The sequence below is a fragment of the Aeromonas enterica genome (assembly GCF_054052465.1).
Map to the genome: position 1 here is coordinate 1 of NZ_JBSTYL010000003.1, position 55008 is coordinate 55008.

Annotated in this window: 52 protein-coding genes, 1 rRNA gene and 1 pseudogene (1 of these 54 only partly in view); 21 read left to right on the forward strand and 33 right to left on the reverse strand. The window is 61.9% G+C overall.

All coding sequences use genetic code 11. The features are described from left to right. From ACW5XD_RS04055 to ACW5XD_RS04070, 4 genes and pseudogenes are all read right to left on the reverse strand, one after another. Positions 1 to 72 (reverse strand): 16S ribosomal RNA (locus ACW5XD_RS04055); the annotation flags it as partial. Positions 73 to 625: 553 nt separating this feature from the next. Next, positions 626 to 1672 (reverse strand): NAD(P)H-dependent flavin oxidoreductase, encoded by a 1047-nt coding sequence (locus tag ACW5XD_RS04060; RefSeq protein WP_456493750.1) that lies wholly within the window; start codon positions 1670 to 1672, stop codon positions 626 to 628. 2 nt (positions 1673 to 1674) lie between these two features. Then, positions 1675 to 1959 (reverse strand): helix-hairpin-helix domain-containing protein, encoded by a 285-nt coding sequence (locus ACW5XD_RS04065; RefSeq protein ID WP_456493751.1) that lies wholly within the window; start codon positions 1957 to 1959, stop codon positions 1675 to 1677. Between the two features lie 71 nt (positions 1960 to 2030). Further along, positions 2031 to 2680: pseudogene (locus ACW5XD_RS04070) on the reverse strand (ribonuclease T2 family protein). 237 nt (positions 2681 to 2917) lie between these two features. Here ACW5XD_RS04070 and ACW5XD_RS04075 point away from each other — a divergent pair. Together ACW5XD_RS04075 and ACW5XD_RS04080 are read left to right on the forward strand one after the other, a co-directional pair. Further along, on the forward strand, positions 2918 to 3478 hold the full coding sequence (locus ACW5XD_RS04075) for a gamma carbonic anhydrase family protein (protein WP_042869323.1): 561 nt from the start codon (positions 2918 to 2920) through the stop codon (positions 3476 to 3478). Between the two features lie 145 nt (positions 3479 to 3623). Then, positions 3624 to 3917: a hypothetical protein gene (locus ACW5XD_RS04080; protein ID WP_456493752.1), complete on the forward strand. Its 294-nt coding sequence runs from the start codon at positions 3624 to 3626 to the stop codon at positions 3915 to 3917. A 373-nt stretch (positions 3918 to 4290) separates the two neighbouring features. Here the strand turns inward: ACW5XD_RS04080 and ACW5XD_RS04085 are convergent, their stop codons facing one another. Beyond that, positions 4291 to 5199 carry an SAM hydrolase/SAM-dependent halogenase family protein gene (locus ACW5XD_RS04085; RefSeq protein WP_456493753.1) on the reverse strand — a complete coding sequence of 303 codons (909 nt, stop codon included), beginning with the start codon at positions 5197 to 5199 and terminating at the stop codon, positions 4291 to 4293. A 171-nt stretch (positions 5200 to 5370) separates the two neighbouring features. On the opposite strand from ACW5XD_RS04085, the gene ACW5XD_RS04090 reads away from it, so the two are divergent. Further along, positions 5371 to 5826: a hypothetical protein gene (locus ACW5XD_RS04090; RefSeq protein WP_456493754.1), complete on the forward strand. Its 456-nt coding sequence runs from the start codon at positions 5371 to 5373 to the stop codon at positions 5824 to 5826. A gap of 12 nt (positions 5827 to 5838) precedes the next feature. Here the strand turns inward: ACW5XD_RS04090 and ACW5XD_RS04095 are convergent, their stop codons facing one another. Further along, positions 5839 to 7071, reverse strand: a complete 1233-nt coding sequence (locus ACW5XD_RS04095; RefSeq protein WP_456493755.1) for an MFS transporter — start codon at positions 7069 to 7071, stop codon at positions 5839 to 5841. A 223-nt stretch (positions 7072 to 7294) separates the two neighbouring features. Between ACW5XD_RS04095 and ACW5XD_RS04100 the strand changes: the two genes are divergently transcribed. Then, a complete protein-coding gene (locus ACW5XD_RS04100; protein ID WP_456493756.1) occupies positions 7295 to 8164 on the forward strand; it encodes a LysR family transcriptional regulator in 870 nt (289 codons plus the stop codon). A 197-nt stretch (positions 8165 to 8361) separates the two neighbouring features. Next, on the forward strand, positions 8362 to 9636 hold the full coding sequence (locus tag ACW5XD_RS04105) for a DEAD/DEAH box helicase (RefSeq protein WP_456493757.1): 1275 nt from the start codon (positions 8362 to 8364) through the stop codon (positions 9634 to 9636). Between the two features lie 69 nt (positions 9637 to 9705). Here ACW5XD_RS04105 and ACW5XD_RS04110 read toward each other — a convergent pair whose 3' ends face one another. Further along, the gene (locus ACW5XD_RS04110; protein WP_456493758.1) at positions 9706 to 10980 is read right to left on the reverse strand and encodes a hypothetical protein; all 1275 of its coding nucleotides are present in this window, start codon (positions 10978 to 10980) and stop codon (positions 9706 to 9708) included. Between the two features lie 224 nt (positions 10981 to 11204). Beyond that, complete coding sequence (gene cphA, locus ACW5XD_RS04115; protein ID WP_456493759.1) at positions 11205 to 11969, reverse strand: CphA family subclass B2 metallo-beta-lactamase; 765 nt, start codon at positions 11967 to 11969, stop codon at positions 11205 to 11207. 490 nt (positions 11970 to 12459) lie between these two features. On the opposite strand from cphA, the gene ACW5XD_RS04120 reads away from it, so the two are divergent. Next, a complete protein-coding gene (locus ACW5XD_RS04120) occupies positions 12460 to 13068 on the forward strand; it encodes a RhiA (protein WP_456493760.1) in 609 nt (202 codons plus the stop codon). Positions 13069 to 13120: 52 nt separating this feature from the next. Beyond that, positions 13121 to 13483 (forward strand): hypothetical protein, encoded by a 363-nt coding sequence (locus ACW5XD_RS04125; RefSeq protein WP_456493761.1) that lies wholly within the window; start codon positions 13121 to 13123, stop codon positions 13481 to 13483. A gap of 165 nt (positions 13484 to 13648) precedes the next feature. Here ACW5XD_RS04125 and ACW5XD_RS04130 read toward each other — a convergent pair whose 3' ends face one another. The 3 genes from ACW5XD_RS04130 to aguA form a co-directional block, all read right to left on the reverse strand. Continuing rightward, positions 13649 to 14041 (reverse strand): Mor transcription activator family protein, encoded by a 393-nt coding sequence (locus tag ACW5XD_RS04130; RefSeq protein WP_456493762.1) that lies wholly within the window; start codon positions 14039 to 14041, stop codon positions 13649 to 13651. A 209-nt stretch (positions 14042 to 14250) separates the two neighbouring features. After that, positions 14251 to 15954, reverse strand: a complete 1704-nt coding sequence (locus ACW5XD_RS04135; RefSeq protein ID WP_456493763.1) for an amidase — start codon at positions 15952 to 15954, stop codon at positions 14251 to 14253. Positions 15955 to 16079: 125 nt separating this feature from the next. Then, the gene (aguA, locus tag ACW5XD_RS04140; protein WP_456493764.1) at positions 16080 to 17177 is read right to left on the reverse strand and encodes an agmatine deiminase; all 1098 of its coding nucleotides are present in this window, start codon (positions 17175 to 17177) and stop codon (positions 16080 to 16082) included. A 158-nt stretch (positions 17178 to 17335) separates the two neighbouring features. Between aguA and ACW5XD_RS04145 the strand changes: the two genes are divergently transcribed. After that, a complete protein-coding gene (locus ACW5XD_RS04145) occupies positions 17336 to 18289 on the forward strand; it encodes a LysR family transcriptional regulator (RefSeq protein WP_456493765.1) in 954 nt (317 codons plus the stop codon). 164 nt (positions 18290 to 18453) lie between these two features. Here ACW5XD_RS04145 and ACW5XD_RS04150 read toward each other — a convergent pair whose 3' ends face one another. Then, positions 18454 to 19020: a TetR/AcrR family transcriptional regulator gene (locus ACW5XD_RS04150; RefSeq protein WP_456493766.1), complete on the reverse strand. Its 567-nt coding sequence runs from the start codon at positions 19018 to 19020 to the stop codon at positions 18454 to 18456. 187 nt (positions 19021 to 19207) lie between these two features. Between ACW5XD_RS04150 and ACW5XD_RS04155 the strand changes: the two genes are divergently transcribed. The 3 genes from ACW5XD_RS04155 (at position 19208) to ACW5XD_RS04165 (ending at position 21839) form a co-directional block, all read left to right on the forward strand. Next, a complete protein-coding gene (locus ACW5XD_RS04155) occupies positions 19208 to 20245 on the forward strand; it encodes an alkene reductase (RefSeq protein ID WP_456493767.1) in 1038 nt (345 codons plus the stop codon). Between the two features lie 206 nt (positions 20246 to 20451). Then, the gene (locus ACW5XD_RS04160; RefSeq protein WP_456493768.1) at positions 20452 to 21381 is read left to right on the forward strand and encodes a bifunctional helix-turn-helix transcriptional regulator/GNAT family N-acetyltransferase; all 930 of its coding nucleotides are present in this window, start codon (positions 20452 to 20454) and stop codon (positions 21379 to 21381) included. Next, positions 21378 to 21839 carry an acyltransferase gene (locus ACW5XD_RS04165; RefSeq protein WP_456493769.1) on the forward strand — a complete coding sequence of 154 codons (462 nt, stop codon included), beginning with the start codon at positions 21378 to 21380 and terminating at the stop codon, positions 21837 to 21839. The genes ACW5XD_RS04160 and ACW5XD_RS04165 overlap by 4 nt, the downstream gene beginning before the upstream one ends. Before the next feature lie 86 nt (positions 21840 to 21925). Here the strand turns inward: ACW5XD_RS04165 and prfC are convergent, their stop codons facing one another. Both prfC and ACW5XD_RS04175 read right to left on the reverse strand, forming a co-directional pair. Continuing rightward, a complete protein-coding gene (prfC, locus tag ACW5XD_RS04170; protein ID WP_098980750.1) occupies positions 21926 to 23515 on the reverse strand; it encodes a peptide chain release factor 3 in 1590 nt (529 codons plus the stop codon). Between the two features lie 298 nt (positions 23516 to 23813). Further along, positions 23814 to 25676, reverse strand: coding sequence for a diguanylate cyclase (locus tag ACW5XD_RS04175; protein WP_456494062.1), 1863 nt, complete (start codon positions 25674 to 25676; stop codon positions 23814 to 23816). Between the two features lie 223 nt (positions 25677 to 25899). On the opposite strand from ACW5XD_RS04175, the gene ACW5XD_RS04180 reads away from it, so the two are divergent. Beyond that, positions 25900 to 26904 (forward strand): diguanylate cyclase domain-containing protein, encoded by a 1005-nt coding sequence (locus tag ACW5XD_RS04180; protein ID WP_456493770.1) that lies wholly within the window; start codon positions 25900 to 25902, stop codon positions 26902 to 26904. A 6-nt stretch (positions 26905 to 26910) separates the two neighbouring features. Here ACW5XD_RS04180 and ACW5XD_RS04185 read toward each other — a convergent pair whose 3' ends face one another. After that, positions 26911 to 27363, reverse strand: a complete 453-nt coding sequence (locus tag ACW5XD_RS04185; protein ID WP_456493771.1) for an Lrp/AsnC family transcriptional regulator — start codon at positions 27361 to 27363, stop codon at positions 26911 to 26913. Positions 27364 to 27500: 137 nt separating this feature from the next. Between ACW5XD_RS04185 and ACW5XD_RS04190 the strand changes: the two genes are divergently transcribed. Beyond that, positions 27501 to 28424 (forward strand): DMT family transporter, encoded by a 924-nt coding sequence (locus ACW5XD_RS04190; RefSeq protein WP_456493772.1) that lies wholly within the window; start codon positions 27501 to 27503, stop codon positions 28422 to 28424. On the opposite strand, the gene viaA is transcribed toward ACW5XD_RS04190, so the two are convergent. After that, complete coding sequence (gene viaA / locus ACW5XD_RS04195; protein ID WP_456493773.1) at positions 28371 to 29825, reverse strand: ATPase RavA stimulator ViaA; 1455 nt, start codon at positions 29823 to 29825, stop codon at positions 28371 to 28373. The genes ACW5XD_RS04190 and viaA overlap by 54 nt on opposite strands. 70 nt (positions 29826 to 29895) lie before the next feature. Beyond that, the gene (locus ACW5XD_RS04200; protein WP_456493774.1) at positions 29896 to 31503 is read right to left on the reverse strand and encodes an ATPase RavA domain-containing protein; all 1608 of its coding nucleotides are present in this window, start codon (positions 31501 to 31503) and stop codon (positions 29896 to 29898) included. A gap of 237 nt (positions 31504 to 31740) precedes the next feature. On the opposite strand from ACW5XD_RS04200, the gene ACW5XD_RS04205 reads away from it, so the two are divergent. Further along, on the forward strand, positions 31741 to 32211 hold the full coding sequence (locus ACW5XD_RS04205) for a hypothetical protein (protein WP_456493775.1): 471 nt from the start codon (positions 31741 to 31743) through the stop codon (positions 32209 to 32211). Positions 32212 to 32270: 59 nt separating this feature from the next. Further along, a complete protein-coding gene (gene rimI / locus ACW5XD_RS04210) occupies positions 32271 to 32720 on the forward strand; it encodes a ribosomal protein S18-alanine N-acetyltransferase (protein ID WP_456493776.1) in 450 nt (149 codons plus the stop codon). An 18-nt stretch (positions 32721 to 32738) separates the two neighbouring features. Here the strand turns inward: rimI and ACW5XD_RS04215 are convergent, their stop codons facing one another. Next, positions 32739 to 33284, reverse strand: a complete 546-nt coding sequence (locus ACW5XD_RS04215; RefSeq protein WP_456493777.1) for a hypothetical protein — start codon at positions 33282 to 33284, stop codon at positions 32739 to 32741. A 186-nt stretch (positions 33285 to 33470) separates the two neighbouring features. Between ACW5XD_RS04215 and ACW5XD_RS04220 the strand changes: the two genes are divergently transcribed. Continuing rightward, the gene (locus ACW5XD_RS04220; protein ID WP_456493778.1) at positions 33471 to 35261 is read left to right on the forward strand and encodes an AMP-dependent synthetase/ligase; all 1791 of its coding nucleotides are present in this window, start codon (positions 33471 to 33473) and stop codon (positions 35259 to 35261) included. An 87-nt stretch (positions 35262 to 35348) separates the two neighbouring features. On the opposite strand, the gene gshA is transcribed toward ACW5XD_RS04220, so the two are convergent. From gshA to ACW5XD_RS04240, 4 genes are read right to left on the reverse strand one after another with little or no spacing between them, the layout of a single operon-like run. Continuing rightward, the gene (gene gshA, locus ACW5XD_RS04225; protein ID WP_456493779.1) at positions 35349 to 36947 is read right to left on the reverse strand and encodes a glutamate--cysteine ligase; all 1599 of its coding nucleotides are present in this window, start codon (positions 36945 to 36947) and stop codon (positions 35349 to 35351) included. A 58-nt stretch (positions 36948 to 37005) separates the two neighbouring features. Then, positions 37006 to 39819: a M16 family metallopeptidase gene (locus tag ACW5XD_RS04230; RefSeq protein WP_456493780.1), complete on the reverse strand. Its 2814-nt coding sequence runs from the start codon at positions 39817 to 39819 to the stop codon at positions 37006 to 37008. A gap of 26 nt (positions 39820 to 39845) precedes the next feature. After that, entirely contained in the window at positions 39846 to 40283 is a 438-nt protein-coding gene (locus tag ACW5XD_RS04235; RefSeq protein WP_456493781.1) for a YqaA family protein, read from the reverse strand. Continuing rightward, positions 40280 to 41269, reverse strand: coding sequence for an NADP-dependent oxidoreductase (locus ACW5XD_RS04240; RefSeq protein ID WP_456493782.1), 990 nt, complete (start codon positions 41267 to 41269; stop codon positions 40280 to 40282). Before ACW5XD_RS04240 ends, ACW5XD_RS04235 begins: the two co-directional genes overlap by 4 nt. A gap of 44 nt (positions 41270 to 41313) precedes the next feature. Here ACW5XD_RS04240 and ACW5XD_RS04245 point away from each other — a divergent pair, with 44 nt between their 5' ends. Beyond that, positions 41314 to 41481: a hypothetical protein gene (locus ACW5XD_RS04245; protein WP_005308905.1), complete on the forward strand. Its 168-nt coding sequence runs from the start codon at positions 41314 to 41316 to the stop codon at positions 41479 to 41481. A 49-nt stretch (positions 41482 to 41530) separates the two neighbouring features. Here the strand turns inward: ACW5XD_RS04245 and ACW5XD_RS04250 are convergent, their stop codons facing one another. Then, positions 41531 to 42529: a Preprotein translocase subunit SecY gene (locus ACW5XD_RS04250; RefSeq protein ID WP_456493783.1), complete on the reverse strand. Its 999-nt coding sequence runs from the start codon at positions 42527 to 42529 to the stop codon at positions 41531 to 41533. 346 nt (positions 42530 to 42875) lie between these two features. Between ACW5XD_RS04250 and ACW5XD_RS04255 the strand changes: the two genes are divergently transcribed. Further along, a complete protein-coding gene (locus tag ACW5XD_RS04255) occupies positions 42876 to 43205 on the forward strand; it encodes a hypothetical protein (protein ID WP_456493784.1) in 330 nt (109 codons plus the stop codon). Positions 43206 to 43258: 53 nt separating this feature from the next. On the opposite strand, the gene ACW5XD_RS04260 is transcribed toward ACW5XD_RS04255, so the two are convergent. From ACW5XD_RS04260 to rpsF, 4 genes are all read right to left on the reverse strand, one after another. Next, on the reverse strand, positions 43259 to 44002 hold the full coding sequence (locus ACW5XD_RS04260; RefSeq protein WP_456493785.1) for a ferredoxin--NADP reductase: 744 nt from the start codon (positions 44000 to 44002) through the stop codon (positions 43259 to 43261). 101 nt (positions 44003 to 44103) lie between these two features. After that, positions 44104 to 44550 carry a 50S ribosomal protein L9 gene (gene rplI, locus ACW5XD_RS04265; protein WP_043135484.1) on the reverse strand — a complete coding sequence of 149 codons (447 nt, stop codon included), beginning with the start codon at positions 44548 to 44550 and terminating at the stop codon, positions 44104 to 44106. Between the two features lie 49 nt (positions 44551 to 44599). Next, positions 44600 to 44830, reverse strand: coding sequence for a 30S ribosomal protein S18 (rpsR, locus tag ACW5XD_RS04270; RefSeq protein WP_005313392.1), 231 nt, complete (start codon positions 44828 to 44830; stop codon positions 44600 to 44602). Between the two features lie 30 nt (positions 44831 to 44860). Then, positions 44861 to 45250: a 30S ribosomal protein S6 gene (gene rpsF / locus ACW5XD_RS04275; RefSeq protein WP_005313395.1), complete on the reverse strand. Its 390-nt coding sequence runs from the start codon at positions 45248 to 45250 to the stop codon at positions 44861 to 44863. Positions 45251 to 45487: 237 nt separating this feature from the next. Here rpsF and ACW5XD_RS04280 point away from each other — a divergent pair, with 237 nt between their 5' ends. Both ACW5XD_RS04280 and ACW5XD_RS04285 read left to right on the forward strand, forming a co-directional pair. Next, positions 45488 to 46711 (forward strand): Nramp family divalent metal transporter, encoded by a 1224-nt coding sequence (locus tag ACW5XD_RS04280; RefSeq protein ID WP_043557538.1) that lies wholly within the window; start codon positions 45488 to 45490, stop codon positions 46709 to 46711. A gap of 110 nt (positions 46712 to 46821) precedes the next feature. After that, positions 46822 to 47670: a hypothetical protein gene (locus ACW5XD_RS04285; RefSeq protein ID WP_456493786.1), complete on the forward strand. Its 849-nt coding sequence runs from the start codon at positions 46822 to 46824 to the stop codon at positions 47668 to 47670. A gap of 45 nt (positions 47671 to 47715) precedes the next feature. Here ACW5XD_RS04285 and ACW5XD_RS04290 read toward each other — a convergent pair whose 3' ends face one another. The 6 genes from ACW5XD_RS04290 to rnr all read right to left on the reverse strand — a co-directional run bounded on the left by ACW5XD_RS04290 (position 47716) and on the right by rnr (position 53955). Beyond that, on the reverse strand, positions 47716 to 48552 hold the full coding sequence (locus ACW5XD_RS04290) for an EamA family transporter (RefSeq protein ID WP_456493787.1): 837 nt from the start codon (positions 48550 to 48552) through the stop codon (positions 47716 to 47718). Positions 48553 to 48680: 128 nt separating this feature from the next. Further along, positions 48681 to 49541, reverse strand: coding sequence for a DMT family transporter (locus ACW5XD_RS04295; protein WP_456493788.1), 861 nt, complete (start codon positions 49539 to 49541; stop codon positions 48681 to 48683). Positions 49542 to 49758: 217 nt separating this feature from the next. Beyond that, positions 49759 to 50208 carry a GNAT family N-acetyltransferase gene (locus ACW5XD_RS04300; RefSeq protein ID WP_456493789.1) on the reverse strand — a complete coding sequence of 150 codons (450 nt, stop codon included), beginning with the start codon at positions 50206 to 50208 and terminating at the stop codon, positions 49759 to 49761. A gap of 57 nt (positions 50209 to 50265) precedes the next feature. Continuing rightward, positions 50266 to 50832, reverse strand: a complete 567-nt coding sequence (locus ACW5XD_RS04305) for a Crp/Fnr family transcriptional regulator (protein ID WP_456493790.1) — start codon at positions 50830 to 50832, stop codon at positions 50266 to 50268. 10 nt (positions 50833 to 50842) lie between these two features. Next, positions 50843 to 51592 (reverse strand): 23S rRNA (guanosine(2251)-2'-O)-methyltransferase RlmB, encoded by a 750-nt coding sequence (gene rlmB, locus ACW5XD_RS04310; RefSeq protein WP_456493791.1) that lies wholly within the window; start codon positions 51590 to 51592, stop codon positions 50843 to 50845. Next, positions 51589 to 53955: a ribonuclease R gene (rnr, locus tag ACW5XD_RS04315; RefSeq protein WP_042869173.1), complete on the reverse strand. Its 2367-nt coding sequence runs from the start codon at positions 53953 to 53955 to the stop codon at positions 51589 to 51591. Before rnr ends, rlmB begins: the two co-directional genes overlap by 4 nt. Positions 53956 to 54089: 134 nt before the next feature. Between rnr and ACW5XD_RS04320 the strand changes: the two genes are divergently transcribed. After that, positions 54090 to 55008: the 5' portion of a GGDEF domain-containing protein gene (locus ACW5XD_RS04320; RefSeq protein WP_456493792.1), read on the forward strand. 104 nt of this gene lie beyond the right edge of the window; 919 of the gene's 1023 nt are visible here — the first part of the coding sequence; its start codon is at positions 54090 to 54092; the stop codon falls past the right edge of the window.

The following is a 55008-nucleotide window of genomic DNA, read 5'->3' on the forward strand; positions in this document are numbered from 1 at the left end:
CTGCCGCTCGACTTGCATGTGTTAGGCCTGCCGCCAGCGTTCAATCTGAGCCATGATCAAACTCTTCAATTTAAGTTTGGTTTGCGTTCATTCGATACCGAGGTAGCGAACTTCAGCGGCTCAATGAATTGCTGAAATAAACTGTTCGGCTTGTTATTGCTAACAAGTCGTTTTGGTCACTTCACCAGACATTGAAAATCAACAAAATTGTTTGATGTTCGATGCTGTGAGTGCCCACACAGATTGCTTGATTCAAATTGTTAAAGAGCGACGCAACAGTGTGTTGCTGCGGGAGTGGAATTCTACTCAACCGCCTTCTCGAGTCAAGCCTTATTTTCAAAGGCTTTTCTAGACACCGACTGGCTTGTTTGCGTTGCCGCTTGCCCTGTCGATGTGGCGCATTATAGAGAGATTGATCGCGTTGGCAAGGGTCGCAATGCAATAAAACTGCAAAAATCGGCACTTATTTAGTTATTCATAACCAACCACAGCTTTTGTACAAACTTATCCACAGAAGTGCCGTAAAATGGCCCGTTTGGCCTCATGAGTGACCCGCATTATGCCCATAGAAGAGTCACTCCTCGTATGGCGACCCTCCCGCTCATCTATCTATATAAAGAAGCGCTCACGCCAGGCCCGCTTCTTTCACCCATGCGGCGATCAGCTCGGCGGCTGGCAGGTCCAGGCAGCCGGAGACATTCTGGCCCGCCCACAGTGGCGAGAAGCCACTGTCACCCATCTTTTCGGCTGCCGCACGCAATGGGGCCAGCGCGCTGCTGGCATGGGGGAAATCAGGTGCCAGATCCGAGAGCGAGCCCAGCTCCCGCATCAGTCGATTGACTATCCCCCTTGCCGGGCGACCACTGAACACCTTGGTCAGGGCTGTGTGCTGACTTCGAGTCGAATGAATAGCCGCGCGATGCAAGGCAGAGGTCGTCGCCTCATGACAGCAAAGGAAGGCGGTTCCCATCTGCACTGCGCTGGCCCCCAACGCTAGGGCGGCCCGGATCCCCTTGCCATCGACTATGCCACCGGCGGCTATGACGGGCAGATCCACAGCGGCCACTATCTGTGGCAACAAGGTAAAGGCGCCTTGCTGCAAGGCGAGATCCTCATCGAGGAAGTGGCCGCGATGGCCGCCAGCCTCCAGTCCCTGCGCTATGATGGCATCGGCGCCATGACGAGCCAGCCACTGCGCTTCTGCTACCGTGGTCGCGCTGGCAAAGATTTTTGCCCCCGTGGCTTTCACTCGGGCCAGCAGGCTCGGCTCGGGCAGGCCGAAATGGAAGCTGACCACGGCAGGGTGGAACTCGGCCAGGATGGCGGCATGCTCGGCGTTGAACGGGGCGCGACTGGGTGCCGTCACCGCGGCCTCGGCATTCACCCCGAACTCGGCGTAGTAAGGTGCCAGGGTCTGCCGCCAACCCGCGAGGGCGATCGGATCCGGCTCGGTTTGCCGATGGCAGAAGAAGTTGATGTTGAATGGCCCCAGACCGCTGGCGGCAAGTCGAACGAGCTCGCTTCGCAGCCCGGTCGGGCTGAGCATGGCCGCCGGCAGGGAACCCAGACAACCGACACCCGTGACGGCCAGCGCTAGCGCGCCGTCCTGCACGCCCGCCATGGGGGCCTGAATGATGGGATAACGCATCCCCAGTTCGGCAAACAGGCTCATCGCTATGTTCCCAGCTCACAGTCCGAAACGGCGTCAGCTGCAACCTGGCTGCGCGCCAACGCTATGGCGCCATCGATGGCGCCGCGGGCCTGCTGGCTGTTCTGCCAGCAGGTCGAGCCCAGCATGCTGGCCACCAGCTGGACTATGTGGCTCGTGTCCGCCCCGGCCAGCTCGCTCAGAGTGTGATAACCCAACTGTTCGAGCCGGCCGATGACGGTGGGGCCCACTCCTTTCACCCCGAGCAGCAGGCTTCGCTCTCGCGCCGAGAACTGTTTCATGTCGGTCATTGCCAGACTCCTTTCCGATGACGGTATTTGCACATCGGGCCCGCAAGGGGCCCGATGAAGATAAGGAGGGGTCAGCGCACGCTGCGCAGCAGGAAGTCCGGCTGACCGCAGGAGCGCAGTTCACGCTTTTGCATCTCGTCGGAGCAGGTGACGGCATCCGTCCCTTCCTTGTTGATGCAGATGTAGACTTCCCGCAGGAAGCGCCCCCGTCGGCACAGGCAACCGTGATGTTGTCTGGCGCCAGCCAGTCGTTGGCACTGGCCAGATCCGCCTTGAGCTGGAAGCGGCTCTTGCGCAGAGGCTCGGCAGGCGACTGGTACGCAGCCGGGATCTTCACCTTCTGACGCAGGTCGCTGGCCAGCTGATGGAACTGCGGCTGGTCGAGACCGGAGCAGGTACCGTGCTTTTCCCACTCATGGCGATAGAGAAAACGGCTGGGATAGAGCCCGGCAAACTGCTGCTCCATGACAGGATCCAGTCGCTCGCGGGAGCAGCTGCTCGGGTAGCCGCGCTGGTACTGGGGCCAGAGTCCGTGCAGCACGAATCCCAGCTGACGGGCGCACTGGTCCCGGTCGGCCGGCTTGACGGCGCAATGCTCCGGCGACCAGGAGAGCGCCAGAGCATAATAGTCAAACTCGCCCGCCTCCCCCTTGGCCTGCACGGCAGAAGAGAACAAGGGAGAGAGCAGCAGGGTGCCGAGCAGCACAACAATCTTCTTCATCTTGGGTATCCAGCGTTATATCAAAAGAGTACCAACGCGGCAGCGCAGCCCCGTAGGCAGACGTCATGCTCCCATATTTTGAGAAGAGGGAACACCCCGACAAGATATGCGTACGCCCCCAAGGGTCTGACCAGTCAGGGGTTCCCCCTCCCGGCCCACAGGCGTAAGCTGACCCACCGGCAGGCCAGTGGCCTCGCCTTTTTCCCCGTCCCGATTTCATCTTCAACAGGATGTCACATGATCCGCAAGAATCCTTCCGGCCACCTGCCGGTCATCGACGAATCAGCCTATATCGACAAGACTGCCATCATCTGTGGCAAGGTGATCATCAAGGAAAACGTGTTTGTCGGCCCCTATGCGGTGATCCGCGCCGACGAGGTGGATGCCAGTGGCGACATGGAGCCCATCATCATAGGCGCCAACTCCAACATTCAGGACGGGGTGGTGATCCACTCCAAGTCCGGCGCGGCCGTCACCATAGGCGAGTACACCTCCATCGCCCACCGCTCAATCGTGCACGGCCCGTGCGAGGTCGGCAACCGGGTCTTCATCGGCTTCAACAGCGTGCTGTTCAACTGCCACATAGGTGAAGGTTCGGTGGTGCGCCACAACTCTGTGGTGGATGGCTGCGATCTGCCCCCCGGCTTCTATGTGCCCTCCACCACCCGCATCAATCAGCAGAGCGATCTGGCCGAGATCCCCAGAGTCACAGTGGATGCCACCGAGTTCTCCGAAGACGTGGCCCACACCAACATAGATCTGGTCAAGGGTTACAAGGCGCTCTCCAACGAGTTTTGAGGCGACCTCCTCCCATGACACACAACGGGCGCCCAGGCGCCCGTTGTCACAACTGTAAAGGGGGTGAAAAGAGGGTGTAAAAGCGATTGAGCGCAGAGCCAGGCTGGCGTTTGATGGGCCATATTCACCCGGACGAAGTCATCCCATGTCATGCAAAGCCCTCGTATTGCCCCTGCTGCTCGGCAGCCTGTCTGTGCACGCCAGCGACATGCCGCCCCCCATGCCAGGCCACCCCGGCGCTCAGATACCGGCGCCACCCTCGGTTCTCTATCAGGCCAGCAAGCAGAGCAAGGATCCCCAGGCCACGGCCCAGGAGCTGTTAAAGAACATCCCCGCCGCCGAGGCCAACAAAAGTTACGAGGTGATGGTCAGCGTGCGGGAGCTACCCCCCCAGCCAATCAGGCTCCAGTCCGCCACTGCTCCGCTCAAGGGCCAATAGGATGAACAGGGATAGCTCCAGGCCCCGAGCATTACCGCTGCTCATCGCCCTCCCCGCGAGTGTGGGCGGGGGTGGAGACGGTCTTGCTGGTCGGGCTCACCGACTATGTGCTCGGCGACATCTATTACTAGCGACAGGAGAATCACTATGTGGTGGTCACGCCGCCAACCCAGGTGATCGAGGTGCAGACTGACGCGAGCCTATCCCGCTGGATCTGGATGACCGTCGCCACTACGCCAAAGCCGGCCATTACTACCAGCGGGAACTGGACGGGCACTATATAAGGTAGAAGGACCGCCTCCCGCCGACCTGTGCTGAGCCGGTAAAAAAGACGGGCGCCGCGGCGCCCGTTGTTATTGGTGTCAGCCGATGATCATGAACACTTCTTCAGACTGATATGCCAGTTGGCACCGGACTGCACCTGATGTTTGACGGCGAAGCTGTCCATGTTGAGGGCGACCGAGACTTGCAGCAGGCTGTTGAGGTAGACCAGCGGCTGGCCTTCAGGCACGTCGCCGAAGCTGCTGACGTAGGGGGCCTTGCCCTCGTACTTGAGCACGTCCCCTTCGCTTATCTTGAGGCAGGCCTGATCCCCCTTGTTGACGCCCGCCTTGGCAAGCAGCGTCTCGTCTATGTTGGTCCAGACGTTGCCGTACTGCACATCCAGGATCGGGATGGTGCCCTTGACGGTGCCGTCCTGCTCGGCCACTGCCGGCTGGTAAGGGATCTTCACCACCTCGGCCGGCAGCAGCGGGCCCACCTGCTCATAGCTGATGGCACCGGAGGCCAACCGGGCGCCGGTGTAGGCGTAAACATCGCGGCCGTGGAAGGTGTTGGACTTCTCGGAACCCTTGAGGCGATTGGTCTTCTCGTCGATCTGGCGCACTGTGTCGATGCCGAAGTGCTCCGCCACCAGGGTCAGGGTGCCGTTATCCGGCGAGACTATGTAGTGACCGCTCTTGGTCTTGAGCACCACCGACTTTCGATCTGTCCCCACGCCAGGATCCACCACGCTGACGAAGACGGTGCCCTTGGGCCAGTAGTTGATGGTCTGATAGAGCCGGTAGGAGGCTTCCCAGATGTTGTAGGCCGGGATCTCGTGGGTCAGGTCATAGAGCGGCAGGGTGCGATCAACCCCGAAGGCGACCCCCTTCATGGCCGACACTGCGCCATCCTTGAGACCAAAATCGGTCTGGATCACCAGGGCCTCGTTGGCACAGGCGAGGCTGCTGGTCAGCAGGAGGGCGAGCGCAAGGGCGCGGGGAGCGGTGCGAATATCCATATCAGAACTCCTGAAGCGTAGAGGTGAGCAATAGCCATTTAGACATCCAGAATGCCATCAATAACCAAGTTTGCAAGCCGTATCAGCCGAATGGGGGAGCTGAAAGCCCTCGCCAGCAAGCATGGGCGGGTGTATGGATAAGTCTGATCATCAACACGGCAAGGAGATCTCATGACAAGCAGACACCCCGCCATCATGCTGAAGCTGGGGGAGCAGACCAGCAAGGTGCAGATCACCCAGGCAGACGACATCACCCTCACCTACAAGCTGGCATTTGGTTTCGAGGCCATGACGCCGGGCCCGTTTCGCCATGACCCGCCGAGCGCACTCGAATTGGAGCAAGCCATCATGGTAGTAGAGGATGCGCTGATGCCGCTGGCTGCCCGCATTCCGGCCCACGAACTCGTGACACTGGACAGCCCGCTCCCGCTGGCTGACGAGTTCGGCAGCCATGAGCTGAGCCGGGAGAGCATAGAGCAGCTGTTCGGCCAGTTTGCCGCCATGGTGGAAGGGGATCCGCTGGCGGCGGCCCATCTGCCCAAGGGGCGGCATTTTGCCGCCGTGCTGCTGATCCTGCGGGAATGGATGCACCATCTGGACGCCAAACGAGTGTTGCTGGCGGATTGATGGGTGAGCCTATCAAGGCGCAGCCCGTTCGAAGCGGGTTCGTGATACCCCCCAGGCCAGCCCAAGACTGATCAGAATGGTGCCGACGGCGAGCAGGTCCACCGCCGCCAGCAGGCCAACACTGTCACTCACCCAGCCCAGCAGCACAGGCACCCAGTTCGCCACATAGGCGATCACATAGAAGAACGACACCAGCCGGGCGTGGCTGCCGCCGGGAGAGATGCGGTTGACCAGGGTCGCACTGCCGACAAACACGGCGCCCTGGGCGTAACCTGCCACCAGCAGCCCAAGCCCCGCCAACCAGAGCGACTGGACGTGCACGGCGCCGGTAAACAGCAGCACGCAGAGTGCCAGCGCCAGGCAACCGCTCTGCAGGGTATGGCGGGCATCGAGGCGGCGGGCCCAGAGCTGGCACAGGCCGGAGAGCAACATATAAGCCGCGATCAGATAGCCAAACAGGCCGAGATCCCGCATCCCCAGCAACTGGCTCGCCACCTTGGGGCCGATGGCCAGCAGGCTGGCCGCCACCGCCCAGGCGGTAAACAACGCCAGCGCACAAAGAAAGAATGCAACCCCAGTGGCCTTGAGCCCCTCCCCTAGCGATCCCCTGCCCTGATGCGTTGCCGCGGCCGGCGCCCCTTGCGCGCTGGCGGGCCAGCTCAGCACAACACCTGTCATGGCGCAGGCCGCCAACCCCATGATGAGCAGAAAAGGCAGCTGAGTCGGATAAAAGTCCAGCTGCAACGCCAGCCCGCTGAATACCGGGCCTAGCGCCAGTCCGGCAGTAAAAGAGAGGGTCGCGCTGAGAGCGGCCCGCTTGCCGCCGTCGCGCGGACCAAAGCGCAGCAGCGCCACGTTGGCGGCGCCGGTCAGCGCCCCCGTGCCGATCCCGGCCAGCACCCGCGCCAGCAGCAGCGACCAGAACGAATCGGCCAGGGAAAACAGCAGGGCGCCTCCCGCGACCGCCAGCTGGGCCGGCAGGATCATGGCGCGCAGATCGCTCACCCGGCCCGCCAGATTGCCCACCCCGAACAAGGAGATGAGCACCCCGGCCGCATAGCCGCCATAGATCAGGGTGAGGCTGACATCGCTCAGCGCCAGTACCTGCTGGTAGTGGGGATAGAGAGGGGTGGGCACGCTGCTGTTGAGCAGCGCCGACATCAGGGCCAGCGGCAGAAACAGCAAGATGGCGCCATGGGAAGCCTGCGCCTCGCAGGGCCGGGCGGTGGACAGGGATGATGACATGCACAACTCCGATGAACGCGAGGCCGGGCCACGCTGACGAGAGTCGGCCATGATAGCGCCCGTCCATCCCTGCCAACAGCGGCACAAATGCATCATGCCGCTTCAATAATGCATGCCGGTAACATCTATTTGCATGCCAACAAGGCCACGCTCGCCTTGTGATCCCGCCTGTGCTGGCTTCTAATGGGCTCGCCCCAAGGGGGCACTTTGAGTGGGAGGCTCGATGATCAACTGGGATGACGCACGTTTTTTTCTGGCATTGGCAAGACAGGGCACACTGCGTGGCGCGGCCGGGGTGCTGGGGGTCGATCAGGCCACCGTCGGGCGGCGCATCACGGCGCTGGAGCAAAACCTGGGCTCCAAGCTCTTTATCCGCACCCCCAAACTCTATGATCTGAGCCCCCTCGGCGAGACCATGCTGGCGGATGCCAGCGCCATGGAGCAGGCCATCAAGGCCATAGAACGCAAGGCGAGCGCAGGGGATCAGAGCCTGTGCGGCGAGGTGCGCATCGCCACCACTGACACCCTGGCCCAGGCCTTCGTGCTGCCCGCCCTCACCCTGCTGCGCGAGCGCCACCCAGGTATCCGCCTCAGCTTGCAGACGGCGGTCAGCGTCAGCGACATCGCCTATCGGGAGGCCGATCTCGCCATCCGGGGGCTGCGCCCCGACAACGACGAGCTGGTGATCAAGCGGCTCACCACCATAGATATGGGGCTCTACGCCTCTCGCGACTATCTGGCTCGCCACGGCACGCCCAAGAGCGGCCACGGCCTGAGTCAGCACGCCCTGCTGCTGTTTGCCAAGGAGCTGGTCTCCCGCCACTGGCACAGCCTGTGCGGGGAGCCGCTGCACGAACCGAACGTGGTGCTGCAGTGCAATGCCCAGCTGCTGTTGCTGGCGGCGGCCCGCCAGGGGCTGGGAATAGCCCTGCTCTCCACCTTTCTGGCAGACAAAGAAACTGAGCTGGTGCGCGTGCTGCCCGCCCTCAGCGATCCGGTCGACATCTGGCTGGTGCTCCACCCCGACCTGCAGAAGGCCAGCCGGGTACGCGCCGTGGTGGATGCGCTGGAAGAGGTGTTTCACTGCCGTTAACCAGCACAGAGTGTTCCAGCACAGGGAGCTGCTCGCCATGGCGCAGCTCCCGAGCCAGACCTGCAGGGCGAAGCGCGGGATAGAGGCCCACTCCCCTCGCCCGCCTTCTGCCCATGCCCCCGCTTCTGTTACCATGCCGGCCACTACGATTGTTTCTGTCGTGGCCCTGGCCGCGATAACCCCACACTGGTGCCCCTATGTCCATTGCCTCCTTTGCCGAACTGGCCCTATCCCCCCATTTGCAGCAGACGCTGACCGAACTCGGCTATGCCGCGCCCACCCCGATCCAGGCCTGCGCCATCCCCGTCATTCTGGCGGGGCGCGATCTGATGGCGGGGGCCCAGACCGGCACAGGCAAGACAGCCGCCTTCGTGCTGCCGCTGCTGGAGCAACTGATGCAGCACCCGGCGAGCGATGCATCCCGCCCGATCCGCGCCCTGGTGCTGGTGCCGATCCGCGCCCTGGTGCTGGTGCCGACCCGCGAGCTGGCGGTGCAGGTACACGAGAGCGTCGCGCGCTACGGACAAGGTACGGGTCTCACCAGCGCTTTGGTCTACGGCGGGGTCAGCATAGCCGCGCAGGTGGAGGCGCTGAAAGCCGGGGTGGATCTGCTGATCGCCACCCCGGGCCGACTGCTCGACCATCTGCGCCAGGGGACCTTGAGCCTTGAGCGCCTCAGCCATCTGGTGTTTGACGAGGCGGACCGCATGCTCGACATGGGCTTTATGGACGAGATCAAGGCGCTGCTCAAACAAATACCGGCGGATCGCCAGACCCTGCTCTTCTCCGCCACCTGCGATGACAACCTGTTTGCCTTGAGCCGTGTGCTGCTGCGCGACCCCGAACTGATCGAGGTGGCACCGCGTAACACCACGGCGGCCGAGGTGGAGCAGCGGGTCTATGCGGTGGATGGCGAGCGCAAGCTGGCGTTGCTGGAGCACCTGATCAAGGTGAAGGGCTGGGCGCCGGTGCTGATCTTCAGCCGCACCCGCCAGGGGGCCGACAAGCTGGCCCAGCAGCTGGGCAAAGCGGGCATCAATGCGCTGGCCTTCCACGGTGACCTGTCACAAAGCGCGCGGGAGAAGGTGCTGCTGGAGTTCAGGGCTGGCACCCTGCAGGCGCTGGTCGCTACCGACGTGGCAGCACGCGGCCTCGATATCAGCGATCTCAACTACGTGATCAACCTCGAATTCCCCTTTGTCGCAGAGGATTACGTGCACCGCATCGGTCGCACCGGCCGCGCGGGCAACAAGGGGCTGGCCATCACCTTGTTCAGCCCGGAAGATGCGCCGCTCTTGGAGAAGGTGGAAGCCGTGCTCGACACCCGATTGCCCCAGCAGTGGTTCCCGGGCTTTGAGCCCGACCTCACCCGCTTAGAACCCGAGCCGCGCCGCAACGGCAAGGCAGCCCAGAAGCAGCGCGCCAGAAAGCTGGCCCTCGGCGGCGGCAAGAGCGGCAAGGGCAAGCGTTAAGCCGCCTCAACGCCGCCCACAAAAAACGCCCGCATGGGCGTTTTTTGTTTTCCGGCTAACCGCAGGCGGCTATGAATCGGTGGCCAGCATGGGTGGCAGGGCCCGCAGGATGCGTTGCTCCGCCAGGGTCGAGAGGATAAACATCACCATATAGCCAAGCCCCAGCGCCACAATAATGGCCACCACGTTGCTGGTGAACTCGGCCACCAGATAGTAGGCGGCGACCAGCGCCACTATGCCGACCAGCCGGATTAGCAGGCTCTGGGTAAAGTGGCCGTGGGCCTTGATATAGGCGAGCTGATAGCCGTTGAGCATCATGAAGATGAAGAAGAGGGAGAAGTGCAGCAGCACGGGCACGGCCCCCACATAGTCGACGGGGAACAGCAGCAACACCAGCGGCTTGCCCGCCAGCAGCATCAGCACAAAGAACACCAGACTGACGATAGCCGAGAGGCGGAAGATCCAGCGTCGGATCATCCTGATCTGGCGGTGATCGCCGTTGCGCAGATTGACCGCCAGCTCAGGCAGCACGAAGCGGTAGATTGGGAAGACAAACAGCAGCGTCATATAGGTGAAGATGGGGCGCACCACCACCTGGAAATCCCCCAGCTCGTCGATGCTGAAGTGGCGTATGGTGAGCAGCACTGTGATGTAGATCATCAGTATGCTGGCCCCCGCCTCCAGCGAGGCGGTGAAGCTCTTTTTCACATAGCTGCGCATCTCGGGGCCGAGCTCGACTTTGGCCAGCGGCCGGGTGGCGATGGCCCTGCGCCGATAGAGATACATATAACCGGCGATGACCAGCGACGAGAGCGTCAGCCCGTAGAAGAGCGACGAGAGTGCATCCATCCCCAGCCCGAAATAGCAGGCCATAAACAGCAGGGCATTGGCGAGCGGCTCCAGCCAGGTGACCCTGTTGGAAATGTCATACATGCGGTACATGGCCACCAGATTGGTGAAATAGACCTTGAGCCCCAGCCCGAAGATGACCCCCACCAGTTGCAGATACTCCACCCGTATATGGAGCCCGTGCTTGATGTAGGGGATCACCAACCCCCAGGTGAGCAGCACCATGCCAATGAGGAAGTAGCGGAAGATATTGATGATGTCTCTGTCGTTCTTGGTCTGGGAGTAGCTCACCACCATGGAGGAGCGAAAGCCGGTCATCAGGATGAGAGAGAGGGAGATCAAATCCACCACGCTATTGAACAGCGCCAGATCCCCCTTGGCCACCCACTGCGCAAGCCACACCTTGAAGGAGAAGCCGATGACGATGCTGACCAGCGAGGCCCACATGCCGGTGATAAAGGCCTGCTTCAGCCGCTCGAGGGATTTATATTGCATATCAATTGCTTGTTAATGGCTGGCCAGAGAGGAATCCATCTTATGAAAGCGCACCCGGCTTGAACAGCCTTAATGCCGGGGGCCGGCTGCCGGCCGGCAAGATTCGGAAATCAGCCACAGAAAATCCGGTGCGCTGAAAACAGGAAAACGCCCGTTTGGGCGTTTTCTCTGGCCAGCACCTGTCAAGAGTGAGGCGTATCTTGTTATCTCTGCGCCCTGGCTCTCTATGCCTGCGGGGCGGCCTTGATAAGCGCCTCGTAGTGATCGATAAGCTCGGGCCCGTGCAGCGGCGAGTCGTGACCACCGACCACAATCTTGATCGGCAGCTTCATCGCTTTGAGCCGCTCCAGCGTCTGCGGATAGGCCTTCACATCGGCAAAGCTCAGGTTGCCCAGCTTCTCCTTGAGGATGCAGTTGCCATAGAGCACCTGCTCGTCGGGGAAGTAGACAAAGATGCCGTCCGGCGTGTGGGCCGGGCCCGCGTAGAAGGCACGCACCTTGCCCTCCTGCAGGGTGAAGTCGCCATCGTGCACCACGTTGGGCAGCACCAGCGGCAGATCCGGGTACTCCGGCAGCCCCTTGCGAGTAAAGGCGACAATCTCGGCCCAGTCACTCTTCATCAGATCCCGTGTCTGGCGCGTCGCCACCACCTTGGCCCCGATGGACTTCCAGTAGGCGTTACCGCCTGCCCTGTCGGTGTGGTAGTTGGTGTTGATCACCTCCAGCACCGGTTTGCTGCTGACCCGTTTGATCAGCTTGTGCAGCTCGCGGGCGGTATCCGGCGTCCAGGTCGCCCCCACCACAGTCACCCCCTTGGCCCCGAAATAGACCATGGAGTTCTCTTTGACGTAGTAGTTGTCCTCCACCACATACACAGGGCCGCTCACCTGAGTGAGCGATATCGCCGCCGCATGCACGCTGCCGCCCCAGAAACTCGCCACCAGCACCAGGGCCCCGGCCAGCCCGCACTTTATCCAACCTTTCATCATCTTGCTCCCTCGCTCCAACCGGCCCCTCGCCACCCCTGTGGCAAGCCGGGCCTTTTAAGCAGTGGGCAGAAAATACGGGGGATTTGTGAAGGGAAAATGGGCTTCTGTGAAGAGAAGGTGAAGTCTGGGGAAAGTCCGGAGAAATCAGCAGCGAACCACGACCAAGATGGCGATTGGCGATGTGGAAAATGGAAAGAGGTAAATGGTCAAAACATGCAATCAGCGCCTTGATGCAGGGACGACTAGAGCAGTGTAATCGTCCGCATACCGCGTCATAGCAATACTGGCAGCCCCCCTGTATTACAGCGGCGTCTCGGCCACGACCTATTCGCGACCGTCCGAATACGCTTAGCTATTCGAACCTACGACTCTGATAAACACTTATCACTTAAAAACACTCACCTGAATATCTTCCCGATTATTTAATCGGTAACGACATGGGAAATTGAACTTGGGCCTAATAATGGGCCTCATAACCAAGGAAAATACCATGTCCAATCAATACAGCGTTAAGTTTGTCAACAGCTCCACTAACTCAGGGAATGTGGCGCTTTTTCAGCAGCTGCCGGATCAACGAGCTCAGAATATTTTCTCCCTCGCTTGGTTCAGTAAGTTTGTTAATCCAAACGTACACGAGATCTTCAAATGGGAAATTGATTACTCCTTTGTCTGGTCCGATACCGGTGAGATCAAACCCGGCATCATCTTCGAAGGGGGAGAGGAAATAGCCGCCGATCTGACCACGGCCAACTCCATTACCCTGGATTACAACGGCGGTTACTTTTTTTCGCCAACCTCCTTTAGCGGCCAATCAGGTTCTCTCTATATCGACGAGAGCGCCAATGTGCCTCTCAAGCAGGCCGCTGTCGGTATCGGCATGAGCAAAGCGGGTACCTTCGTCAAGGCGACCCAGCCGAACCTGCATCTGGAGTTTGTCCCCCACCCCTCTTACTGGATTGTATTTGGCGACTTCCAGCAAGGAGAGATCCTGGATATCGAGCAGATCACTGATGCGGTTGAGATCAAGTTCGGGCCCAACATCTACGAGATGGTTGCAACCCTGAAACAAGACAACTCTTGGGCCATCACAGCAGCCTGAGTATTGGGCGGCGGGTTCATACCGCCGCCTCTACACAACCAAGGAGCACAAGATGAAAGATATAATTATTATCGATGGTAACGGCCATGCACTGGATCCCATGGACCAGTGCGAAGCCGAACAGTATCTGAGTGAATATCTGGAGAAAAATCTCCACGCCAACCTGAAGCAGTGTTTGAACGACGTGACGGGAGGTAAGGGTAAGGCGACTGGCGCTTATCAATATAACGGCCATGCTGTGCTGCATGCATCGTCCGGCAACGTACAGAAGAGCGTCAGCCTCTTCTACTACGACGATGGTGGCAACCACTATATTATTGCCATGGGCGAGCATAAGACAGCCACCAGCTACAAGCTGAATTTCTACGGCCAACCGGCGGGTGACTTCAAATATAAAGCGACCATCACCTTATAACATCTTCGCCCGGGGAGACCCGGGCATTTTTATTCCTGCCTGACAATCCAAACATCTCACATGGGCCGATTTGATAGCCGTTATACGCAGGGCCATAGCCCGTCCAGGTTTCTCGGTTGATAAAAGCAGGGCCTTGCCCGCCCCGCTTATGGCTGATACCGAAAATTATTGCGCTCTCATCTTTCGCTTGATATTGGCAACTTGGCGAGTCCCCAGATCGAACTCTTTGGCGAGCTGAGTGCGCGATTTACCACTCTCCGACTGAACCATGATCTCTCGGTTGCGCAATTGTCTATCTATATGCTTGGCCAGAGGCACCTCTATGCTTAGTCCCCCCAAAGCGTTACACAATCGCCCCATCGTCACCTCACTGCAATACGCAGCATGGTGCTTGGGTGATTTAGGGATATATTTGCACTGCCCTCCAAAGGATTGCGTGAACATATACGCCTCCTCCAGTCCCATAATATCGATAAGTTCCTGCAACTGCCCGGGCAGTCTGGTGACATCGATATAGGCCAACGCATCGGCCAAAATGCACTCTCCATGGTATTTCATTGCCTCACTCCTTGTGTCATTTGAGAACCCAAATGACATCACGTTGAAATGTGACAATCGATGGGGAAATCATTCAGGCCAAGCGCGCCAGCCCCCTTTTCGGCTCTCTCACTCCCCAGAACTGACAATAAAAAACCACCCGTATCGCGCGGGTGGTTTTATTTTCGTTATCACCGGGCGAACCCGGGCTATTTAACTCACACCAGCAATCACGCCAACGGCGGCGTCCGCGGCGGCACCTTGCGCTTGCTGCCGGTGGACTCGAAGGCCGAGGCGACGCGCAGCAGGTTGTTGTCGTCATAGGCGCGACCGGCGAAGGTCAGGCCCACCGGCATACCGATATCGGCCATGACGCCCATGGGGACGGTAACGGTCGGCACACCGAGATGGCGAATGGCGAGGTTGCCGTTGGCAACCCAGATGCCGTTGCTCCAGGCGATATCGGCGGAGGCCGGATTCACGTCCGAATCAGCCGGGGCGACGTCGGCGACGGTCGGGAACAGCACGGCGTCGAGCTTGAGCCCGTCCATCCAATCTTCCAAGTCCAGCTTGCGGGTCTTTTCCAGACCGCGCAGGCCGTCCGGCACAGAGGCAATCTCGTCAAAGCGTTTGAGGCCGCGCTTGGCCATCTTGACGTACTCGTCCATGCCCGCCGCCAGATCGCCCTCGCGGTTCGGCAAGGTGCCCGGATCATGGGGGAAGATCTTGGGGCCATCCACATCGGCGAGCTTATTGAGCTTGGGATCGCCGTTGGCGCGCAGGAAGTCGTCGAACGCCCAGCCGGAGAGCTCCCACAGCTCGTCGTTGAGAAACTCAGGGCTCACGATGCCGCGATTGAACACGGTCGGCGCGCCGGGTCTGTCCCCTTCGCAGTTGGAAACCAGCGGGAAGTCCACTTCGATAACTTCCGCGCCAGCGGCTTCCAGCGCCTGACGGGCCTGCTCCCACAGGGCGATCACGGTCGGGCGGGTATGGATACGCTGACCGGTCGGGCCGCCGATGCCGGGGTTTTCGCTGGTGCCGGCCAGTTCATCCTTGTTGATAAACATGCGCGGCACGCCGAGGCGCTTGCCCTTGAGGGCATCAGGCTTGGCGGCCAGATCCAGATAGGAAGCCGGACGCACCTCGGAGGCCTTGGGCAGCTGCACCCAGGGCTGCATGCGCCAGAGATCGCCACGGGTGTCGGCATCGTCAGCCACTACCACATCCAGCACTTCCAAGAGATCGGCCATGGTGCGGGCATAAGGCACCACCACATCCATGGTCGGAGTAAGCGGCCAGTTACCGCGCACCGAGATGACGCCACGGGACGGGGTGTAGGCGCACAGACCGTTGTTGGAGGCCGGGCCACGGCCGCTCGACCAGGTCTCTTCGGCCAGACCAAAGGCGGAGAAGCTGGCGGCGGTGGCGGTACCGGCACCGTTGGAGGAGCCGGAGGCAAACGGCGCGGTCAGGTAGTCGGCGTTGTAGGGGCTCTCGGCACGGCCATAGACGCCGCGCTGCATGCCACCATTGGCCATCGGCGGCATATTGGTTTTGCCAAGGCAGATGGCACCGGCGGCGCGCAGGCGTTCAACGGTAAAGGCATCGCGCTGGGCCACCAGATCCTTGAAGGCCGGGCTGCCGGAGGCGGCGGTCAGCCCCTTGACCAGATAGCTGTCTTTGGCGGTGTAGGGGATGCCGTCGAGCGGGCTCAGGGTTTCGCCACGGGCACGGCGGGCATCGGAAGCTTCGGCTTCTTTCAGTGCATCCGGGTTGGCGACCACCAGGGCGTTGAGTTTGGTGGCAGTCTCGGGGCCGTTATAGGCTTTGATCCGGGCCAGATAGGCCTTGACCAGTTCGACCGCTGTGGTGCGGCCTGCTTCGAGCGCACCGCGCAGCTCGGCAATGGAAACCTCTGTCACTTCGATCATGGGGATCTCCTGTAAAAGGGTGACTGTTTGTGATGGTGGTCGCCGCATCAGCGCCTGCGACCATCACACCATCAAGAGATAAAACCCCACGGCGTGGGGTTTTGAATACCAACTGGAACCGGTTCTTACTTGCCGGAGGGGATCTGCTGGGTAATGCAGTGGATATTGCCACCGCCCAGCAGGATCTCGCGGGCCGGCACGCCGACGACTGTGTGATCCGGGAAGATCTCTTCCAGAATGCGCTGGGCTTCACCGTCGGTAGCGGCATCCAGCAGCGGGTAGACGATGCGATCGTTGGTGATGAGGAAGTTCACATAGGAACCGGCCAGACGACCTTCGGCCTCGCGCGGCACACCGGTACCGCTCTCGACGCCGGCAGACTCTTCCTGGGTGCAGTAGAGCGGGCCCGGCTGGGGCATCTTCCATACTTTCAGCTTGCGACCCTTGGCATCCACTGCCGCTTCCAGCACCTTGAGGGCGGCCAGGGAGCGGGCGTACTGGGGATCATTCTGGTCGTCAGTCCAGTGCAGGGCCACTTCACCCGGACGCACGAAGCAGCAGATGTTGTCGATGTGGCCGTCGGTTTCGTCCATATAGACGCCCTCGTCCAGCCAGATAAAGCTGGTGACGCCCAGATAGTCGCGCAGATAAGCTTCGATCTGTTCCTTGGTCAGGTGCGGGTTGCGGTTTTCGTTGAGCAGGCACTCGGCGGTGGTCATGCAGGTGCCTTCGCCATCGACGTGGATGGAGCCCCCTTCCAGAATGAGCGGCGCGGCGTAACGATCCATGCCGTGCTGTTCCAGCATCCGGGCTGCCACTTTTTCATCCTGATCCCAAGGGTAGTAGAGACCGCCCTTGTGGCCGCCCCAGGCGTTGAAGCCCCAGTCCACCCCACGGCATTCGCCTGCTGCGTTGGTGACTATGGTCGGGCCTGTGTCGCGGGCCCAGCAGTCATCGCTGGCCATTTCTACCAGGGTAACGTGGGCAGGCATGATGGCGCGGGCCTGCTCCATAAACTCGGCTGGCACCCCCATAAAGACAGGAGTGGCCTGGCCTATGGCATCGGCCACCTTGGCGAAGGTCGCTTGGGCGAAGCGACCGGCTTCACGCCAGTTGTCCGGGCGAAACGGCCAGATCATCCAGACGGCCTGCTGATGCGCCCACTCGGCGGGCATGGTGAAGCCGTCAGCGGCCGGCGTGGTGTTCATGGTCTTGATGCTCATAGCAAGGCTCCTTGCATGGATTGAGGCCCCCTATTTACGCGGGAAATCTGCGCGGGAACCCTGAAAAAATAACAGTGGGTTGCAGAGTAAGACGTTGCGCCCCCATCCATCAAATGAATAGGATGGATTGTCCCATAAGCACGGCAAATAATCTCACCATGAAATTGCACCAGCTCGACCTCAATCTGCTGCTTGCCTTTGACGCCCTGATGACGCAAGGGAGCGTGACCCGCGCCGCCGAAACACTCTTTATCAGCCAGCCGGCCATGAGCCATGCGCTGGGTAGGCTGCGCACCTTCTTCGGCGACCCGCTCCTGGTGCGCACCCCGCAGGGGATGCTGCCGACCCCGCGCGCCCAGCGACTGCATCTGGGAGTGCAACAAGCGCTGCGGCTGCTGGAGCAGCAGCTCTCGGACGAAGAGGTGTTCGAGCCAAGCCAGTCGAAGCGCCGCTTCGTGCTCTGCACCACCGATTACGTGGAGTGCGTGCTGATCCCGCCGCTCATCCAGCGCCTCAAGGGACTGGCGCCCGGCGTTACCATCGAGATCCGCATCCTGCGCGACACCTTGCCGGAGGCGGAGCTGGCGAGCGGCGAAATCGATCTGGTGCTGGGGTTTGACGAATACATGCAGGTGCCGGGATATCTGGGCAAGGAGACCTGGCTCACCGAGCCGCTGGCCGGGCTGGTGCGCGCCGATCTGCCGATTGCCAAATCGGCGACCACCGGGGCCGAGAGCGATCCCTCCCAATGGCAGGAGCGCATCACGCTTGAGCAGCTTATCGCCATGCCCCATGTGTTCCACTCGCCGCTCGGCACCTCGGAGGCAAGCCTGGACCGCTATCTGAAGACGCTGGGCTTCAGTCGCACCATCTCGGTCAACAGCCAGAGCTATATGTCCGCCGCCGCCATCGTTAGCCAGAGCGATCACCTGCTGGTGCTGCCCAGCATGGTGGCCGAGCTGCTCGCCAACCACTGGCCGCTCAAAAGCCTGCCATTGCCTGAAGACGTGCCGGATTATCACCTCAACTGCGTCTGGCATCCGGTGCATGCGCAGCAACCGGCCCTGGTGTGGCTCAAGAATCTGATGAAAGAGCTGGTTAATCCTGAATAACGGCTGCGCCTGGCATACCAAAGCACCATGTGCAGCAACCGGCACTGGTGTGGCTCAAGGATCTGATGAAAGAGCTGGTGAATCCGGAGTAATCCGGCTGCGTACGACATCCCCAGAAACAACAATGGCTCCCGCGGGAGCCATTGTTGTTTATCTGCCTGTCATCATGCCCGCAGGGCCGTCATCAGCTGGGTGACGACGCCATCGAGCAGGGCGCGGTCGGGGCGGCACTGGGCGAAGGTGACCAGACCCTGAATGTTGATGAGCAGGAAGGCGGTCAGGGTCGGGATGTCGCGGTCGGCCATCAGCTCGCCGTGCTGCTGGGCGAGACTCAGGATCTGCACCAGATCGGCGTCCAGCTCGGCATAGATGGCCTTGAGCCGCAGATGCAGCTCTTCGTCCTGCTCCGCCAACTCCATCAGGGTACGCGTCACCAGACAGGTGCCGCAGAGGGCATCGTTCACTATCTGGCTGAGGTAGGCCTGCACCCCCGCCAGCGGGCTCTGGCCGGCAAAGAAGCCACGGCGCAGCGCGCTTTTCTCCTGCACATAGTGATCGACCGCCGCCAGCAGCAGACCGCGTTTGTTGCCAAACGCCGCGTAAAGGCTGCCTGGATGCAACCCGGTCGCCGCCACCAGCTCCTGCATGGTGGTCTTGGCGTAACCCTTGGCCCGAAATGCCTCCATGGCATTTCGCAAGACGTCGTCCCGGTTGAACTCGGCGCTGCGCATGGTTTCTCCGTTGAAAAAACGATCACCGGCGCAAAGCCGATGAGGGGGAACAAAAAGGGCGGCAAGTTTACCCCAGCGGGCAGGCAACACCAACCCATCTTGAATGCTCGTTCAAAAAAGACTTGCGCACAAAACAAAAAACGTCTTGAATGCACGTTCAAGAATCACTCCCTCAGGACAGACGATCATGAATACCCTGTTTCAGCCCTATCGCCTCAACGACACCCTCACCCTCGCGAATCGCTTCATGATGGCACCGCTCACCCGTTGCATGGCCGGCCCGGGCCTGGTGCCCACCGAGCAGATGGCCGCCTATTACGCCCGTCGTGCCGATATCGGCCTCATCATCTCCGAAGCCACCATCATTCGTCCGGACGGCCAGGGCTATCCCAACACCCCCGGGATCTACAGCCCGGAGCAGATCGCAGGCTGGAAAAACGTCACCAGCGCCGTGCACGCCAATGGCGGCAAGATCTTCGCCCAGCTGTGGCACGTGGGTCGCCTCTCCCACCCCTTCTTCCACCATGGCGAGGTGCTGGCACCGTCCGCCGTCGCCCATGAGGGGACGGTGCCGCGCATGCGCGAGCTGGAGTATCAGGTACCCCGTCCCCTGACAGTGGCCGAGATAGGCCAGCTGGCCGAGGATTACGCCCAGGCCGCCGCCAACGCCATAGAGGCGGGCTTCGACGGGGTGGAGATCCACGGCGCCAACGGCTACCTCATCGATCAGTTCCTGCACCATTCGAGCAACCTGCGCAGCGATCAGTACGGTGGCAGCCCGGAGAACATGAGCCGCTTCGCACTGGAAGTGGTGGATGCGGTCAACGCCCGCATCGGATCCGAGCGGGTTGGCCTGCGCCTCTCCCCCGGCGCCTATGTGCACCTTGAGGGCGACCAGCGGGATCGTGCCGTGTTCGACCATCTGCTGAGCGAACTGAACCTGCGCGCCCTGGCCTATGTGCACCTGGGCATCTTCGATGACAGCCTCACCTTCGATTATCTGGATGGCCGCGCCTCCGACTACCTGCGCGCCCACTACGACGGCCATCTGGTGGGGGTGGGCAACTACAGCGCCGACACAGCCCTGGATGCCATCAAGGCCAACCGCTTCGACCTCGTCGCCATCGGCCGTCCGCTGATCGCCAACCCGGACTATCTCGCCAAAGTGCAGAAGGGCGAGACACTGGTTCCCTATGCCGACGCCATGCTGGCCGAGCTGGTCTAACGCTCGCTGGCACCTTGCCTGACCAAGGATGGGATCCGCGCCCTCGCGCGGGTTTCCAATGTTTGGGCCCCCTCCCGGGCCCTTTTTTGTGCCCGCTCATTATGCCCGCCGATTTCATGACCCTTCGCTGACCCAATAAAAAAGTTGCTAGTAACAACTAGTTGACTATATTGGTTGTTGATGACAACCAAATAGGAAGCCCTGATATGGATCCCCGCCCCCTGCGCGCCCTGTCGCGCGATCTGGTTCGCGAACTCGGCATGCTCTCCCAGCAGTGCGGCGAGCTGGCGCTGACCCCGCTCGAAGCCCATCTGCTGATTGAGCTGGAGAACGGCCCCGCCACCAACCAGCAGCTGGCAGAACGGCTGCGCATCGACAAATCCAACGCCAGCCGTCCGCTGGCGCGACTCGCCGAGCGCGAGCTCATCAGCTGGCACCCTCATCCATCCGATGGCCGCAGCAAGGAGGCGCGCCTCACCATCGCCGGCCAGGCCCAGCTGCTGGATCTGCATCAGGAGATGGACAACGCCATGGAAGAGACCCTGGCCCAACTCACCCTGAGCGAACGCGAGCAGCTGTGGGCCGGCCTGCGCCTCTACCGCAGCGCCCTCTCCCGCGCCCGTCGTCAGCAAGGCTATCGCATCCGTCCCATCACAGCCGCCGACAACCCTCATATCGCCGCCGTGGTGCGCGCCGTCTCCGCCGAATACGGCCTCACCGCCGACAAGGGCTATGGCGTGGCCGACCCCAATCTGGATCGGCTGCACGAGACCTATCGGGGGGAGAAGAGCCGCTACTGGGTGATCGAAGGGCCCGACGGCATCCTTCTCGGCGGCGGCGGCATAGCGCCGCTGGCAGGGGAAGAGGATCGGGTCTGCGAGCTGCAGAAAATGTACTTCATGCCTTCTCTGCGCGGGCTGGGGCTGGGACGGCGACTGGTGTTGCAGGCGCTGGACGAGGCGAGAACCCTGGGTTACCAGCGCTGCTATCTGGAAACCACCGAGGTGCTGCGCGAGGCGACCACACTCTATGCATCCCTTGGCTTCGAGCACCTGCCGGGGCCGCTCGGCTGCACTGGCCACGACGCCTGCGAGATCTGCATGGTGCTGACGCTGATGCCGGACAGTGCGACATGAACGGCCCGACTCGCCTGACGGTCGGCATCCGTGATGTGCAGTTCGGAGAGCGGGTGAAGCTGGTTGAACCGGTGAATCTCTATGGTTGTTCCCTGGCCGACGATGTGTTCGTTGGCCCCTTCGTCGAGATCCAGTCGAACGTCAGCATAGGGCCGGGCACCCGGATCCAGTCCCACAGTTTTATCTGTGAGCATGTCACCATCGGGGCGCACTGCTTTATCGGCCACGGCGTCATCTTTGCCAACGATCTGTTTCGGGAGGGAGCCCCGGATCCGGACTCTGCGAACTGGGGCCGGACCTTCATCGAAGATGAGGTCTCCATCGGTTCGAACGCCACCATATTGCCGGTGCGGATTTGCCGGGGTGCCGTCATAGGTGCCGGCGCCGTGGTGACCCGCGACATCCTGATCCACGGCACCTATGCGGGCAATCCAGCCCGGCTGCTGCGCGCCTTTTAGTGCCACGAGACGCAGATAAACAGAGACCCCGCCTAAGCGGGGTCTCTTGTCATGGGTCGTCAGCCAATATGGCCAGCCAGCCGCGATCAGTGTTCGCGAGTCTGACGGAAGTGAACGTCCGGGTGACGCTCCTGAGACAGACGCAGGTTGACCATGGTCGGGGCTATGTAGGTGAGGTTGTCACCGCCATCCAGCGCCAGGTTCAACTCGTTCTTGCGCTTGAACTCCTCGAACTTCTTGACGTCGGTCCCTTCCACCCAGCGGGCGGTGGAGACGTTGACCGCCTCGTACAGGGCCTCGACGTTGTACTCGCTCTTCAGACGCGAGACCACCACATCGAACTGCAGCACACCGACGGCGCCGACGATGAGATCGTTGCTGATGAGCGGACGGAACACCTGCACGGCGCCCTCTTCGGAGAGCTGCACCAGCCCCTTGAGCAGCTGCTTCTGCTTGAGCGGATCACGCAGGCGGATGCGGCGGAACAGCTCGGGGGCGAAGTTCGGGATACCGGTGAATTTGAGATCCTCACCCTGGGTGAAGGTGTCACCGATCTGGATGGTGCCGTGGTTGTGCAGACCGATGATATCGCCCGCGACGGCCTCGATGGCCTGCTCCCGATCACCGGCCATGAAGGTGACGGCGTCTGAGATGTTCACGTCCTTGCCGATGCGCACATGGCGCATCTTCATGCCCTTGCTGTAAGTGCCGGACACCACGCGCATGAAGGCGATACGGTCGCGGTGTTTCGGATCCATGTTCGCCTGGATCTTGAACACGAAGCCGGAGAATTTCTCCTCGGTCGCCTCGACCAGACGGCTCTCGGCCTTGCGCGGCATAGGCGCAGGCGCCCAGTCGGTCAGGCCATCCAGCATGTGGTCGACGCCGAAGTTGCCGAGCGCGGTACCGAAGAAGACCGGGGTCATCTCGCCGGCGATGAAGGCCTCGTGATCGAACTCAGGAGAGGCGCCCTGCACCAGCTCCAGTTCACCGCGCAGCTGGGCCGCCAGATCCTCGCCGATGGCGGCGTCCAGATCCGGGTTGTGCAGGCCCTTGACCACCCGCTTCTCCTGGATGGTGTGGCCCTGACCTGTCTGGTACAGATAGACCTCATCCTTGTAGAGGTGGTAGACACCCTTGAAGGACTTGCCGCAGCCGATGGGCCAGGTGATGGGGGCGCACATGATCTTCAGCTCGCGCTCCACCTCGTCCATCACTTCCATGGGATCGCGCACTTCGCGGTCCAGCTTGTTCATGAAGGTGAGTATGGGGGTATCGCGCAGACGGGTGACTTCCATCAGCTTGCGAGTTCTGTCTTCAACACCCTTGGCGGCGTCGATGACCATCAGGCAGCAATCGACCGCCGTCAGGGTACGGTAGGTATCTTCGGAGAAGTCCTCGTGACCCGGGGTATCGAGCAGGTTGACCAGGCAGTTGGCATAGGGGAACTGCATCACAGAGGTGGTGATGGAGATACCGCGCTGCTTCTCCATCTCCATCCAGTCGGATTTGGCGTGCTGGCCCGAGCCACGGCCCTTGACGGTACCGGCGCGCTGAATGGCCTGTCCGAACAGCAGGACTTTTTCGGTGATGGTGGTTTTACCCGCATCCGGGTGCGAGATGATCGCAAAAGTGCGTCTCTTGGAGACTTCACTCAGAAATTCAGCTGACATAATTCAACGTTCTTCTATTGAGCGATGGCCTTGGCCACCGTGGGAATAAATCCGGGATGCCGCATTCGACTCACGGCACATTTGCATGTATGCGGCCTCGGGTCCGCCGGCATACACAGGACTGCATGCAACTAACGCCACGCGGGCCGGCATCGAGGCCAACCGGGTGGGACAGGGGAAGCGGGTTGCATTACATGGGTCTTCTCGCCTGAGTCAAAGCAAAATTGCGCGACATTATACCCGCGCGAGTGAAAAATACCCAGCCCGGCTTAGGGCCGTTCGCGAAGGGCGCCGGAGCGCCCTACTCGGCCCGCATCACCCGATTGCGGCCAGCCTGTTTGGCCCGGTACATGGCCTCGTCGGCCCGCTGGATCAGATCCCCCAGACTGTCGTCGAGGGGGCTGTATTGGGCACAGCCTATGCTGACGTGCACCGGATGCCCCTCCGGCATTCCCTCGATGCGCAGCTGGGAGACCCGATGGCGGATCCGCTCCGCCACCTCGACCGCCTCCGCCATGCAGGTGTCGGGCAACAGCACCAGAAACTCCTCGCCGCCGTTACGCCCCACTCTGTCCAGGGTGCGCAGCTGGGCGGCGATACACCCGGCGACGGCCGCCAGCACCAGATCCCCCATGTGGTGACCCAGCCTGTCGTTGACCTGCTTGAAATGGTCTATGTCCAGGATCAGCACGCACAGGGATTTGCCCTGCTCTCTCGCCTGCTTGAACCAGGCCTGCCCCTGGGCCTGGATCTGGCGGCGGTTGTGAATGCCGGTGAGCTCATCTGTCATGGCGAGCCGGCGCAGCTTGCGGGAGCGGTTGAACTGATGCAGCACCAGCATGCCCATCACCACCAGCAATAACACCACCACCACGTATTGCCATTGCCGCCGCTCCTGCAGTTGCTTGAGCTTGGCCTCCTGCAACAGCTGCTTGGTCTTGAGGGCCTGATTCTCCAGCTCCTTGCGGGCCAGATCGAACTCGAAACGCATTTGCAGGGAGCGCTGCTCCCTGAGCACCCGTTCAAGGGCCTGCCGGGTCTGCACGTACAGCTTGAGGCTGGCCAGCGCCGCATTGACCTGGCCCTGCTGTTCGAGAATGCGAGCCCGCACCTCGTAGACCCGCGCCAGGAAGCGCTGGTTCTTCTCCCTGGCGAAGATGGGTTCGGCATGCGTCAGGTAGTAGAGCGCCTTGGTCGGATTGCCCAGTGCATCCTCTGCCATGCCCATCACCAGTTGCCAGTGACCCAGGGTCACGCTGTCGGTGTCCTCACGGCTGCGCAGGGCCACATTGGCCTGCTGCAGCTTGGTCATGGCCTCCCCCACCTTGCCCTGATTGATCAGGATGGTGGCCATTTCGATCTGGATCCAGGCCAGCGAGCCCTGCTTGTGCTGCGAGCGATAGAGCTGCTCGGCCTGCGTCATCAGCGGCAGGGCGCGGTCATACTCCCCCATCTCGGCATAGAGCAGCCCCTGCTGGGAGCGGATGTCCACCAGCCGCTCCTGATCCCCCAAGGAGCTGTAGTCATGTTCCAGCTCCTGAAAGTAACCTTCTGCCCGTGCATAGAGCCCCATGCGGCGGTAAGCATTGGCAATCTGGGACAACACCTCCCGTGCCTTGCCATCCAGCCCAAGCGACTCGAAGCGCTTGTGCGCCTCGATGAGATCCATCAGACCTTCCGCCAGCTCCCCCTGATAGGCATACATATCACCACGGTAGCTGAGGATGTCGGCCTCCTGCACCCGATCGCCGAGCCGGCGCGCAAACGTAAGCGCCTGTTCATAGTCAGCCTTAGCCTGCTCCATATTGCCCAGCATCTGCTGATAAAAACCGCGACAGGTGAGCAGACCGGTCTCGGTGATCCTGTCCTTGCGCTCACGGGCGAGGGCCAGTTCCTTGTTGGCAAAGGCCACCACGCCGCGATATTGGCTGTCTCGCTCGGCAGGTATGGCCCAGCACTGCAGCCGGACTATACGGCCCTGCACCTCGGGCGGATAAGCGGCACGGCTCGCCATCAGGGCGGCGATGCGCAAGCGGAAGATGCGATCAGGCTGGAATCCCTCCTCCAGCAGTTGCAACTCTCGGGATAACTGGGGCTCGGTGAGCGGCGCCCGGGTAGCCCACGCGGGGGCGCCACACAGGCTGGTCAGCAGGATCAGGGTCATGATGCGTTTCATGCCGGTTCGGTTTCCCCATTCGGTGACGCTGGCACACAAACGTGCCCACTAGCACCATCATATCTTGCCTTGTTCCAACGCACAGCAAACGCAGTACCCGAGGGAAAAAACGCCAGTTCTGGGTGGCTCTCACACTGGCGTTCTCATCCCCTTTACAGGAGGAAAGTCAGCATCGACTATAGGCGCATCCACCACAGGGAAGAGTGAGTTCATGACACACGAGGAACTGCAGGCTGCCTATGACAGGCTGCTGCAGGAGAATGAGCGGCTAAAGCGGGTCGCCGAGGATGCACGCGAGAAGCTGGATGCCGCCATGGACGGCACCGGCTTGTGCATCTGGCAGAATCACGTCCCCAGTGGCAAACTCATCATCTTCAACCGACGCTGGGGCGCCATGCTCGGGTTTCAACCCAAGGAGCTGTCGGCCCACTTCGACGTGTGGCGCGAACACCTGCACCCGGAAGACAGGGAGCGGGTGTTGCAGGCTTTCTTCGATCATCTGAGCGGCAAGAGCCCGTTTTATCAGGCAATGCACCGCATGATCGCCAAGGATGGCAAGGTCACCTGGGTACTGGATCGGGGCCGGGTGGTGGAGTGGGACGAAGAGGGCAACCCGCTGCGGGTGATGGGCACCCACATCGACATCACCCACGAGAAGGAGTACGAGCAGCAGCTTGCCCAGCTGGCCCACCGGGATCCCCTCACCGGCCTGCTCAACCGCACCGCACTGCAACGCCAGTTCCCGCAGACGTTCGAGGCCATCTGCTTCATCGATCTCGACGACTTCAAGCAGGTCAACGACAACCTGGGCCACAGGGCCGGGGACGAGCTGCTTATCGCCCTCACCCGGCGACTCAAGGCCTGCTGCGAGGAGGGGGTCAGGATCGGCCGACTCGGCGGCGACGAGTTCGTGTTGCTGCTGCCCTGGCCGAGCGAGGATCCCCGTACCAGCCACCTGGCCCGCCGCTGCATAGACGCCATCTCGACCCCGTTCGAGCTGCCCAATGGCGACGCCGCCGTGGGACTGAGCATGGGGATAGCGGCGATCCGGCCACAGGATGACTTCAGCACGGCGCTGGCCCGGGCCGATCAGGCCATGTACAGGGTCAAACGCAGCGGCAAGCGGGGCTTTTACGTCTCCCAGCCGAGTGGTCAGCCGCTGCTGGATCAGGAGCAGGTGAATGAGCGCGGGCTCGGCCATCAGCCCGGCACCTGAACCTGGTCAAATGGGCAGCGGCCCCATCACCTTGACCGCGCGAATGGCGAAGTGGCTGCTGATGTCGTTGACCATGTCCTGTGATTGCAACCGCCGGACCCACTGCTCGTAGGCGGGCAGATCCGGCACCACCACCTCCAGCAGATAGTCGTAGTTGCCGGAGACGGTGTGACAGCTGATCACCTCCACCATGGCCGCCACCGCCTGCTCGAAAGCCTCCACCAGCGGCTCCCTGTGCTGGCTGAGCCGCACGTTGACGAAGATGGTGATGCCAAGACCAAGCTTCTCCCGCGCCAGCACGGCGCGATACCCCCGAATGTGCCCCTCTCCCTCCAGTCGCTTCAGACGCCGGGCACAGGGGGAGGCCGACAATCCGACCCGCTCCGCCAGCTCCACTGTCGTGAGGCGCCCATCCTGTTGCAGCAGCCGCAGCAGATATAAATCAATCCTGTCGAGCATCTTGGTGATATCCGGTAAAAATCCCTTTTGGATTGGCTGAAACTAGCAATTACACCCGAATTTCTCAAACAGTTTGCCCTGCAACACCCTCCCCCCTGGCGAGATAATGACCCGGGACACGCCATGGAGGGAGCCCGATGTCATTCACACTGTCACCCCGTTGCAGCGGCTGGGCCGCCGCCCTCGCCACCATGCTGCTCTGGTCCGGTTTCTTTCTCTCCCTGCGCCTCGGCGCCGAGGAGAAGCTCCCGCCACAGGCGCTGGCGCTGCTGCGCTTCGGCATCCCGGCCCTGCTGCTGCTCCCCTATTACTGGCGTCACCGCATCCGCCTGCGCCGCACGCCCCTGCGCTGGCAACTGGCCATGCTGGCGGGGGCCGGTCTACCCTTCTTCTGGCTCGGCGCCACCGGCATGCAGCTGGCCCCTGTGGCCCAGGGCAGCGCCCTGATCCCGGGTACTGTGCCCCTCATGGTCAGCCTGCTGGGCCTGCTGCTGTGGCGCGCCCCCTGCCCCGCGCAGCGGCGCTGGGGGCTCGCCCTCATCGCGCTGGCCACCGCGATCCTGTTGCTGGGCGGAAAACCGGGATTGTGGCAGGGACAAGTCTGCTTTCTGGCGGCGGCCCTGCTGTGGGCCCTGTTTACCCTGGCGGTCAGGCGCAGCGGACTGGCGGCGCTGGATGCGGCCGCATTGGTGGCGGTGCCGTCGGCCCTGTTGCTGCTGCCGACGCTCCTGTGGAGCCCCTTGCCCGCCGTGAGCCATGCCAGCGTCTGGCTATGGCAGGGCCTGCTGCAAGGGATCGGCGCCGGCTTGCTGGCGGCGCTCTGTTACGCCCACGCCATCCGCACTCTGGGCGCCGAGGTCAGCTCGGCGCTGGGCTCGCTCACGCCCGTGATGGCGGCCATGCTGGCCTGGCTGCTGCTGGGGGAAACCGTCACGCCGCCGGTGTGGCTGGCGCTTGGCCTCTTGTGTATCGGGGTTGTGCTGGCCAGTCTGCCGGCACGGCGTGTTTCAGCTGCGCTGCCAGCGCCTCAACAGCCGGCCGCGCAGGCCGCAGTCGAGTAGCCAGCTGTTGTCGAACACCCGCAGCAGCGCCGGCTTGGCGTGGCGGGACATGGCGACGGCATGGAAGCGGGTCTGCTGTTTGCGCTGGCGGTTCATCCGATCCAGCAGGGCGTGCGGCAGACTCTGGGCGATGAAGTCGGAGACCACCAGCACATCGGCCCTGGCGAAGGCGGGATCATCGAGTTTGATCAACGCCTTCTCGAGGCAGGGCACCAGATCGGTGCCGCCGTGAAAACTCATGGAGAGGAAGCGCTCCGCCTTGTCCAGCCCCGTGTCTGCGGTGATCTCCAGGGTCGCCACCTCGGTAGAAAACAGCATCAGATAGCAGCCCCGCTTCTCATCCATCGCCACCTTGAGCAACGCCAGAAACAGCGCCTTGGCGCACTCCTCCGGATAACCGCCCATGGAGCCCGAGGTATCGATGCAGACGATGAAGGGGCCCCGCTGTTGCAGCTGATGGCCTCCCAGCTCGGGGGTGCGCAGCAGCAGGCGCTGGCGCGGCAAGGTGCCCCGCGACTGGTAGCTGAGCAGGCGCCGCTCCAGATAGCGGCGATAGAACTCCAGCTCGAGCTCAGGCAGGGCCAGCATCACCGCCTCGCTCGGCAACAGCCGCATCAGGTCGCTGGCGGGGTGAATGCCCACCAGATCGTCCGGCACGTCGTCGGTCTGCACCTCTTCCAGTTCGTGCACCTGCACCGGCGGCACCGGGGATTCATTGGCCCAGTTGTCCTGCTCGCTGCGCCCCAGCAGGTTGGCTATCTCGGCCAGCAGGGGCTCGCGCTGCAACATGCGAGCGTACTGCTTGATCAGCACCAGGCTGCGCTTGTGCCAGCTGCCCTGGGCCAGATCCCAGAGGCCGCCGGCGGAGATCTGGTTCGGATCCAGCGCATCGGCCAGGGTGCGGCTCGCCAGCAGCTGATCTTCTATCTCCTGGCGCTGCTTCTCCCGCTCCGCCTCGGCGATCTGCTGCTGCAGTTGCAACAGGCTGCCCACCAGGCTGGTGCGCCACTTCTCCATCAGCAATAGCCGCTGACTGTCGGTGGGGTGGGCCATGATCTGGCGCACCAGGCTGCGCGCCTCGCCGGCGAAGGGGCTGAACTGTTCCAGCCCGTCCAGCAGGGTCGGCAGCCGCCCCATCAGCTCGGCCAGCGGCAAGCCCTTGTGCGCCTGATACAAGCGGTACTCCTGCTCCAGCGCCACCGGCACCGGTTTGTGGCGCATCTCTTCGCCGAGCTGCTCGCTCCAGCGCCGGATGCGCTTTTGCAGCAGCTTGCCCTGCAGCGGGGAACGCTTGATGAATTCGGAGATCTTGGGCGCCGAGGCGAGCAGCAGCGCCATCTCCCCCGCCAGCTCTCCCTCGCCGATGAGCAGCCCCAGATCCATCATGCCGATCTCAAGCATGGATCCTCCCGTGACGGCTCACTGCGCCGCCAGGCGCCATTCGCTTGCTTGCCTCGCCCGTGTGCATGGCTCAGGCGTCCAGCTTCGGCAGGCGATCGTGCCAGTGGCTGATGTCGCTGCGCAGCTGCTCCAGATCCCGGTTCAGCACGAAGAAGCTGTCTTCCACCTGCTGCAGCCAGTGACGGCCGATGAAGAGGTGCTGCTGATGGCGCTCGAACAGGCCGCGCTGACGCTTGAGCTCCTGTTGCAGCAGGCCGCTCTCGGCCAGCAGTCCGGTGAGCGCCGCCTGCCAGGGGGCGATCACCACCTCGGGGATGGCCGTGCGCTCCACCAGCACCAGCGGGATCTGCTGGCGTTGCAGGTCCAGCACCTGCAGTCGCAGCTCGTCGTCCAGCACCAGCTCGTAGTGCGCCTCCTTGGGGTTGCCGAGCGGCCAGCCCACCAGCGCCTCGCCAGTCGGATGCCAGTGCGACAGCAGGGTGCGATCGAACACCAGGGTCTCGATCAGCCTATCCGGATCATCGCCATCCAGCGCCGCCGGAGTGAGCAGGTTGAAGTGCACCAGCTTGCCAAACGGACGGGCATTGGCCAGCGGGATCTGGATGCCGCGGGCGCGGCGTCCAAACCACTGCTGACGCTGTTTCGCCTTGCAGCACAGGCGCTGGGCCACCGCGCTCCTGAGCTGCTTGAACTGATCGCGCAGCCCCATCAGCTGGCGGGTCATGGCCAGTTGCTGGTAGCCGTAGAGGCGGGAGAATTCGGTCATCATCTCCAGCAGGGCGGTGCGGGAGGCATCGTCGTGCCAGAGGCAATCCTTGAACAGCAGCAGATCCAGGGGGGCCACCTCGTCGCGGCCATTGAAGAAGGCGCTCGCCTTGATGAGCCTGACCGCCTTCTTCCAGCGCCGATCCGACACGTAACAACTATGGGCCAGCTGGCTATCGAGCTGCTGGCGCAGCTGATAGATGAGCTCGAAGCAGTCGTCGGGCAGCCGCACCTGGTCGATCTGCACCTGCCAGGCCTCATACTCCTCGCTGTGGATCTGCACCGAGGGGGGCAGGTTCTGATGGGACTGGCCATCGCTCGCCAGCATGGCCTGGAAGTTGGCCTTCTCCTGCACCCTGTCCATCCAGATCCGCACCAGCATGCGATCGTAAAGCGCCTCCAGCCCGCTGTCCGGTGCCGGCAGCTCGTTGGAGGCGGTCACCAGCAGCCGCATGGGGATGGGGTGCTGGCTGTCACCGTTGCGAAACTGTCGCTCGTTGATGGCGGTGAGCAGGGTGTTGAGGATGGCGGGGCCCGCCTTCCAGATCTCGTCGAGGAACACCACCTCGGCCTCCGGCAGATAGCCCGTGGTCAGCCGCAGGTACTTGCCATCCTCCTTCAGCGCCTGAATGGAGAGGGGGCCGAACACCTCCTCCGGCGTGCTGAAGCGGGTCATCAGGTATTCGAAGTGCCGCGCCTCGTGGAAGGCCAGCTTGAGGCGGCGGGCGATCAGGCTCTTGGCGATGCCGGGCGGGCCCAGCAGGAAGACGCTCTCGCCGCTGAGGGCGGCCAGCAGGCCGAGCCGCAGGGCATCCTGGCGCTCATACAATCCCTCGCCGAGGGCCGACAGCAGGCGTGGCAAGCGTTCATGAATGGGGGCAAGGCGAAGATTCTGTGGTGCTAAAGGTGGCATAAGCGCACTTCCGATACTGGGGTTGTCTGGAACCGGCACACCCGCGACTCGGTCGAATGTTCCCTGTTCTGCTGATTGTATTGTGTCGAGGTCACCTGCGGAAAAAACCGGCGGGCACATGGGCGCTGGGCCACCACTCCTGGCTAAAACATACCGCAAAAGATGCAGCAAAACGCGTTCGAGTGTACCCTGCGCAGAGCTTTTTTCACCAATGCAGATCAAGACAGAGCCACAGCCATGCAAGATCCCGAGCGTCAGAACGCACATCAGACGCCATCCCTTGAGCAAAGCGGCCTCACGCCCGACCTGATGCGTCAAACCCTGTTGGCCCGGATGGGCATACAGAGCTGGCAACTGCGCCGCCCGGCCCTGCTGGGGGCCCAGGCTGCCCCAGCCGAGGCAACGCCTGCTCGGGATGTGTCCGTCGCGCAAGCTCAACCGGTGCTCGACCTGCCGCCAGCCGGCAAGCTCTGGATCCTGGCCCCTCGCCTGCCCGCCCCGACCCTGCTGGCGGATCTCTGCCAGCTGCTCGGCATAGGCGTCGACGAGGTGACGCTGCTGACCACGCTGCCCGCCGGGCACAGGCCCCCCCAGCTCTGGCTGGAACGGGCCGACCCCGCCTGGCCCGATGCGCTGGTCTGCCCGCTCACGCCGACACCGGCCCAGAAACGGGCGCTGTGGCAGCAACTCAGATCGCGCTCCGGTTAAGCGACCCTGTCGCCCGGATCTGCCCCCCTTTCCTTCCGCCGCCCCGACCCGGAGCCACCATGCCTGAGTTTCGTCCCCTGCTCGAGACAGATTTCGAGCTGATTTACCCCATAGAACAGGCCGCCCACAAGGAGCCCTGGAGCCAGGCCAACCTGATCTCCTGCTTCGGGCCACGCTATCTCAATGGCCTGATGCTGCTGGATGGCCGCCCCGCCGGTTTCTACATCTCGGATCTGGTGGCGGGCGACAGCTCGCTGATGAATATCTGCGTGCACCCCGACTTTCAGGGCAAGGGGCTGGGACGGGCGCTGCTGAAGGAGTATCTGGCGCGCAGCAAGGCGAAGGGGGCCGAGGCCTGGTTCCTCGAGGTGCGGGCCGGCAACAGGACCGCCATCAATCTCTACGAGAGCGAGGGGTTTGCCGAGTATTGCCGCCGGGCCGACTACTATGGCACCGGCCAGGATCGGGAAGACGCCGTGCTCATGTCACGCCTGTTCGACTTCGGCTAGACCCCCTGTCCTTGGTGCTTATAGCAGCGGCGCATTGTCGAGGGCCGGATCCTGCAGACTCTGGGTGCTGTGCAGCACGGCTTCGAAGCCGGCCGCCGACAACGGCATGAAGAAGCCGCGCTGCCAGGTGACGCCTGGCATCCAGATCTGCTGGAGATCCACCACTATCTTGATGGGCTTGAGCGGTTCCCCCGGCTGCTGCACATAGATGCCGGGCGGGGTCGCCACCTGCGGGAAGCGGCGCAGTATGTGCTCGCTGCCATCCCCCGCATCCGGATTGAGCCGCACCTTGACCAGCTTGGCCAGCACGGGCGCCATCTCCTCCGACTGCCACAGGGTCGTCTCCAGCAGCTTGCAGCGCCGGCATTTGGCGCGCTCGATCACATAGAGCAGTGGATATCCCTTGTGCAGGGCTAGCTGCTGCGCCTTGTCGTAGCCCTCGGCGCCACTCAGCCAGAGATTCTGCTCTTCACCACCCGATCCTCCTAGCGCGAACCAGAGCCCGCCAGCCCCGGCCAGCACCAGCAATGCCCCTGTGACCATCCCCTTGATCCCGACACTCATTGTTCACCCTCCCTGAATGACTCCTCTTGGTCATCGGCCATCATGCCTCAAGCTCGCCCTGATTGCTGACTTTGTGATCCAAGACAAATAGCGCACACTTGTAAGCTGTAATCTTAGAGTTTAAACTCCAGCGCGATTTTTAGTGCCCCTGCGGGCGTACAACTGTTACTTGAGGATGTTTGACTGATGCCGAAACTCCATCTGGTTCGACTGATGCGTGAACGTATCGCCCGGCTTGGCAACAAGGCCGCCCTGCGCGTACAACAGGATGGCCAGTGGCGTGCCATCGGCTGGCGAACCCTGGGACAGGCCATGGACTACTGCGCCCAGGCGCTGATCCGTGCCGGCCACCAGCCCACCGAAATGGTCGGCCTCTACGCCCGCAACATGCCGGAGTGGACCCAGGCCGATCTCGGCATCCTCGCCGCCCGCGGCGTCAGCGTGCCCATCTACCCCACCAGCACCCTTGAGCAACTGCGCTATATCGTACGTGATGCCAACATAGGTCTGCTGTTCGTCGGCGAACAGGCCCAGTTCGATCAGGCGCTCACCCTGTTGAAGGATGGCGAGATCCGCCAGATCGTCGCCCTCGATGGCAAGGTCAACCTGCGTGACTGCCCGGCGGCCAGCCACTTCCAGGCTTTTCTGGTCTCCGGCAACCATCAGGCCAGCGAGCAGGAGTTGCGGGTACGAGAAACCCAGTACCGGATGGACGACCTGCTGACCCTGATCTACACCTCGGGCACCACGGGTGAACCCAAGGGGGTCATGCTCGATTTTGCCAACATCGCCGCCTGCTTCGAGATGCACAACAGCCGCCTCGACCTCAACGAGCAGGATGTGTCGCTGTGCATGCTGCCGCTCAGCCACGTGTTCGAGCGCGCCTGGACCTACTACGTGCTCTACTGCGGCGCCGAGAACGTCTATATCCGCGATCCGCAGAAAGTGATGGATGTCATCGGCGAGGTGCAGCCGACCGTGATGTGCGCCGTGCCGCGCCTCTACGAGAAGGCCTACGCCATGATCCAGGCCAGGGTGGCTCAGGCGCCACGCCTGCGTCGAGCCCTGTTCGGCTGGGCCACCGGCGTCGGCAAGCAGCTGGTCTCAAGCCGTCAGGCCGGCAAGGCGACCTCGCCGCTGCTCTACGCCCAGCTCTGGCTGGCGGAGCGACTGGTGTTTCGCAAGCTGCGTGCCCGCTTCGGTGGTCGCACCCGCTTCCTGCCGGTGGCGGGCGCCCGCCTCGCCGACGACGTGAACTTCTTCTTCCAGGCCATGGGGCTCAACCTCAAGTACGGCTATGGCATGACAGAGACCACGGCCACCGTATGCTGCTACGAAGACCACCAGTTCAAGCTGGGCTCCATCGGCACGCCCCTCAGCGGCATAGAAGTGAAGCTGGGTGAGAGCAACGAGCTGCTGGTGCGTTCCCCGACCGTGATGCGCGGCTACTACAACAAGCCGGACGCCACCGCCGAGGTGATGACCGAAGACGGCTTCCTGCGTACCGGCGATGCGGGCGAGCTCGACAGCGACGGCAACATCTACTTCACCGAGCGCCTCAAGGAGCTGATGAAGACCTCCAACGGCAAGTACGTGGCGCCGCAACTGGTGGAAGGGACCATAGGCAAGGATCGCTTCATCGAGCAGATCGCCATCGTCGCCGATGCCCGTCACTTCGTCTCGGCACTGATCGTGCCCTGCTTCGAGTCGCTGGAGGAGTACGCCCGCTCCATCAACCTGCAATACCAGTGCAAGACGGAGCTGCTGCGCAACTCCCGGGTGATGGAGTTCTTCGATGCCCGCATCCAGGATCTGCAAAAGGAGCTGGCCAAGTTCGAGCAGGTGAAGAAGTTCACCCTGTTGCCGAGCGCCTTCTCCATGGAGCTGGGGGAGATCACCCCCACCATGAAGTTGCGCCGCAAGATCATCGAGGCCAAGTACCAGAGCGAGATCGAGGCCATGTATAACCATGTCTGAGCACCATCACGTCTGAGCCAGCCCAGGTTCGTGGAAATAAAAAAAGCCGCTCAATTGAGCGGCTTTTTGCTTTTGTTCTGCCTGCCATCAGGCCGGGGTGGTACTAGTACCAAAGTAGTCGGCCAGGAAGTCGTCGAACGACAGGCTGTCGCTGCGCTCCCGCTCCCGCTGCTTGGCGAGGGACTCGCGCGCCTCGGCGGCGAAGTAGGCCTCATCCCAGTACTGCAGCTCGCCGGCCAGCATCTCTTCCCGATAGCGGCTCGCCAGCTCGTCGCCAAAGCAGCCGTTGTCCTGGCCGCTTTCAAGCAACTGCTTGAGCAGGCGGGCCGAGTAGGTCAGCTCGGGATTGATCAGCTTCTCCCTGTGCATGGCCAGCGTCTCGCGGTAGCGGTTGCGGCCACAGCAGCGATCCAGCAGGGAGGCAACCTGACCCAGCTCCTCGAACAGCTTGAGGCCGTACTCCTTGAGGCCAATCGGGTTGCCCTGCTCATCTTCCAGCTCGAGGCCGGGGCGACGCCCCTCCAGCACTACCTTGTTCTGGTTGCGGCGATTGCGGGCAATCTCCTCGTCACCCAGCACGGGAGACGGGCGCAGCAGGCACCAGACCAGGAACAGATCGAAGAAGCGGATCTGATCCACCTCTATGCCGAATGGCGTGAAGGGATTCACGTCCACGGTACGCAGCTCTATGTACTCGATGCCGCGCTGCTCCAGCGCATCCGACGGCTTCTCGCCGCCGCGCGGGGTGCGCTTGGGCCGGATCGGGGCATATAGCTCGTTCTCCAGCTGCAGCACGTTGTCGTTGAGCTGACGGTACTCGCCGTTCACCTTGACCCCTATCTTGGCGAACTCGGGATCATGGGTGTTGATGGCACGGCGCAGGCTGCTCACATAGGCTGGCAGGCTGTCGTGGCTGATCTTGAGACCCGCCTGGGCGCTGTTGGTATAACCGAGGTCGGACAGGCGCAGGGCAGTGGCATAGGGCAGATAGAGGGTACCCTTGCCGGTCTTCTGGAACGGCAGGCTGCTCTTGCGTCCCTTCAAGAAGGAGTCGCAGATGGCCGGTGAAGCACCGAACAGGTAAGGCACCAGCCAGCCGAAGCGGTAGACGTTGCGAATAAGCCCCATGTACTTGTCGGAGATGAAGCGCTGGCTGCAACAGCCTTCGCATACCAGATCCTGCCACTCGCTCCAGAAGCTGTCCGGCATGGAAAAGTTGAAGTGCACTCCGGCGATCACCTGCATCAGGCTGCCGTAGCGGTTCTTCAGCCCCTGCCGGTAGAGGGTCTTCATCCGCCCTATGTTGGAGCTGCCGTACTGGGCCAGCCGTATGCTCTCCTCGTCGCCGACGAAGCAGGGCATGGAGAGCGGCCAGATGCGCTCGTCGCCGAGATGATGGATGGCGTGGCGATGGATATCGCCCAGCTGTTCGATCAGGCTGTCGATGGAGTCGGTGGCCGGGGTGATGAACTCCAGCAGGCTCTCCGAGTAGTCGGTAGTGATGTTGGCATGGGTCAGGGCCGAACCCAGACTCCTGGGGTGATCCGTCTGGGAGAGGGTCCCTTCCGGCGTGATGCGCAGACATTCACGTTCGATCCCGCGCCGGATCCCCTTGAGGGCCGTCAGCCGTTCCTGTGAACCCAGGGCGGTCAACAACTCGGTGAGTGACAAGCTAGTAGTAGTCATATTCACGGCTCATGTGTGGCCGCCCTACAGGGGGCGGCGCTATTTTTATGAAGCGCCCTCAGGGCAGCTGCAGCGGATAGATGGGAAGATGAAGCTCCTTCAGGGGTTTTTCAAGCTTTTGCTTGTCGCCCACCACCACAATCACCATGTCGGCTGGATCCAGCCAACGGGCCGCGCTGGCCTTGAGCGCCTCGGGTGACACCGTTTTGATCAGCTGGTTCTGGGCCTGTACATAGTCCGGCTTCAGGTCATACATGATCATCTGCAGCAGGAAGCCCGCCTTCTGGCTCAGGGTCTCGTAGGAGAGCGCATCCTGCTGGGAGACGGCGCTGCGCATGTAGGCCAGCTCGACCGGGGTCGGACCGGTCGCTCGGTAGCTGTCCATCTCCTTGAGGAACTGACGGATGGCATCCACGGTCGCATCGGCCCGCACATTGGCGCCGGTGGAGAAAGTACCCACCTCGCGATTGGCGGAGAAGCCCGAGCTGGCCCCGTAGGTGTAGCCCTTGTCTTCACGCAGGTTGAGGTTGATGCGGCTGTTGAAGTTGCCTCCCAGGTTGAAGTTCATCAGCCCGGCGGTGAAGTAATCCCCCGTGGTATCAAACGCCATGGCGCGACGACCGATGCGGATCACCGACTGGGGCGCCCCCGGCTTGTCCACCAGATAGATGCCCGGCTTGGCCTGCTCACCCTTGGGTTTGAGGCTGCCGAGTACCGGCGTGGCACCCTTCCATTGGGTCAGGAAGCCGAGTTGATCCTCCACCTGCGGCTGAGCCACATCCCCGACCACCACCACCTTGGCGTTGGTCGGGTTGTAGTAGTTCTGATAGAAGCGCTTCACGTCCGCCAGGGTCAGCTTCTCGACGTCGGCCAGCACACCGTCACCCGGTTGGCCGAGGCGGTTCTGCTTGCCATAGACCAGCTCGCGGAATGCCTGGCCTGCCAGCCACTCCGGCTGCTGTTCGCTCTGTTTCATGCCTTGCAGCATCTGCGCCTTGACCCGCTCGAAGTCCGCCTCCCGCATGCCGGGACGCTCGAACACCTCGCGCACCAGCGCCAGGGTCTGCGGCAGCTTGTCGGTCAGGCTGCTGATGGTGACCAGGTTGCTGTACTGGGCGCTGGAGACGCTGACGCTGGAGCCGAGCTTTTGCAGCTCGTCGCTGAGTTGGGCCTCGGTCAGGCGCACCGAGCCCTGCCCCATCATGCTGGCGGTGAGGCTGGCCAGCCCCAGCTCCCCCTTGCCTTCGGCCCGCATGCCACCCGGCAGGGCGATCATGATGGAAACGGCCGGGATCTCGTCACTCTGAGTGCCGATGATCTCGATCCCCTTGTCGAGCTTGCCGTGCCAGATGGCGGGCACCTTGACGCTGACCGCATCGGCCGCCTTGGGCTGCACGCTGCGATCGAAGTTGTCCTTGACCGGGCGCAGCGCCAGCGGCTCCCCATGCTGGCTGTAATCGGGCAGATCGCGCTTGGCGGGGGTGAAATTCGACTTGGCCGCCTGCCAGTCGGTCTTGCCCTTGGGTACCACGCTCAGCACCACGGCCGGCTTGTCCACGATGAACTTGTCGTAGGCCGCCTTGACCTGCTCCGGGGTCACCTTGCCGATGGCATCCAGGCTCTTGAACACATAGTTGGGATCCTGGGCAAACACCTGACCCATGGCGAGCTGGCTCACCTTGCCTGAGACGCTGTCGAGCCCCCAAATGGCCGAGGCGCGGTAGCTGTTGATGGCCTTTTCCAGGTCCTCCGGCTTGAGGCCGCGACCGGCAAACTCGCCGATCACCTTGTCCACTTCCCCCTTGAGGGTCTTGAGGCTGCCATCCACCGCCGGGTTGGGATAGGCGTAGACGGTCAGGGTGCAGGACAGCTCCTCGCAGTAATGGGAGGCGCCCGCATCAATGGCCTTGCCGGTTTTCACCAGTGACTGGTAGAGCATGGAGCTGGCGGAGCCGCCGAGCACGTCAGCGAACATGTCCAGCGCCGGCTCCTGCGGATCGCCGAGGGCAACGGTCGGGTAGCTGATGTAGAGCAGCGGCAGATGAACCTTGTCCTCCAGCGTCACATAGCGGGTCTCTGGCAGGGTCACCGGCGCCGGGGTCGGTTCGGCCACATCGGGGCCACGGGGGATGGAGCCGAAGTACTGCTCGATCCAGGCCAGCGCCTGCTTGGTATCGAAGTCGCCGCCCAGAGTCAGGGTGGCGTTGTTCGGGCCGTACCAGCGCAGGAAGAACTGCTTGAGGTCATCCACCCCGACCCGGTCGAGATCCTCCACATAGCCGATAGGCTGCCAGGAATAGGGGTGCATGCGCGGATAGAGCGCCTCGCCCACCTTCTCGCTCACCAGACCATAGGGCTGGCTGTCGATGCGTTGGGCCCGCTCGTTCTTGACGGTGGAACGCTGGATCTCGAATTTCTTCTGGCTCACCGCATCGAGCAGGAAGCCCATGCGATCCGCCTCCAGCCAGAGTACCTTCTCCAGCTGATTGGCCGGCACAGTCTCGTAGTAATTGGTGCGATCCCTGTTGGTGGTGCCGTTCATGTCGCCACCCGCCTCGTTGATGATCCGCATATGTTCCTGATCGCCAACGTGTTTTGAGCCCTGGAACATCATGTGCTCGAAGAAATGGGCAAACCCGGACTTGCCTACCTGCTCGCGGGCCGAGCCCACGTGATAGGTGACGTCGAGGTGCACCAGGGGATCTGACTTGTCGGGCGCCAGGATCACGGTCAAACCGTTGTCCAGCTTGTACATCTGGTAAGGGATGCCGAGCTTGCCCTCTTCCTTGACCTGTTCCGACACCAGGGTGGGGGCTGCCAGCACAGGCAGGGTGAAGCCCATAAGAATACTTAATGGAATGAGTTTGTTCACGGTTACCTCGTGAGTGAAGAAGAGGGCTAGAAAATGTGACTGGCCAACAGAAAAACCAGGACATAACGCAATAGTTTGCCGAGCCCGATCAGGATGAGAGAGCGCCAGAAGGAGAGCCGCAGCCAACCGGCCAGCAGACAGAGGCCATCACCGACCACAGGGGTCCAGGCCAGCAGCAGACACCAGTGACCATGTTGTTTGAGCCAGCCGAGGGCTCTTTGTTCCCCACGACCTTGAAAATCTTCCGGTTTTTTCTTGAAGGTGGCGAGCCAGCCAAGCCACCAGGTGGTCATGGAGCCCAAGGTATTACCGAGCGTAGCCCACAACAACAAGCTGGTCATGCTCCACTCTCCCTTGGCCACCATGGCCCCCAGCAGCACTTCCGAGCTGCCGGGCAGCAGGGTGGCGGAGGTGAAGGCGCTCAAAAACAGCCAACCCAGCCCCATCTCAGCAATGGCAGTCATCCGGGCAGGCCATCGGCGGCAGGCATGCGCAGCACCAGCTTGCCACGTACATGACCCTGTTCAATGGTCTGATGGGCCAGCGCCCCCTCGGCCAGGGCAAACTCGCCACCGACCGTGATATGTACATCCCCCTGGCGCAACAGGATCAGCATCTGGGCCAGCTGTTTGCTGTCGGGGTGCACCAGCATGCCGAGCGCCTCTATGCCGGCATCGGCCGCCGCATCCTTGATCTGCTGAGCGGTGATGGTGGGCACAGTCACCAAGCGGCCACCGGGCTTGACGCAGGCCAGCGCCGCCTTGCCACTCTCGCCCCCCACCAGATCCAGCACCAGATCGACCTGACCACCCTGGGCCAGGATCTGCGCGACCCAGTCAGCGTCGTGGTAATCCACCAGCTGGCCAGCTCCAAGGCTATGGAGAAAACCGTGATTGTCACGACTGGCCGTGGCGACCACCTCGGCGCCGTAAGCGCTGGCAAACTGTACCGCCAGATGGCCAACGCCGCCGGCACCGGCCAGGATCAGCAGCCGCTGCCCCCCCTTGAGGGCACCATGTTCGAACAATCCCTGCCAGGCGGTGAGACCGGCCAGCGGCAGCGCAGCACCCTGCTTGAGGCTGATACCATCGAGCTTGACCAGCTCGCTCTCGCTCACCACCATGCTCTCACCATAGGCGCCCCCCGCCAGCGGGAAACCCACCATGCCGCACACCGGCTCCCCTTCCTTGAGGGAGGTGACGCCGGGGCCCACCTTGTCGACCATCCCGGCCACGTCATAACCGGGCGTCCAGGGCAACTTGTCCTGGTTCTGGGCTGCGGCCCAGCCGAGCCCGGCCCGGGTCTTGGCATCGATGGGATTGACCCCCGCAAAGCAGATGCGCACCCGGACTTCCCCCTCGGCAGGCACCTTGTCGAGGGAAGGGTTGAGCTTGAGTACCGAGGGGTCGCCGAATGCGGTAATCTGTAGCTGCGTCATTGCACAATCCATCCTGTTGATTGATCAAGGATCCACAGAATAACAGCGAGGACCACATGGCTCGAATGTTTCTTATTCCTCTGTTGCTGGCACTGGGGTGGTGGGCGTTTCTGCTCTACTTCCGCATCCCGCTCAAACAGGGGGCCAAGGGGTTTTACTGGATCATCGGCATCGGTGGGGGGCTGGCCGCCTTCCTCAGCCTGATGATGGTGCTGACTCACTAGCGCCGCCCGCACGCGGCAATAAAAAGGCCACCTCTAGGTGGCCAGATCATCAACCCGCTTGCGCGCTGAGGTGGTAGTGGCGGTTGCTGCCCTGCCCCAGCACCCCCTGGGCCAGCAGATGCTGGAATACCCTGTCCACCTCTTCCAGCGACAGCGACAACGCCTCGGCTACCCCGCGCTTGCTGCACTTGAGCTCGCCGCTCTCCAGCACGGAGCGCACCTGGGCCACCACAGCGGGCTCGGGTTCCGGCTTGCTCACCACCGGGGGCACAGTGGCCGCGGCCTCCGCCTGCCGTGCCGCGGCCTGTTCCCGCGCCTGCTGCCACAGCCACATGCGGCGAAAGCGGTTCTCCTCGCCAATCAGGCTGACGAAGAAGGCACCAAACACATCCAGCAGTACGGAGAGGAAGCAGACCAGCAGAAACTGCACCTGGCTGATGCTCATGCCCACCCCGTCCGCCAGACTGCTCATCAGCCCCAACATGGAGGATTGTTCGTTGAGGGGTTTGGCATCCCGCTCCTGGCGCAACTCATCCTGCTTCAATCTGAGCTTGGTGTTGGCCTGCTGCAAGCCGCTGACGCCGCTGGAGATGCGCGCCATCTCGATATACTTGCGCGCCGCCTCCTCGTTGAGCTGGATCTGGCGCTCTATGCTGGCGATCTGCTCGTCGAAACGGGCCAGCACCCGCTCGTGGCGCGCCTGCTGGTTCAGTATGGTGTTGGTGGCGCTGTTGATGCCGCCGATACTGCCGCCGATGGAGATGGCGGCCAGCACGCTGTAGAACAGCAGTGACCAGAAGGCGCCGCCGAGATCGCGGCGCGCCTTGCACTCACCGTACTCGTACCAGACGTAGAACTTGCCCAGTTCGAAGATGATGGCCAGACCGCCGAACAGCCACTTCATCAGGGGGTTGTCGTCGATGGAGAGAAACAGCAGCAGAGAGAAGACGATGGAAGCCAGAATGGCCAACCCGGTAAAACTGTACACCGTAGTCAGAGCGAACCACCCCTTGGGGTAGCGCAATATGGCAGAAGCCTGTGTATTCATGATGAAGTGGGGATACTGTGCAGGAAAAGTTGGCTGCCGATTATAGTCCCCCCATCGACAGAATGAAGGCTAATCGTTTGAATTCAATCAGATACTGCCCTGGATGGACAGGCTGCGACCAGATTGGGCAAATAGCCGCCACCGGCATGATGACGGGACGGACGGAACCTGCCATCCTCGACACAATAGCAAGGCGAAATGCCGAACCGAAGAAGCGGCGCGGCCCTTCTGGCAAGGGGACGTGCCAAGCGGAAAAAACCGGCGCAGCCGGAATGATGGCTGGTTCCGTTCAGGTTAAGCCTGCACCTTCTAGACTGATAACAATCATTCTGAATCCGAGGTCATCATGAATAAAACCACCCTGCTGCTCTCCCTCCTGCTGGCCCATGGCATGGCTTTTGCCGCGCCCCCCTCCAAGAACAACGATGGAATCAAGCTTTCCACCGACGACATGAAGTTGGACATCAACTGGGACCAGAAAGAGTACGACTGGTGGCAGAACAACTGTCTGGATCTCGGCATAGGTGACAGCCGAATCCAGCTCAACTGCGACAAGATGGATGGCAAGTATCGCGATCACTACAACCGCAGCATCCACAGCGGCAACAACCCGGGCCAGGGCCACGACAAGCAGAAGGGCAACGGGAACGGAAATGGAAACGGCAAGAAGAACTAGCCGGAACCATCGCAGAAATCACACAGGGGCCCATGGCCCCCGTGTTCATTGGACTACCAGTAATTCTCCGCACTGATGTTGCCCGGCGCCCGGCGCAGGTTCTTGGCCAGCCCCAATGCCAGCAAGGCCTGTTGCGTCTCCTTCACCATGGCCGGATTACCACAGATCAGCACCTGGCTCGACTCCGCTGAAAAGCCCAGCCCCACCCGTTCCTGCAACTGGCCGCTGGCGATCGCCGCCGGGATCCGTCCTTCCATCGCATCGGGCCAGGCCTCACGGCTGACGAAGGGCACGTAGCGAAAGCAAGCCCCCTGCTGCTCGGCAAAACTGGCGATAAGCGGCTGGTAGCTCAGCTCCTCCCCTTTACGTACCCCGTGCACCAGCACCAGGTTCTCGAAGCGCTTGAACGCCTCGCCGTCCGCCAGCATGGAGAGGAAGGGGCCTATGGCGGTACCTGTGGAGAGCAGCCAGAGATCGCGGCCGGGCGGGAGCTCATCCAGAGTCAGAAAGCCGGTCGCCTGGGATTGCACCAGCAGAGTGTCGCCCGTTTGCAGGGAACCGAGAGTCGGGGTCAGTTCCCCATCAGGGATCTCGACGAAATAGAACTCGTGATAGGGGGCCGAGGGAGGATTGACGAAGGAGTAGGCCCGCTGAATGCGGCGCTCACCCTGCTTGAGGGCCAGCTTGGTAAATTGGCCTGCCTTGTAGGGGGCAAGCTCGGCCTCCACACGCAGAGAAAACAGGGTGGGGGTCCATTCGATACGCTCGATGACCCTACCTTCGACCCAGGCTGCCATAAGACTCTCCTCCAGAGGAACAGAACCTCACTTTACCCTTTGATCCCAAAATAAAAAACCCGCGCAAATGCGCGGGTTTTTTCTGCAAAAGCGAAACGCTATTACAGGGCAACAACCTGAACTTGTACGGTTGCTTTGACGTCAGCGTGCAGCTGAACAACAACTTCGTACTCGCCAGTGTTACGCAGAACGTTGCCCATGCGGACCTCGCTCTTGGCAACAGCAACGCCGGCAGCAGTGATGGCTTCAGCCACGTCACGGGTACCGATGGAACCGAACAGCTTGCCTTCGTCGCCAGATTTGGAGGCGATGACAACAGCAGCCAGTTCACCCAGCTTGGCAGCGCGCTCTTCAGCGGCAGCTTTACCGGCAGCCAGTTTGGCTTCCAGTTCAGCACGGCGAGCATCGAAAGTCTCGATGTTGGCCTTGGTAGCCATAACGGCTTTGCCTTGCGGGATCAGATAGTTACGGGCGTAGCCAGCTTTAACAGCGACTTGATCACCCAGACCGCCCAGTTTGGCGATTTTGTCGAGCAGGATAACTTGCATTACCTTTCCTCTATAAAAGTTGAGTTAGGCTTAAGTGCCGGGCCGATTCTTACTTGTTGTGCAGATCGGTGTACGGCAGCAGAGCCAGGTAACGAGCACGCTTGATGGCGCGTGCCAGCTGACGCTGATACTTGGCGCGGGTACCGGTGATACGGCTCGGTACGATCTTGCCAGATTCAGTGACGTAGTTTTTCAGAGTAACGATATCTTTGTAGTCGATCTCGGTAACGTTCTCGGCAGTGAAGCGGCAGAACTTACGACGACGGAAATAACGTGCCATGGCCTTTATCCTCTATTCAGTGATCCAGAATTACTCTTCGGAAGACGCTGCTTCAACAGTATCTTCGCGGCGCTCGTCGTCACGACGGACGAAGCGCTCTTCCTTGGCCTTGGCCATCGGAGAAACTTCAGTCACGGCGTGCTTGGTGCGCATGATCATGTTGCGGATAACGGCATCGTTGAAGCGGAAGTTGGTTTCCAGTTCATCGATAACGGCTTGCTCTGCTTCCACGTTCATCAGAACGTAGTGAGCTTTGTGCAGCTTGTCGATCGGGTAAGCCAGTTGACGACGGCCCCAATCTTCCATGCGATGGATAGTACCACCCGCGGTGGTGATAGCACCGGTGTAACGCTCGATCATACCGGGTACTTGCTCGCTCTGGTCCGGATGAACCATGAAGACGATTTCGTAATGACGCATTTTAGCTCCTTACGGATTAATTCAGCCTCCGCCCAGGTGCAGCCAGACCTCGGAGGCAAGGAACGTATGGTGTGTTTAGACACTGCTTTCTAGGGCGGCGTATTGTACGAAATCACATCCCTCACTGCAACTGGCCGCCACAGATGTTTTTATCTATGGGTATGATACAAAACATCAATTGATAATAATTATCATTTATATCTATTCTATCTCCATAATTTTATGGAGGGTGATTCCATGCAACCCGCGCTGACCACGGCCATCCCGGCCCGCAAATTCAAACTGACCCTGCTTGGCCCCGCCTTTATCGCCGCCATCGGCTATATCGATCCGGGCAACTTCGCCACCAATATCCAGGCCGGCTCCACCTTCGGCTATCAGCTGCTGTGGGTGGTGGTCTGGGCCAATCTGATGGCCATGCTGGTGCAGACCCTCTCCGCCAAGCTCGGCATAGTTACCGGCAAGAACCTGGCGGAGCACATCCGAGACCGGCTGCCCAAACCGGCAGTCTGGGCCTACTGGGTACAGGCGGAGATCATCGCCATGGCCACGGATCTCGCCGAGTTCATCGGTGCGGCCGTGGGCTTCAAGCTGCTGCTCGGCGTCACCCTGCTCGAAGGCGCCGGCATCACGGCCGTGGTCACCTGGGGCATTCTGATGCTGCAGAGCCGCGGTCAGAAGCCGCTGGAGTTCGTAGTGGGCGGCCTGTTGCTGTTCGTGGCGGCGGCCTATATCGTCGAGCTGGTGTTCTCCCGCCCCCACCTGCCGAGCCTGCTGGAAGGCGCCCTCTTCCCCGGCCTGCCCAACAGCGACGCCGTTTATCTGGCGGCCGGCGTGCTCGGTGCCACCGTGATGCCCCACGTCATCTACCTGCACTCGGCACTGACCCAGCACACCCAGGATCAGGGCACTGTGCCTCAGCGACTGCACACCACCCGGGTCGACGTAGCGATTGCCATGACCATAGCCGGCTTCGTCAACCTGGCCATGATGGCCATGGCGGCGGCCGCCTTCCACGGCGCCGGCAACCAGCCCGTGGCCGAACTCGAAACCGCCTACCAGACGCTCACTCCCTTGCTCGGCCAGGCCGCCGCCACCCTGTTCGGCCTGTCACTGGTGGCCTCAGGTATCTCCTCCACCGTAGTGGGTACGCTCGCCGGTCAGGTGGTGATGCAAGGCTTCGTGCGCTTCACCATCCCGCTCTGGCTGCGCCGCGCCATCACCATGGCCCCCGCCTTCGTGGTGATCGCCATGGGGCTCAACACCACCGAAATCCTGGTGTTGAGCCAGGTGGTGCTGAGCTTCGGTATCGCGCTGGCCCTCATCCCGCTGCTGATACTGACCGGCGATCGTGCCCTGATGGGGGAGTATCGCAACCACCCGGTGACCCAGGCAGTCGGTCGCCTTATCGTCGCGCTGGTGATCGGGCTCAACGCCTACCTGCTGGTTGCCATGATCTAGCGCTCACAACCCGCGATTCAGGCCGGCTCATTAACCCAGGTTAATGAGCCGGTCTGCACTTTGGCGTATGCTGCGGCTCTCTCTTCCTCTTCGATTAGCAGGAGCCATCCATGGAACATACCCGAGCCAGCTTCGTGCTGGGCCACCATCATGAACAGGCCAGCGTGCTCTTCTGCCAGAGCGGCGACACCAGCCTGCTGGTCACCGACCTCACCCCTTTCCACCCCCAGAGCCACCTCTGGCCCGATCAGCCAGGCGATGTGGGCACGGTTTGCTGGGATGACGGCGACGCCAGCGTGGGCCCCTGCCGCATGGGTGCCATCAGCCCGGAAGGCGAACTGTTCGTGGACACAGAGATTCCGGTCAAGCGTGGCGCCGAAGGCTGGGCCTTCGTGGTGGTGCATCCTCTGGCAGGCCGGCACTCTCTGGCGGTGGGCTCACGGGTTGAACTGAAGGTGGATGCCACAGTCCGCCACGCCCTGAGCCTGGGCCACAGCGGCTGCCATCTGGCGGCGCTGGCCCTCAACCGGGTGCTGGTTCCCTACTGGCGCAAAGAGGTGAGTGAGCGCGACGCGCTGGATCAGCCCGACTTTGACCGCCTCGCCATCCAGACCTCGCGGGTCGAGCCCATGGGTTCCCAGGAGCAGTACCGCATCGGCAAGAGCCTGCGCAAGAAGGGGGTCAACAGCGAGGCGCTGCTGGCGGATCTGCCGCAGATAGAAGAGAGGATCAACCAGCAGCTGGCAGACTGGCTGTCGGCCGGTGGCGAGATCCGCCGCAGCCGGGCCGGTGAGGCCATCATAGATTCACGCTACTGGCACTGCATGCTTGAAGGTAAAGAGGTCACCATCCCCTGCGGCGGCACCCACGTCAGCAGTCTGGCCGAGCTGGGCCAGGTTCGGGTGCAGCTCGCCCCCTGCGAGGAGGGCTTCACCCTGACGACCCGGGTCACTCCCTGAGCCAACCGTCAGGCCGGGGCGATCCCGGCCGAACGTCGTCCCCCATCAGCCGAGGCGGATCAGCAAGATACCGCAGAGGATCACCAGCGCGGCCCACAGCCGTACCCGCCCCAGCTTCTCCCCCAGCCAGCACCAGGAGAGCAACACGGCAAACAGCACGCTGCTCTCGCGCAGCGCCGCCACCAGCCCGATGGGCGCCTGGGTCATGGCCCAGATGACGATGCCGTAGGCAAGCAGTGACAGAGCGCCGCCGAGGGCACCGGTACGCCATGCCGCGAGATCGAGCGCGCGCAAGGCGGTGCGACTCTGCCAGCGCATCAGCAGCGGCATCATCAGCGCAGTCAGGGCAAACAGCCAGAGGGTATAGCGTATCGGTTCACCGGCCGAGCGGGCGCCAGCGCCGTCGGAGAGGGTATAGGCAGCGGTGAACAGCGCCGTGATCAGCACGGCCCGCAGTGCCGCAGGCGCCAGCCTGATACCGCCGCGCCAGGCCATCAACAGCACCCCGCTCACCAGCACCAAGGCGCCCGCTACCGCCAGCCCGCCGGGTACCTCCCCCAGCAGCAGGGCCCCGAGCAAGAGAGTCACCAGAGGCGCACTGCCACGGGCCAGCGGATAGATCTGGCCGAACTCCCCCAGCCGATAGGCCCGACCGAGAAACAGGCAGTAGCCGCAATGCAGCAGGATTGATAGCGCCAGCCAGGGATATTCGGCAGGCACAGGCAGCCCTACCAGCGGCAAGAAGGGGGCGGCAAACAGCCCGGAGCAGAGGGAGACCAGCAAGACGCTGACGCGCCCCTCGGCCTGGCGCTTGGCCAGCGCATTCCAGAGGGCATGCAGCAGCGCGGCCAGCAGGATGGCTGCAAAGAGGGTGGGTGTCACGACGGGGTTCCTGTCACTAAGAGCGGGACAGGCTACTCTATTTTCGCTGCAACAACCGGGATCGGCTTCATAAGCTGCTCATATGACAAACCGGCCAGCCGCCGGTTTGTCATATGGAAGAGAGTGCACTAGCGCAGGCGGCGCTGCCAATGGATGGCCAGCAGGATAAAGCCCACCCCGACCCAGAGATTCCAGGCCGGGATCTCGCCAAACAGCCAAACCCCCAGCAGCACCACGAACATCAGGCCGGAATACTCGGTCGTCGCGATGCGGTTGGCCTCGACCTGCCGGTAGGCATAAATGCAACTGGCATGGTAGAGCAGTTGCATCACGCCGCTGCCACCGATCAGTGCCAGCAGACGCCAGTCCACCGGCTGCCATTGATTGACCGCCAAGCCCGCCGTCAACGGCAACGCCAGCAGATTGGCCCAGAACAGAGTCGCCACCACAGAGATACCCATGGGCAGCTTGCGGCCGGTCACGTTGAACAACGCCAAGGTGAAGGCGGTCACCAGGGCACCCAGCCCCGCCAGATGAAAATCCCCCGGCTTGAGCACGAACACAACCCCGAGCAGGCCCATGCCCCCCAGCAGCCAGACCCGTGAGTTGATCTTCTCCTTGAGCAGCCAGGCCGCCAGCGGCAAGGTCAGCAGCGGAGAGACATAGAAGATGGCGTTGGCCGTGGCCAACGGCAACTGGGTCAGGGCCAGCATCATGCCGCCCCCGCCGAGCAGGCAGAGATGACCGCGCAGCAGGTGCCATTTCCAGGCGCCCAGTCCCCAGGCGGCTCTCGGCACCCGCAGCATGAAGGGCAGCAGCACCATCAGAGTCAGCAACTGGCGCAGGAACATGTATTGGAAGGGGCTGAAACCGGGGCCGATCAGCTTGACCAGCACATCGGAGAAGGCCTGGGCCAGATTGCCCAGCACCAAGGTGATGATGGCGAAGGTTTGCAGGTCCAGAGCGAACCGCTTGCGCAACAGCTCCATCAGCGACAGCCACTCGTGTGGTGAACGCAGATAAAATGGCTCAACGGCTCAATCGCTGAATCTTGTTCTGTATTAATGGGGTAAAAAACCATTTTTAAACCTATCCATCAACGGTTGCCGATTAATCACTCAGAGGGTACCCAGTAACATGGCGTCGATCACCCGTTTTCTTTACTACCTCAAGACATAATAATTTCATTGTTATGCTTTAAAGGTATTAAGACGAGGTCATGCCAATGTGGGGAATGTCATCTTCCAGATAGGGCTCACCCACGGTGGTGAAGCCATGACGACCATAGAAACCCTGCAGGTGCGCCTGAGCCCCCAGATAGATGCTGACCCCAGGCCACAGCGTTTCGCATTCCAGCAGCGCCTGCTGCATCAACCGGTGACCCAAGCCATCGCCTCTCGCCTCGGGGGCCGTCACCACCCGGCCGATCACCACCTGATGTGCCTTGGCTACACCGGACGCCATCAGTCTGGCGTAGGCCACCAGCACGCCATCCTGCCAGCCGAGCAGGTGCTGCACGTCGGGACGCTTGTCGACCCCGTCCAGGTCGAGGAAGACGCAGGTCTGCTCCACCACGAAAACGCGGGATCTCAGGGTGAGCAGTTCATACAGCTCGTTGACGTCGAGTTGTTCAAAAGACTTGAGGGACCAGTTCATGTGAATTCCTTGCTCATGATGAGAAGGGCAGCATAGCCAGCCAGCAAGGGGCTGGCATTAACCTTTGTTAAGATCCTTCAACCGTTTGCGAATGCGGCTCAGACTGATGGGGGTGATGCCCAGATAAGCGGCGATCTGGTGATCCGGCACCCTGGCGTCCAGCTCGGGGAAGCATTGCAGGAAGTGCTGATAACGGGCCTGGGGGCTCTCGGTCAGCAAGAGCAACTCCTTCTCCTCCTTGATGCGCAGCTGCACCGCCAGCAGATGGTGATACCAGGCGGACCAGCAAGGGAGCTGACGCAAGTCGCCAAGGTTGAAGAGTTGCAGCCGGCAGGGCTCCAGTGCCTCCACGCTGTAGCGGGCAGGTTCACCACTGAGCAGATGGTGGAAGTCGATAAACTCGTCCCCCTCCCAGTAGAACTCCTTGATGTACTCGCGGCCATCCGCCAGCACCACCTTGGCCCGCAGCAACCCCTGCTCGACCCTGACCAGCAGATCGGGTCTGTCGCCCGCATGCCAGAGACAGGCGCGGGGGCTCAAGGCCAACGAGCGGGCAAAAGAGAGGAGGCGCGTGGCCTCCTGCTCATTCATGACCCGATCCCGGCTAAACGGAGGTCTGTCCATCCCGTTCGCCTCAGGCGCGACGCTGACGCACGGCTTCAAACAGGCAGACGCCCGTTGCCACCGAGACGTTGAGGCTGGAGACGGCCCCGGCCATGGGGATGCTCACCAGTTCGTCGCAATGCTCGCGAGTCAGTCGGCGCATGCCCTTGCCTTCGGCGCCCATGACCAGTGCCATGGGACCGGTCAGCCTGGCCTGATAGAGGTCGTGATCCGCCTCGCCGGCAGTGCCGACCAGCCAGACGCCGCGCTCCTGCAACTCGCGCAGGCTGCGGGCCAGGTTGGTGACCTGGATGAGCGGCACCACTTCGGCGGCGCCACAGGCGACCTTGCGCACCACAGAGGTCAGGCCGCTGGCCTTGTCCCGCGGCACTATCACCGCATGGACTCCGGCCGCATCGGCGCTGCGCAGGCAGGCACCCAGGTTGTGCGGGTCCGTCACCCCGTCCAGCACCAGCAGGAAGGGGGCGGTCTCTTGCACTGCCAAGCCGTCCAGCAGGCTGGCCAGATCGTGCTCGGCCAGCTTGGGCGCCTCTATCACCTTGGCCATGATGCCCTGGTGATTGTTGCCCTCGGCTTTGTCATCGAGCGTCTTGCGGTTCACGCTCTGCACCTTGAGACCGAGGGATTCAAGCTCGGTCAGCAGGGGTTGCAGCCGGTCGTCATCCCGGCCCTTGAGGGCCCACACTTCGATGAAACGCTCCGGGGTGCGCTCAAGCAGAGCGGATACAGCGTGAATGCCGTAGATCAGTTCAGTACTCATTTCGTGCTCTTGACCTTATCGCGAGCCTTTTTGCTCGGTCGTCTGTTGCTGGGCTTGGCGCGGCCACCCTTGTCGGATTTGCCGGTATCCTTGCCCTCTTTGCGTTTATCGTGACGCTGGCCACCCTTGGCAGGCTTGCGCACTACCTCTTTGCCATCCTTGCCGGTGAGTGGCGCTTCCACCATCACGAAGTCGATCTTGCGATCGTCCAGGTTCACGCCCATCACCTTGACGCGTACCTTGTCGCCCAGACGGTAGCGACGGCGGAAGTTCTCGCCGATCAGCTGCATGTGCAGGGGATCAAACTGGTAGTAGTCATTGGTGAGGGTGCTGACGTGCACCAGACCGTCGATGTGGATCTCCGCCAGACGGACGAAGAAACCAAAGCCGGTGACGCTGGCGATGACGCCGTCGAACTCGTCACCCACGTGGTCCAGCATGTACTCGCACTTGAGCCAGTCGGCCACGTCGCGGGTCGCATCGTCGGCACGGCGCTCTGTCATGGAGCAGTGCTCGCCCATGGGATCCACTTCTTCCAGCTGGTAGTGGTAACCACCGCTCGGAGTCCACTTGTGGCGCAGATTGCCCTGCTGCTCCTTGGCCGTCTGGTACTTGATGGCGCGGTGCAGTATCAGGTCGGGGTAACGACGGATCGGCGAGGTGAAGTGCGCATAGGACTTCAGGGCCAGACCGAAGTGACCTATGTTGTCAGCCTGATAAACGGCCTGACGCATGGAGCGCAGCAGCATGGTGGAGAGCAGCTCCGCATCCGGACGCCCTTCAAACTTGGCGGCCAGCTCGGCAAAGTCTTTCGGCTCTGGCTCGAGGCCCCCCTTGAGCTCCAGACCCAGTTCGGCCAGGAAGTCACGGAAACCGGTCAGACGCTCTTCGCCCGGACGGTCGTGCACCCGGAACAGGGCAAAGGCTTCGTTCTTCTCGATGTAACGGGCCGCGGCCACGTTCGCCTGGATCATGCACTCTTCGATGATCTTGTGGGCATCGTTGCGCACCAGCGGCACTATCTGGTCGATCTTGCGCTGGGCGTTGAAGATGAAGCGGGTCTCTTCGCTCTCGAATTCCACGGCGCCACGCTGGTGACGGGCGTGCTTGAGCGCCTTGTAGAGGTTGTTGAGCTCCTCGATGTGACCCACCAGCGGCTCGTACTGCTGACGCAGCTTGGGCTCGCCATCCAGAATCGCCGCCACCTTGCTGTAGGTCATGCGCGCGTGGGAGTTCATCACGGCTTCGTAGAACTTGTAACCGGACATGCGGCCGGCGGCTGAGATGGTCATCTCGCACACCATGCACAGACGGTCGACCTGCGGGTTCAGGGAGCAGAGGCCGTTGGAGAGTACCTCCGGCAGCATGGGCACCACGAACTCGGGGAAATAGACGGAGTTGCCACGCTGATACGCTTCGGCATCCAGCGCAGTGCCGGGCTTCACGTAGGAGGAGACATCCGCGATGGCCACCCACAGGCGCCAGCCGCCACCACGCTTGGCTTCACAGAAGACGGCGTCATCGAAGTCACGGGCGTCTTCCCCGTCTATGGTGACCAACGGCAGGGCACGCAGGTCGATACGACCCTCTTTGGCCTTCTCCGGTACCTGTTCGCCCAGACCGGCAACCTCCTTGGTCACCTCTTCCGGCCAGGTATGCGGGATGCCGTGGGTACGCAGGGCGATCTCGATCTCCATGCCCGGCGCCATGTTCTCGCCCAGCACGTCCAGCACGGTACCGACCGCGTTGATGCGGGAAGTGGCGCGCTGATTGATGCGCACCACTACCACCTGGCTCTGGCGGGCACCCTTGTTTTCCCCTTCGGGGATGATGATGTCCTGGCCGATGCGGCTGTCATCCGGCACCACGAAACCGACGCCGTTCTCGACGAAGTAACGGCCGACGATATCTGCCTCGCGGGACTTGAGCAGACGCACCAGACGCGCTTCCTGACGACCCTTGCGGTCAATCTCGGTCGGCTGCACCAGCACGTAGTCGCCATGCATCAGGCGCTGCATCTCGCGGTTGTTCAAATAGAGATCCGGTCCACCACCTTCCGGGCGCAGAAAACCGAAACCATCTTTGTGGCCGAGTACATACCCTTTCACCAGATTCAGACGATCCGGCAGGGCATAACATTGGTTGCGAGTGAATACCAGTTGCCCATCACGCTCCATGGCGCGCAGACGACGGCGCAAGGCTTCCAACGGCTCTTCGTCGGTCAGTTTGAGAGCCTTGGCCAGCTCTTCCCGGGACATGGGTTTTTCATGGCCCTTGATGAGCTCCAGCAGCATCTCGCGACTGGCGATGGGGTTTTCGTATTTTTCGGCCTCGCGTTGGAGGAAAGGATCTTTTTGAGACATAAGCAGGCCTTAGGGTAGGTAATAACCCAGACATTATATCGAAGGGGGGAGCTAATGGCATCCATCGGCTGCCTTTTGGCCAATCTCTCTGTCATACTATGCAAAGTTTGCAGGCATGATGAGACACGGAACTCATGAGCAAGGACTCGTTCGCCCAATCCGCCGCCTATTTGAAGCAGGCGGTTCCCCTGATGATCAAGTATCAAATTCCCACAACGCCGGATAATTACACCCTTTGGTATAACTATGTGGCCGCCAGCATGCCCGAGCTCAATCAGGCCATAGATCAGGCCATCAAGCTGCAGGGCACCTGCTCTCTCACCACCTGCGAACGCCTCTATCACCAGCATCTCGCCGCCGAGGACGAGCAGCAGATGGAGGCGATGAAGCTCACTCTGGCTGCCATGGCCAACGAGCTCGGCCATAGCATGCAGGATGCCATCTCCGACACCGGCATGTTTCAGGAGATGCTCGACAAGAGCTTCGATCGGCTGAGCCTCATCGACGATGAGGGGCTGAGCCTGGAGGATACCATGGGTATCTTGCGGGAGCTGGTACGCGAGTCGCGGGATGTGCGCATGTCGACCATGCACTTTCGCAATCAGCTCAGCAGCGCAGAGAAGGAGATCAAGGAGCTGCGAGAGGCACTGAATGAGACTCGCAAGCTGGCCAACGAGGATGCCCTCACCTCCCTGCTCAACCGGCGCGCCTTCGATCTGGAGATCGATGGCCTGATCCGCAGCAAGCAGCCTTTCTCGCTCATCTTGTCGGACATAGACCGCTTCAAGAACTTCAACGATGAATATGGCCACCTGCTGGGAGATCAGGTATTGCGCGCGTTCAGCAAGCGACTGCGGGAAACCTGCAAGGAGGGCGTCACCGCCTACCGGCTCGGTGGCGAGGAGTTTGCCCTGCTGGTGCCCATGCGCAGTCTGGCCCTGAGCCGCCAGATGGCCGAGAGCCTGCGCCGGGCCATCGAGAAGATGTCCATTCTGGATCGCAAGTCCGGCCGCCGCATCGACCACATCACGGCCTCGTTCGGAGTAGGCGAGT

What these genes read in the sequence shown, in the direction of transcription:
- ACW5XD_RS04215 (WP_456493777.1), bottom strand. Translation starts at nt 33,284, where the DNA reads ATGAGTGTCGGGATCAAGGGGATGGTCACAGGGGCATTGCTGGTGCTG.
- ACW5XD_RS04065 (WP_456493751.1), bottom strand. Translation starts at nt 1,959, where the DNA reads ATGACCGACATGAAACAGTTCTCGGCGCGAGAGCGAAGCCTGCTGCTC.
- ACW5XD_RS04095 (WP_456493755.1), bottom strand. Translation starts at nt 7,071, where the DNA reads ATGTCATCATCCCTGTCCACCGCCCGGCCCTGCGAGGCGCAGGCTTCC.
- ACW5XD_RS04090 (WP_456493754.1), top strand. Translation starts at nt 5,371, where the DNA reads ATGACAAGCAGACACCCCGCCATCATGCTGAAGCTGGGGGAGCAGACC.
- ACW5XD_RS04235 (WP_456493781.1), bottom strand. Translation starts at nt 40,283, where the DNA reads ATGACTGCCATTGCTGAGATGGGGCTGGGTTGGCTGTTTTTGAGCGCC.
- ACW5XD_RS04185 (WP_456493771.1), bottom strand. Translation starts at nt 27,363, where the DNA reads ATGCTCGACAGGATTGATTTATATCTGCTGCGGCTGCTGCAACAGGAT.
- cphA (WP_456493759.1), bottom strand. Translation starts at nt 11,969, where the DNA reads ATGATGAAAGGTTGGATAAAGTGCGGGCTGGCCGGGGCCCTGGTGCTG.
- ACW5XD_RS04105 (WP_456493757.1), top strand. Translation starts at nt 8,362, where the DNA reads ATGTCCATTGCCTCCTTTGCCGAACTGGCCCTATCCCCCCATTTGCAG.
- rlmB (WP_456493791.1), bottom strand. Translation starts at nt 51,592, where the DNA reads ATGAGTACTGAACTGATCTACGGCATTCACGCTGTATCCGCTCTGCTT.
- ACW5XD_RS04125 (WP_456493761.1), top strand. Translation starts at nt 13,121, where the DNA reads ATGAAAGATATAATTATTATCGATGGTAACGGCCATGCACTGGATCCC.
- ACW5XD_RS04190 (WP_456493772.1), top strand. Translation starts at nt 27,501, where the DNA reads ATGTCATTCACACTGTCACCCCGTTGCAGCGGCTGGGCCGCCGCCCTC.
- rplI (WP_043135484.1), bottom strand. Translation starts at nt 44,550, where the DNA reads ATGCAAGTTATCCTGCTCGACAAAATCGCCAAACTGGGCGGTCTGGGT.
- rpsR (WP_005313392.1), bottom strand. Translation starts at nt 44,830, where the DNA reads ATGGCACGTTATTTCCGTCGTCGTAAGTTCTGCCGCTTCACTGCCGAG.
- ACW5XD_RS04150 (WP_456493766.1), bottom strand. Translation starts at nt 19,020, where the DNA reads ATGCGCAGCGCCGAGTTCAACCGGGACGACGTCTTGCGAAATGCCATG.
- ACW5XD_RS04300 (WP_456493789.1), bottom strand. Translation starts at nt 50,208, where the DNA reads ATGAACTGGTCCCTCAAGTCTTTTGAACAACTCGACGTCAACGAGCTG.
- ACW5XD_RS04260 (WP_456493785.1), bottom strand. Translation starts at nt 44,002, where the DNA reads ATGGCAGCCTGGGTCGAAGGTAGGGTCATCGAGCGTATCGAATGGACC.
- ACW5XD_RS04130 (WP_456493762.1), bottom strand. Translation starts at nt 14,041, where the DNA reads ATGAAATACCATGGAGAGTGCATTTTGGCCGATGCGTTGGCCTATATC.
- ACW5XD_RS04240 (WP_456493782.1), bottom strand. Translation starts at nt 41,269, where the DNA reads ATGGATTGTGCAATGACGCAGCTACAGATTACCGCATTCGGCGACCCC.
- ACW5XD_RS04160 (WP_456493768.1), top strand. Translation starts at nt 20,452, where the DNA reads ATGGATCCCCGCCCCCTGCGCGCCCTGTCGCGCGATCTGGTTCGCGAA.
- ACW5XD_RS04305 (WP_456493790.1), bottom strand. Translation starts at nt 50,832, where the DNA reads ATGGACAGACCTCCGTTTAGCCGGGATCGGGTCATGAATGAGCAGGAG.
- ACW5XD_RS04220 (WP_456493778.1), top strand. Translation starts at nt 33,471, where the DNA reads ATGCCGAAACTCCATCTGGTTCGACTGATGCGTGAACGTATCGCCCGG.
- ACW5XD_RS04205 (WP_456493775.1), top strand. Translation starts at nt 31,741, where the DNA reads ATGCAAGATCCCGAGCGTCAGAACGCACATCAGACGCCATCCCTTGAG.
- ACW5XD_RS04200 (WP_456493774.1), bottom strand. Translation starts at nt 31,503, where the DNA reads ATGCCACCTTTAGCACCACAGAATCTTCGCCTTGCCCCCATTCATGAA.
- ACW5XD_RS04060 (WP_456493750.1), bottom strand. Translation starts at nt 1,672, where the DNA reads ATGAGCCTGTTTGCCGAACTGGGGATGCGTTATCCCATCATTCAGGCC.
- ACW5XD_RS04180 (WP_456493770.1), top strand. Translation starts at nt 25,900, where the DNA reads ATGACACACGAGGAACTGCAGGCTGCCTATGACAGGCTGCTGCAGGAG.
- rimI (WP_456493776.1), top strand. Translation starts at nt 32,271, where the DNA reads ATGCCTGAGTTTCGTCCCCTGCTCGAGACAGATTTCGAGCTGATTTAC.
- ACW5XD_RS04165 (WP_456493769.1), top strand. Translation starts at nt 21,378, where the DNA reads ATGAACGGCCCGACTCGCCTGACGGTCGGCATCCGTGATGTGCAGTTC.
- ACW5XD_RS04080 (WP_456493752.1), top strand. Translation starts at nt 3,624, where the DNA reads ATGTCATGCAAAGCCCTCGTATTGCCCCTGCTGCTCGGCAGCCTGTCT.
- ACW5XD_RS04280 (WP_043557538.1), top strand. Translation starts at nt 45,488, where the DNA reads ATGCAACCCGCGCTGACCACGGCCATCCCGGCCCGCAAATTCAAACTG.
- ACW5XD_RS04075 (WP_042869323.1), top strand. Translation starts at nt 2,918, where the DNA reads ATGATCCGCAAGAATCCTTCCGGCCACCTGCCGGTCATCGACGAATCA.
- aguA (WP_456493764.1), bottom strand. Translation starts at nt 17,177, where the DNA reads ATGAGCATCAAGACCATGAACACCACGCCGGCCGCTGACGGCTTCACC.
- ACW5XD_RS04285 (WP_456493786.1), top strand. Translation starts at nt 46,822, where the DNA reads ATGGAACATACCCGAGCCAGCTTCGTGCTGGGCCACCATCATGAACAG.
- gshA (WP_456493779.1), bottom strand. Translation starts at nt 36,947, where the DNA reads ATGACTACTACTAGCTTGTCACTCACCGAGTTGTTGACCGCCCTGGGT.
- ACW5XD_RS04255 (WP_456493784.1), top strand. Translation starts at nt 42,876, where the DNA reads ATGAATAAAACCACCCTGCTGCTCTCCCTCCTGCTGGCCCATGGCATG.
- ACW5XD_RS04155 (WP_456493767.1), top strand. Translation starts at nt 19,208, where the DNA reads ATGAATACCCTGTTTCAGCCCTATCGCCTCAACGACACCCTCACCCTC.
- rpsF (WP_005313395.1), bottom strand. Translation starts at nt 45,250, where the DNA reads ATGCGTCATTACGAAATCGTCTTCATGGTTCATCCGGACCAGAGCGAG.
- ACW5XD_RS04295 (WP_456493788.1), bottom strand. Translation starts at nt 49,541, where the DNA reads ATGGAGCTGTTGCGCAAGCGGTTCGCTCTGGACCTGCAAACCTTCGCC.
- ACW5XD_RS04085 (WP_456493753.1), bottom strand. Translation starts at nt 5,199, where the DNA reads ATGGATATTCGCACCGCTCCCCGCGCCCTTGCGCTCGCCCTCCTGCTG.
- ACW5XD_RS04145 (WP_456493765.1), top strand. Translation starts at nt 17,336, where the DNA reads ATGAAATTGCACCAGCTCGACCTCAATCTGCTGCTTGCCTTTGACGCC.
- ACW5XD_RS04120 (WP_456493760.1), top strand. Translation starts at nt 12,460, where the DNA reads ATGTCCAATCAATACAGCGTTAAGTTTGTCAACAGCTCCACTAACTCA.
- ACW5XD_RS04250 (WP_456493783.1), bottom strand. Translation starts at nt 42,529, where the DNA reads ATGAATACACAGGCTTCTGCCATATTGCGCTACCCCAAGGGGTGGTTC.
- viaA (WP_456493773.1), bottom strand. Translation starts at nt 29,825, where the DNA reads ATGCTTGAGATCGGCATGATGGATCTGGGGCTGCTCATCGGCGAGGGA.
- ACW5XD_RS04245 (WP_005308905.1), top strand. Translation starts at nt 41,314, where the DNA reads ATGGCTCGAATGTTTCTTATTCCTCTGTTGCTGGCACTGGGGTGGTGG.
- ACW5XD_RS04135 (WP_456493763.1), bottom strand. Translation starts at nt 15,954, where the DNA reads ATGATCGAAGTGACAGAGGTTTCCATTGCCGAGCTGCGCGGTGCGCTC.
- rnr (WP_042869173.1), bottom strand. Translation starts at nt 53,955, where the DNA reads ATGTCTCAAAAAGATCCTTTCCTCCAACGCGAGGCCGAAAAATACGAA.
- ACW5XD_RS04110 (WP_456493758.1), bottom strand. Translation starts at nt 10,980, where the DNA reads ATGCAATATAAATCCCTCGAGCGGCTGAAGCAGGCCTTTATCACCGGC.
- ACW5XD_RS04175 (WP_456494062.1), bottom strand. Translation starts at nt 25,676, where the DNA reads ATGACCCTGATCCTGCTGACCAGCCTGTGTGGCGCCCCCGCGTGGGCT.
- ACW5XD_RS04100 (WP_456493756.1), top strand. Translation starts at nt 7,295, where the DNA reads ATGATCAACTGGGATGACGCACGTTTTTTTCTGGCATTGGCAAGACAG.